This window comes from Sphingomonas tabacisoli (assembly GCF_042678385.1).
Lineage (GTDB): Bacteria > Pseudomonadota > Alphaproteobacteria > Sphingomonadales > Sphingomonadaceae > Sphingomonas_B > Sphingomonas_B tabacisoli.
Window position 1 is genome coordinate 1,652,978 of record NZ_JBHUDY010000001.1, and the last position, 57,017, is coordinate 1,709,994.

The window sequence follows — 57,017 nt, forward strand, 5'->3', positions numbered from 1 at the left end:
CCGCTCTATCTGGTCGGCGGCTCTTGGCGCGCGCTTGCCCGCGTCGACATGGCGCTTGCCGCCTATCCGCTGCCGATCGTCCATCAATATGTGATGGCGCCCAGCTCGGTGCCGCGCCTCGCCCGCACAGTGCTCGAAAGCGACCGCGAGCAATTGCGCCTCGTTCCGTCGCTGACCGGATCGCGCATCGCGACCCTGGGCGAAGCCGCGTCGCTGCTCGCAGTGCTCGTACGAGAGTTGCAAAGCCGGAGCCTGATCGTTTCGGCCTATGGGCTTCGCGAGGGGCTGCTGTTCGGCGCTCTGCCTCAAAAAGTCCGCGTGGAAGACCCGCTGATCGCCGCCTGCCGGGAAGAAGCCGACGTGCAAGGCCGCTTTCCCGAGCATGGTGAGTTGCTCGACCGCTGGATCGCGCCGCTCTTCCCACGGAATAGCGACGCCCGGCTGCGCCTCGCTGCCTGCCTGCTGGGCGACACGGGCTGGCGCGCCAATCCCGAGTTCCGCGCCGAGCGCGCGTTCGAGACGGGGGCGCACGGCAATTGGGTCGGCATCGACGCGCGGGGCAGGGTGCTGCTCGGCCAGGCGCTGTTCTCGGCATTCGGGGGCGGCGCCGGGTCGCTCGGTGCGCTGTCGACTTTGGTCAGCGAAAGCGATGTGCGCCGAGCCGTGCGCTGGGGTTTGGCGATTCGGCTGGGCCAGCGGCTCAGCGGCGGGGCCGCGGAACCTCTCAAACGCTCCGAGCTCAGGATCGAGGGCAACGCGCTAACCCTGCGCCTGCCGGACGAGGACCGGAACCTCTATGGCGATGCTGTCGAGAAGCGGTTCCGCCAGCTTGCCTCAGCGATGGATTTAGAGCCGCGGGTGGGTTGAAAGCCCGGTCCCAAAGTCCGTTCGGGCTGAGCTTGTCGAAGCCCTTCTTTTCTTCGACTCGGCAAGGGAAAGGGAGGCCTTCGACAGGCTCAGGCCGAACGGAGCAGACGGGAGTTTGCGAGCTTAAACCTCCGCGTCCGTCCGAGTCATCTTGAGCTTGCCGTTCTTGACGGCGAAAGCGAGTCGGCCTTCGACCAGATCGAGCGCATCCTTGCCGAACTGCTCGCAGCGCCAGCCGTCCAGGATGCTCAGCCCCTCGCGCTTGCCGGCCGCCAGCAGTTCCAGCTCATCGGTGCGGGCGAGCAGGCGCGGCGCCACGTCGATCTCGCGCGCGCGGATCTTGAGCAACAGCTTCAGAAGATCGGCGACCAGCCCGCCTTCCTTGCCGAGCCCCGGCCTGCGCTCCTCGCGCGGCAGCTCGTCCGGACCCAGCGGTTTCGCTTCCGCAAGCGCCTTGATCATCCGCCCGCCGATGTCGTTGCCGCCCCAACTCGCCGACAGGCCACGCACCTTGGCGAGATCCTCTTGGACACGCGGCGGATGCGCAGCGATATCGGCCAGCGTCTCGTCCTTGACGATGCGGCCGCGCGGCAGGTTCTTGTTGCGCGCCTCGCGCTCGCGCCACGCAGCCAGCGCCTTCAGCCGCCCGAGCACTTCGGCCTTGCGGCTCGGGATCTTCACCCGCTGCCAGGCAAGGTCCGGATCGTTCTCGTAGTTCGAGGGATCGGCCAGCCGCTCCATTTCCTCGTCGAGCCAATGGCCGCGGCCCTGCTTGACCAGCCGGTTGACCAGCATCGGGAAGATTTTGACCAGATGCGTGACGTCGCCGATCGCATAGTCGATCTGGCGTTTGTCGAGCGGGCGGCGCGCCCAATCCGTGAAGCGCGCGCCCTTGTCGAGCACGATGCCTAGCCAGCTATCGACGAGATTGCCGTAGCCGATCTGTTCCCCTTGCCCCAGTGCCATCGCCGCGATCTGCGTGTCGAAGATCGGGTGCGGCGTCTTGCCGGTCAGGTTGTAGACGATCTCCACATCCTGACCACCGGCATGAAAGACCTTCAGCACTTCTTCGTTCTCGACCAGCAGGTCGAGCAGCGGCTGCAGGTCGATACCGTCGGCCTTGGGATCGATCGCCGCCGCCTCGTTCTCGTCGGCGATCTGGATCAGGCACAGGTCCGGCCAATAGCTGTTCTCGCGCATGAATTCGGTATCGACCGCGACGAAGCGGGATTTGGCCAGGCGGGAACAAAGATCGGCAAGCGTATCGCTGTCCGTAATCAACGGATGAATCTGCATTGCCGCGCCATAGCTTGGCCACGCAACTTGACAATCCCGGCCGGGCCGGGGAAGCGCGCCCGCGACACGAAGTTGATCGTCATTCCCGCGAAAGCGGGAACTCAGCTTCTTCTTCTTTCCTGCCGTGCGCTCGAAAGGCAGCTGGATCCCCGCTTTCGCGGGGATGACGAAGAGGGATTGGAAAATGACACACGCCTACCGCACTCACACCTGCGGCGCGCTTCGCGCCTCCCATGTCGGCGAAACCGTTCGCCTGTCCGGCTGGGTGCACCGCAAGCGCGATCATGGTGGCGTGCTGTTCATCGACTTGCGCGACCATTACGGCATCACGCAGGTGGTGGCGGACGTCGACTCGCCCGCGCTGCCGGTCCTCGAGGGCCTGCGCGCCGAGTCGGTCGTCACCATCGACGGCGTCGTGAAGGCGCGCGCGGCGGGCACGACCAACGCGAACCTGCCGACCGGCGACATCGAAGTGTTCGCCAATGCCGTCACCGTACAGTCGGCGGCGCAGGAGCTGCCGATGCCGGTGGCGGGCGAGGCCGACTATCCGGAAGATATCCGCCTCCGCTATCGCTTCCTCGATCTGCGCCGTGAGCGGCTGCACGCCAATATCGTGCTACGCAGCCATGTGATCAGCTCGATCCGCCGCCGCATGATCGAGCAGAACTTCACCGAGTTCCAGACGCCGATCCTGACCGCATCCAGCCCCGAAGGCGCGCGCGACTATCTTGTCCCCAGCCGCGTCCACCCGGGCAAATTCTACGCGCTCCCGCAGGCGCCGCAGATGTTCAAGCAGTTGATCATGGTCGCGGGCTTCGACCGCTATTTCCAGATCGCGCCCTGCTTCCGCGACGAGGACGCGCGCGCCGACCGCTCGCCCGGCGAGTTCTACCAGCTCGATTTCGAAATGAGCTTCGTCACACAAGACGATGTTTTTGCAGCGATCGAGCCGGTGCTGCACGGCGTGTTCGAGGAGTTCGCCAACGGCCGCCAGGTCAGCGCCGCGCCGTTTCCGCGCATTCCCTACCGCGAGGCGATGCTCAAATACGGCTCCGACAAGCCGGACTTGCGCAACCCGATCGTCATCACCGACGTATCGAAGCACTTCGAAGGCTCGGGCTTCGGCCTGTTCGCCCGGCTGGTCGAGGGCGGCAACGTTGTCCGCGCGATCCCCGCGCCGAACACCGCAGGCCACAGCCGCAAATTCTTCGACGACATGAACGACTGGGCGCGCTCCGAAGGCCATGCCGGCCTCGGCTACATCACCCAGAAGGGCGGCGAGCTCGGCGGCCCGATCGCCAAGAACCACGGCGAGGAATCCACCCGCAAGCTGATCGCCGAACTCGGCCTCGGCCCTGACGACGGCATCTTCTTCGCCGCCGGCAAGGAAGGACAGGCCGCCAAGCTCGCCGGCGCCGCGCGCTCCCGCGTCGGCGAACAGCTCGGCCTGATCGACAAGAACAAGTTCGAGTTCTGCTGGATCGTCGACTTCCCGATGTACGAGTATGACGAGGAAGCGAAGAAGATCGACTTCTCGCACAACCCCTTCTCGATGCCGCAGGGCGAGCTGGAAGCGCTGGAGACCAAGGACCCCTTGGACATCCTCGCCTATCAGTACGACATCGTCTGCAACGGCGTGGAGCTGTCGTCGGGCGCGATCAGGAACCACCGGCCGGACATCATGTACAAGGCGTTCGAGCTCGCCGGCTATTCGCAGGCGGACGTCGACACCAACTTCGCCGGCATGATCAACGCCTTCAAATGCGGCGCGCCGCCCCACGGCGGCTCGGCCCCCGGCATCGACCGCATCGTGATGCTGCTCGCCGACGAGCCGAACATCCGCGAAGTCATTCTCTTCCCGATGAACCAGCGCGCCGAGGACCTGATGATGGGCGCCCCTAGCCAGGTCACGCCCAAGCAATTGCGCGAGCTGCATATCCGCGTAGTCGACGGGCCGGGCACGAAGGACACCAAGCCCGCTACGGAGGCCGTGAGGCCGGAGTAACCGCGCGTTTCAAAATGAAACACCTCAAACCCGGTTTGGGCTGAGCTTGTCGAAGCCCTCCCTTTCCTTTCGGCTCGGAAGGAAGAAGAAGGGAGGCCTTCGACAAGCTCAGGCCAAACCAAGTCTATGGCAATCAATCTTTCCGACTACGAACAAGGCGCCGATCATCCCGGCGACTACGACGCCGACCTCGCCGACCTGCAGGAGCGGCTCGCCCGTATCCAGGTCGCGCACATCGTCCACAAGCGCCGCGCGATCATCGCGATCGAGGGCTGGGACGCGGCGGGGAAGGGGGGCGTCATCCAGCGCCTCACCGCCAAATGGGACCCGCGCTATTTCGAGGTCTGGCCGATCGGCGCACCGACGCCCGAGGAAAAGGACAAGCATTTCCTCTGGCGCTTCTGGGCGCGGATGCCGCTCAGCGGCGACGTGCATGTCTTCGATCGCACCTGGTACGGCCGCGTGCTGGTCGAGCGCGTCGAAGGCTTTGCGACCGAAGCCGAATGGAAACGCGCCTATGACGAGATCAACGAATTCGAGGCGCAGCAGCGCGACTGCAACACCACGCTGATCAAGCTGTTCGTCCACGTCAGCCAGGAAACGCAGGACAAGCGCCTCAAGAAACGTTTCGAAGACCCGTGGAAGCGCTGGAAGACCGGCGCGGAGGATTACCGCAACCGCGGCAAGCGCGACGCCTACCTCAAGGCCATGCACGACATGTTCAAGCAGACCGACACGCGTTGGGCGCCCTGGACGGTCATCGACGGCAACGACAAGAAAGCCGCCCGCATCGCCGCCCTCACCGCCATCGCCGACCAGCTCGAAGCCAAGGTCGACATGACTCCGCCGCCGATGGACCCGGAGCTGGAGAAACTGGTGCGGGAAACGCTGGGATAGCCCCTCTCCCATCGGGAGAGGGCGACTCGCGCCCTTGGGCGCGAGCGGGGTGAGGGGAAATGTGTTTGGCGGTTTGACGGCAATCTCTGGGAAGCGCTCTTTCTTCTGGGCCGGTAGAAAGCCTCCATAAACGGAGGCGACAATGGCTTTTCGCATCGCGGGACTCGACCCTGAGGCCTTTCTTGAACTCGCCTATCTTTCGGACGGCGAACTCGCCGATCGCGGCATCATACGCCGTATATCCAGCGGCAGCGGTTTCCCCTGTCGCGTGACGCTGGCGGAAGTGCCGGCGGGCGAGGCGGCGCTGCTGATGAACTATGAGCATCAGCCCGCCGGCACGCCGTTCCGGGCGAGCCATGCGATCTTCGTGCGGGAAGGGGCAGGGCAGCGGTTCGACCGCATCGATGAAGTGCCGGAGCTCTTCCGCACCCGCCTGCTGTCGATCCGCGCCTTCGACGCCGAGGGCATGATGGTCGAGGCCGATGTCGTCGACGGCAAGGAAACGGAGGCAGCGATCGAACGCTTCTTCGCGGCGCCGGCCACCGATTACCTCCACATCCACTACGCCAAGCCCGGTTGCTTCGCGGCGCGCGTGGACCGCGCCTGACCCTCTCCCGCTTAGCGGGAGAGGGCGACTCGGCCCTGCGGGGCCGAGCGGGGAGAGGGTGCTGGGCGCCGTACCATAGGCCCCTCTCCCCGCTCGCGCTCGCAAGCGCGAGTCGACCCTCTCCCCTCAGGGGAGAGGGTAGATGATCGCCACCACCTCATATTCCTTTTCGCCGCCGGGGAGGGTGATGCGGCGGAGATCGCCGATCCCGGCTCCCCTCAGCGCCCGGGCGATCGGGGAATCCCAGCCGACCTTGCCAGCCCCGGCGTCGGCTTCGTCGTTGCCGACGATGGTGAGAGTGCGCTGACTGTCGTCCTCGTCGGCGATGGTGACCGTCGCGCCGAAATAGACCTTGGCCTTGTCGGGCTGGCGGGCGGGATCGACGACCTTTGCCGCCTTCATCTTGGCGGAGAGGCGGCCGAGCGTACGGTCGATCTCGCGCAGCCGCTTGCGGCCGTAGATGTAATCGCCATTCTCGGAGCGGTCGCCATTGCCGGCGGCCCAACTGATCGTCTCGACCAGCTTCGGCCGCTCGTCTCCGAACAGCCGGTCATATTCGGCGCGAAGCGCGGCATAGCCTGCGGGGGTGATGTAATTCGGGCGGTCTATCATCTCCCCTCCCGCTCGCGGGAGGGGCCGGGGGTGGGAACGTCAGGGCGGCACATCGCATTAGACATGCCCACCCCTAACCCAGTGGTCCAGCCCGATCAGGTGAAACATGCCCCCGGCATGTTTCAGGATTGTCCGGGGGACAATCCGACCTGAGCAGGCTGGAACCACTCGCAAGCGGGAGGGGAACTCACCCCCGCGTGCTCTTCCCCAGATACGCACTCAGCAGCGCCGGGCCGCGCATCGTCGCCTTTTCCGGGTGCAGCGTGTCGTAAACCACTGCATTCTCCAGCACGCGCTGCACGTAATTGCGCGTTTCCTGGAACGGGATGTTCTCGATCCACTTGACCATGTCGGCGCCGGGATACCGCGGGTCGCCATAGGCGGCGATCCACTTGTTCACATTGCCCTGGCCGGCATTGTAGGCGGCGATCGCCAGTGGGTAATTGCCGCCATTATAGGTCAGCAGCCGCTGGAAATAGGCGGAGCCGAGCTGGATGTTGTAGCCGATGTCGCTGGTCAGCGCTGTGGTGTCGTAGCTGAGGCCGCTCTTGCCGGCCTGCTCGCGCGCCGTGCCGGGCATGAGCTGCATCAGCCCGCGCGCGCCGACGCGGCTGACGGCGGCGCGGTCGAACTGGCTTTCCTGGCGCGCGATCGCGTGGACGATCGTGGTCCAGGCTTCCTGTCCCTGCGGCATCTTCACTTGCGGATAGCCGGCGCGGACATAGTCGCTGGCGCCGTTCAGCCGTGCGTTGCGGCCGACCATGACGGCAAGGTCGGGGCGGCCGATGCCCTGCGCCAACTCGGTCGCCAGCGCATGATCCGAATCGCTCTCGACGCTCGCCGCGATCGCCCGGATGAACAGGCTCTGCGTCTGCCAGTCGCCCTGCTGGCCAAGGGCGCGCGCGGCCCGTACGATCTCTCGCTGGTTGAAGGCCACGCGTTCGCTCGAGCTCGGCGTCGTCGCGCCGGCGGTGCCCGGCGGCGGGATCGGCCGGCCGAGCCGCTCGAGCGCGAGCTGTCCGTAATATTGATCCGGGTGCGTCGCCGCCATTTCCCAATAGCGGCTGGACTCCTCGGTACGGCCCGCCGTCTGTGCTGCCCGCGCGGCCCAGTAAAAGCCCTTAGCCTGGGTCTGCGGTGACTTGGCGGCGTTGGCGTAGCGCACGAACATGGCCGTAGCATCCGCGGCGCGGCCCGAGTTCAGCGAGGTCCAGCCTGCCAGCCAGGCGATGCTCGTATAATCGTCGCGCTCGCCGAGCGGACGGTCGCGCACGACGGTGCCGGGCGCATAGGTCTGATCGAGCAGTTGAGCGATCCGGTAAGCCGAAACATTGTCGCCCGCCGCGCTGGCCGTCTTGGCAGTCGACAGCAGCAGCTCGAACCAGCGTTCGACCTCGGCCGGACGGCCGCTCAGCGTGCGCGGCTGGGCGAGCCAGGCGCGCGCTGCATCGGGCGAAGCGGCGCGGAGCCACATCGCCTTGTCCGCGACGAAGCCCGCATCGGCCTGCCAGGAGGCGGGCAAGCTGTCCGCGACCATCTGCGCGTCGGGCGCATTGGTGCGTAGCGCCAGCCGCGCCTGGAACAGCGACCGCTTCGTCATCGACGTCAGCGCAAGCTGGGTCTGGGCGGCGCTGGTCTTGCCCGCCCAGAGTAGGCGGTCCATCCGCTCGTCCTGGTCGACGGGCGTGAACTGCGATCCGAACCGGCCGGAAATCAGCGCGTCGTCGGTCGGCGTCAGCGAACCGGAGGTCCAGGCCTTGCGCGCCGCATTCAGGGCATCGACTGGCCGGCCTGCGGAGGCCAGCGCCTCGGCATAGCGCGCCTGGCCGGTGTTGGTCAGCGGCGGGAATCGGTCGAAATAGGCGATCACCCGCATCGGCGAGATCGAATCGGGCGCGAGCGCACGTTCCGCCGCACGGCGCATCGCCGTCTCGCCGGGCCAGCCCGGATGCGCGATCAGGAAGTTCGCATAGCTGTCGAACGGCATCGTGTCCGTTTGCCGCAGCGCGTTCCATTGCGGGATCGCCGCGACGACCGGATCGCCCACGTCATAGGGCGCCTGCGGAGCCGCGGGCTGGGTTGAAACCAATGCTGTCGGGTCGGCGATGACGGCCGTCGCCGTGCCGAGTAACAGGGCCGAAGGAAGTATGAGCCGTTTCACCATGCTGGACAGGTTAGACGCCTGATCCTTATTGGGCGGTGAACCGGCCATAAACGCTCCCCGTACTTGGTCGATCATCATGCCTGAATCCGCGATTCGGGTGAAGGAGCAAATGCATGTTTTCCGGCTCGATTCCGGCTCTTGTGACGATTTTCCGCGACGGAGCGATTGACGAGGCGGCCTTTCGCGCGTTCGTCGATTGGCAGGTGCGCGAAGGCAGTCACGCGCTCGTGCCCTGCGGCACGACCGGCGAATCGGCGACTCTTTCCTATGACGAGCACTACCGCGTCATCGATCTGTGCATCGAAGCGGCGGCTGGGCGCGTGCCGGTGATCGCCGGCTGCGGCTCGAACGATACGGCGACCGCCAAGCGCCACATGGCGCACTCGAAGGCGGCGGGCGCGGCGGCGGCCCTGGTCGTGATGCCCTATTACAACCGGCCGAACCAGGAAGGCATGTACGCTCATTTCGCGGCGCTGGCCGAAGCGAGTGACTTGCCGATCATCCTCTACAACGTACCCGGCCGCACGGTCACGGATATGACGGTCGACACAATGGGGCGGCTATCGGAGATTCCGTCGATCGTCGGCGTGAAAGACGCGACCGGCAATGTCGCCCGCGTGACGGCGCAGCGGCTCGCGTGCGGCAAGGACTTCGTCCAGCTTTCCGGCAACGACGACATGGCGTTGGGCTTCATGGCGATGGGCGGGGTGGGGTGCATTTCCGTCACCGCCAACGTCGCGCCGCGGCTGTGTGCAGATTTCCAGAACGCGTGCCTCGCCGGCGATTGGACGAGGGCGGTGGAGCTGCAGGACCGGCTCTATCCGCTCCACGCCGCCTTGTTCAGCGACGCCTCGCCGGGGCCGACCAAATATGCGTTGAACCGGCTGAAGCCGGAACTTTCGGCCGAATTGCGCCTTCCGATGACCCCGCCTTCGGAAGCCAGCCGCCGCGCGGTCGATGCGGCGCTGAGGCATGCAGGATTGATACCATAAAACTCGGTTCGGCCTGAGCTTGTCGAAGGCCTCCCTTCTTCTATCTTCGACGCCGTTAGGGAAGGGAGGGCTTCGACAAGCTCAGCCCAAACCGAATTGAAAGACTAAAGCACAAGATGGCCCGTCCGCGTCCGACCGAGTTCGACAAGAAGAAGATCGTCGCCGAAAACCGCCGCGCGCGGTTCGACTATTTCATCGACGAGGTGTTTGAGGCCGGCATCGTGCTGACCGGCACCGAAGTGAAGTCGCTGCGCTTCGGCGAAGGCTCGATCGCCGAAAGCTATGCCGAGGTGAAGGACGGGGAGGTCTGGCTGATCAACTCGAACGTGCCCGAGTTCAGCCACGGCAACCGCTTCAATCACGAGCCGAAACGGCCGCGCAAATTGCTGCTGAAAGAACGCCAAATCAATAAGATGCACGGCGCCGTCGCCCGTGAGGGCATGACTCTCGTGCCCCTGTCGATATACTTCAACGAAAAGGGCAAGGCGAAAGTCGAACTCGCCCTCGCCAAGGGCAAGAAGGCGCACGACAAGCGCGACACGATCAAGGAACGCGATTGGAAACGCGAACAGTCCCGCCTGATGCGCCAGCACGGCTAGGTAGCGTCGGGCGGCTCGGTTCCCTCAAGCCCTCGGGTATCCGGTCGGAAGCGATCGTGGCGGGGCAGAGCGTCGCCCGGTTCGGCCCAAGGGATGCGACTCGCGTAGAAGATGTGGAAACCAGGCGCGAGCCGCGCCGGTTCGTCCAAAGTGGCGATGCTGAAGTCGATCGTCTCAGGCTGGTGATTGACGGACATGTAGAGCGGCGTCCCGCACTGCGTGCAGAAGCGCCGATGGCCGAAGCTGCTCGATTCGACCCGGCCCAGCGCATCCGCGCCCTGTTCGATCTTCAGGTCGCCGGCCTTCACGCTCGCGAACGCCATCGCAGGGCTGCCCGAGTTGAGCTGGCAGGTCCGGCAATGGCACCAGCCGGCATCGAACGGCTCGGACAATAGCCGGTAGCGCACCGCGCCGCACAGGCATCCACCCGTCCAGTCGGTCATGACCGGTAATCCGCGTTGATCGAGATATAGCCGTGGGTGAGGTCGCAGGTCCAAACGGTGGCGCGGCCGGCGCCCAGACCCAAGTCGACGCCGATCTCGATCTCTTGCCCCTTCAGGTGCTGTGCGACCGGCGCTTCGTCATAGCCCTCCACTGCACAGCCATTGCTGGCGACGATGGTGTTGCCGAAGCGGATCGAGAGCTTGTCGCGCTCGGCCGGCTCACCCGCCTTGCCGACCGCCATTACCACGCGGCCCCAATTGGCGTCCTCTCCCGCGATGGCGGTCTTCACCAGCGGCGAGTTGGCGATGCTCATCGCGATGCGGTGCGCGCTGCCATCGGTGATGGCGCGGGTCACCTGCACCTCGATGAACTTGGACGCTCCTTCACCGTCGCGCACGACCTGGTGCGCCAGATCGAGGCAGAGCGCATCCAGCGCCGCCGCGAACGCATCGGCGCCGGGATCGTCGAACGAGGCGAGGGGGGCGTTGCCCACCTTTCCCGTCGCGAAGGCGAGCACCGTGTCGGACGTTGAGGTGTCGCCGTCCACCGTGATGCACGAGAAGCTGCGGCGATTGGCGTGGTTCAGCAATTGCTGGAGAAAGCCCGGCTCGACCGCCGCATCGGTGAAGATGAAGCCGAGCATCGTCGCCATGTCTGGCGCGATCATGCCTGAGCCTTTGATGATGCCGACCAGAGTCACGGCGCGGTCGCCGATTACAGCGCGTTGCACCGCGCCTTTCGGGAAGGTGTCGGTCGTCCCGATCGCTTCGGCCGCATCGAGCCAGCCGCATTCGGCAGCGCCGAACGCCCCGTCCAGCCCTGCCTCCGCCTTGTCGATCGGCAGCGGCACGCCGATCACGCCGGTCGATGCGACGAACACGTCCGATGGTTGGCAGCCGAGATGCGCCGCCGCCCGTGCCGCAAGCGCCTCGACCGCTGCGCGCCCGCGGTTGCCGGTGAAGGCGTTCGAGTTGCCGGCGTTGACGACCAGCGCGCGCGCCGATCCCAGCGTCAGCGCCTTGCGGCACCATTCGACTTCGGGAGAGGCGCATTTGCTGTTGGTCAGCACGCCCGCGACGCTCGTGCCTTCGTCCAGCGCGACGAACGTCAGATCGCACCGATCCCATTCCTTGTAGCGCGCCCGCGCGACGGCCGGGCGGGCGCCGGCAATCGGGGGAAGCAAAGGAAACGGGACGGCGAGGGGCGAGCGTTCGGTCATGGCCGCGCGATACTCACCTCGCCCGGCGGATGCCAGACGTGGTTGATGTGCGCGCGGACCAGTGGACGCGGGCAAAAGCCGACACTATGTCACCCCGGTTGTCGCATATTTCTCGGTTGAACGGATTTCGTTTGCGTTTGCTGCTGCACATCCTGGCGCTGATTGCGGGCTTTACCGGCTTGGTTGCCGGTCCGGCCTCCGCGCGCGTCAGCGAACCGGCAGTGATCGCAGCCGCGCTCTCCGGCAACATCGAGCAGGCGACCGAATCGCGTACCGCCCGGCGGGCGATGCCAGCCGCGGAAAATCCGTTCGATATCAAGGCGCAAGGCGAAGCGGCTCAGCCGGTCTTCACGCCCCAGCCGCACCCGGTCGACGAGCGCAGGATCGAATAGCGCGCTTTACGCGTCTCACATTTTCGCCGGGCGCCGCGCGCGCTCGTCACGCATCTCTATCTGATAGGTATTTCCATGCTCGGCGCAGTCGCCAAGGCCATTTTCGGGTCTTCGAACGAACGTTACGTCAAGTCTCTCCAGCCCATCGTCAATCGCATCAACGGCTTCGAGACCAATATCTCGGCGCTGACTGATGACGAGCTGAAGAACCAGACCGTCCTTTTCCGCGAGCGGCTGGCGAACGGCGAGAGCCTCGATTCCATCCTGCCTGAAGCGTTCGCCACGGTGCGCGAAGCGGCGAAGCGCACGCTCGGCCAGCGCCATTACGACGTTCAGCTCGTCGGCGGCATCGTCCTTCACCGCGGCGAAATCGCCGAGATGCGGACCGGCGAAGGCAAAACCCTGGTGGCGACGCTCGCCACCTATCTGAACGCGCTGCCGGGGAACGGCGTTCACGTCGTCACCGTCAACGACTATCTCGCCAAGCGCGACGCCGAGTGGATGGGCCAGATCTATCGGTTCCTCGGCCTCACCGTCGGCGTGATCGTGCCCAACCTGACCGATCTCGAGCGCCGCGAGGCCTATGGAGCGGACATCACCTACGGCACGAACAACGAATTCGGCTTCGACTATCTGCGCGACAACATGAAGTACGAGCGCACCTCGATGGTGCAGCGTCCCTTCAACTTCGCGATCGTCGACGAAGTCGACTCGATCCTGATCGACGAAGCGCGCACCCCGCTGATCATTTCCGGCCCGACCGACGACAAGTCCGAGCTGTACAAGCAGGTCGACGCGGTCGTGAAGCAGTTCGTGCCTGAGGATTACGAGCTCGATGAGAAGCAGAAGTCGATCATCCTGACCGAGGACGGCACCGAACGGGCCGAGCGGATGCTGGAGGCGGCCGGGCTGCTCCAGGGTGATAATCTCTACGATTACGAGAACACGCAGGTCGTCCACCACTTGAACCAGGCGCTGCGTGCCAACGTCATGTTCAAGCTGGATACGGATTACATCGTCAAGGACGGCAAGATCGTCATCATCGACGAATTCACCGGCCGCATGATGGATGGCCGCCGCTGGTCCGACGGCCTGCACCAGGCCGTCGAAGCAAAGGAAGGCGTCAATATCGAGCCTGAGAACCAGACGCTCGCCTCGATCACCTTCCAGAACTATTTCCGCATGTACCCCAAGCTCGCCGGCATGACCGGCACCGCGGCGACCGAAGCGGGCGAATTCCACGACATCTACAAGCTGAACGTGGTCACCATCCCGACCAACCTGCCGGTGCAGCGCGTCGATGAGGACGATCAGTTCTTCAAGAATATCAAAGACAAATTTGGCGCTATTGCCAAGTCGATCGAAGAGCATAGCGGCCGCGGCCAGCCGGTGCTGGTCGGCACCGTCTCAATCGAAAAGTCGGAGCTGTTGAGCCAGTATCTCCGACAGCTGAACGTCCCCCACAATGTGCTGAACGCCCGCTTCCACGAGCAGGAAGCGCATATCGTGGCGCAAGCCGGCCAGCCCGGCGCGGTCACGATCGCGACCAACATGGCGGGCCGCGGTACCGACATTCAGCTCGGCGGCAACGTCGAGTTCCGCATCGAAGACGAGCTGTCGAACCTGCCCGAAGGCCCCGACCGCGACGCCGCGATCGCGCGCATCAAGCGCGAGGTCGAGGAATCAAAGCGCAAGGTGATCGAGGCCGGCGGCCTGTTCGTGCTCGGCACCGAGCGGCACGAGAGCCGGCGCATCGACAATCAGCTCCGCGGCCGCTCAGGTCGTCAGGGCGATCCGGGTCTTTCCCGCTTCTACCTCTCGCTCGACGACGACCTGCTGCGCATCTTCGGACCGGACACGATGTTCGCGAAGATGATGAACTCGAACCTGGCCGACGGCGAGGCGATCGGCTCGCGCTGGCTGAACAAGGCGATCGAGACCGCTCAGAAGAAGGTCGAGGCGCGCAACTACGACATCCGCAAGCAGCTGCTCGAATATGACGACGTCATGAACGACCAGCGCAAGGTCATCTACGAGCAGCGCACCGACATCATGGACTCCGACACCCTGGAAGAGGTGGTCGAGGACATGCGCCATGAATCGCTGAACGTGCTGGTCGGCGAGGCCTGCCCGCCCAACACGTACCCCGAGCAGTGGGACATCGAGGGGCTGAAGACCCGGGTCCGCGAGAATCTGGCGGTCGAGATTCCGATCGAGGACTGGATCCAGGAACAGGCCGTCGATCCCGAGATGATCGAGGAGCGGCTGCGCACCATGACCGACGAAGTCATGGCGGCGAAGGCGGCGGAGCTGGAGCCTTCGACGTGGATGCAGATCCAAAAGAGCGTGCTGCTCCAGTCGCTCGACCATCACTGGAAGGAGCATCTGGCGACGCTCGACGCGCTGCGTCAGGTCATCCACCTGCGCGCCTACGCCCAGAAGACGCCGATCAACGAGTATAAGCAGGAAGCGTTCGCACTGTTCGAGCGGATGCTCGAAGCGATCCGTGAGGACGTGACGCGGGTGCTCGCCCATGCCCAGTTCATGGCCGCCCCGCCCGAGCTGCCGCGCATGCCGGAGTTCGTCACCACGCACATCGATCCGCTGACCGGCGACGACAACAGCGCCGACATGGACGGCCTCGTCACGATGACGCTGCCGCCGCTCCAGATCGCGCAGCCGCAGATGGCGGAAGAGCTGGGCGACGATCCCGCCGGCTGGGAAGGCAAGGTCAGCCGCAACGCGCCGTGCCCGTGCGGTTCGGGGCAGAAATACAAGCACTGCCACGGGGCGCTGTAACTTCTCCCCTCCCGCTTGCGGGAGGGGCTAGGGGTGGGCTTGTCCAACCCCGCGCATTGGGGCCCAGGTTTGCCCTCCCTCGACCCCTCCCGTAAACGGGAGGGGAGATGGTCGTCCTCGCTCTCCTCTTCGCCGTCACCGCCGCGCTCTACGCCAGCGTCGGCTTTGCCGGCGGCTCGACCTATAACGCACTGCTGGCGCTGGCAGGCGTCGACCACCGCGTTTTCCCGGTCATCGCGCTGGTCTGCAACCTGATCGTCGCGACCGGCTGCACGATCCGCTTCGCGCGCGCGGGGCTGGTGCCGTGGCGGCGGCTGCTGCCGCTGCTTGCGCTCTCTGTTCCCGCCGCATGGATCGGCGGCATGCTGCCGGTCCCCAAACAGCTCTTCCTCTGGCTGCTTGGCGGGTCGCTGCTAGTCGCCGCCATTCTGCTGCTGCTCCAGCGCGAGCGTGAGATGGAGCCGCACCGTGCAACCTTTGTCGGACCCGCCGTCGCGGCGCCGATCGGCCTGCTATCCGGCATCGTCGGCATCGGCGGCGGTATCTTTCTGGCGCCGGTGCTGCACCTGATCGGCTGGGATCGCGCCAAGCGCGTCGCTGCCTCGGCCTCGGTCTTCATCCTCGCCAACTCGATCGCCGGCCTGGGCGGGCAACTCACCAAGCTGTCCGGCCATCCCGAGCTGGTCAAAGCCGCGACTGCTTATTGGCCGCTGGCGCTGTCGGTGCTTGTCGGCGGCCAGCTCGGCAGCCGTGCCGGCGTACAGATCCTGCCCGCCGTCTGGCTTCGCCGCCTGACCGCGCTGCTGATCCTCTACGTTGCGGTCCGTCTGTTGATCCAGGCCTGGGGCGGTTGAGTTTCAAGCGCTCGCTAGGCGTTCCCGGCGTCCTGTTCCTGACGCTGTCCGCGACGACGCCTGCCTCGTCGGTGTTCGTGATCGTGCCCGAAATGCTGCACGAAGCGGGGAGCGGCGCACTGGTCGCGATGCTGCTGGCAGCCATCGTCTGCGTCGCGACGGCCTATGTCTATGCCGAGCTGTCCTCGGCGTTTCCCGTCGCGGGCGGCGAATATGTGATGGTCGGCCGCACGCTCGGGCCGCTCGCCGGGTTCGTCATGCTTGCGGTGAACCTCGTCAACAACCTGCTGTTCCCGGCGGTCATCGGCCTCGGTTTGAGCGATGTGCTCTCCGGCATCCTGCCGGGCCTGCCGGTGATCCCGACCGCCGTCGCGATGGTCGCGGTCTCCACCTTGGCGGGCGTGCTGCACATCCGCCTCAACGCCTGGATCACCGGCGTCTTCCTCGTCATCGAGCTGCTCGCCCTGGCCACGATCGTCATGCTCGGTGTGGCGGAGCCGGTGCGCAGTTTGTTTACGGCACCACTCACGGCAGTCGGTGCGGGACTCGCACCCGCTTCGCCGGTCAGCATCGGCCTTGCCACCACCGCCGCGATTTTCGCGCTCAACGGTTATGGCCTCGCTGTTTATTTCGGCGAGGAGATGCACGAGGCCTCGGCGAGGATCGCGCGGGTGGTCCTGGTCGCTGCTGCGCTGACCATCATCGTGGAGGTGATCCCGTTGGCCGCTGCCATTGCCGGCGCGCCCTATCTGCATCGCCTGTTTACCGAAGCGGACCCGTTCGGCTGGTTCGCCCGGACGCGCGGCGGCGATTGGGTCGCCGATGCGTTGGCCGTCGCCGTCGCGCTTGCCATCCTGAATGCGGCGATCGCGGGGATTCTCGCCTATGCCCGCTTCTTCTATTCGACAGGCCGCGACGCGATCTGGGGCAAGGCTCTGGACCCGTGGGTCACGAACATCCACCCGCGCCTTGGCTCCCCCTGGATCGCGACACTCGCTGTCGGCGCGGTGAGCTGCGCCGCCTGCTTCGTGCCGCTCCGGCTGCTGCTCGTGCTGAGCGGGGCGGGGATCGCCGTCACCTATCTCGGCATTGCGCTCGCCGCGATGGTCGGCCGCCGCACCGGGGCGACGGCGCATGCGGACTATTGCATGCCCTGGTTTCCGATCGCGCCTTTGGTCACCATTGCGGCGCTTCTACTCGTGTTCTGGGCGAGCTGGCTGGACACTGATACCGGCCGTCCGGGCCTGATCGCCACGGCAGCGCAGATGGCGCTCGCGGCCGTTTATTATCTGTTGGTCCTCCGCCGGCGTGGCGAATGGGTGATCTTCGGCGGCGAGGCGGCGTCAGCCGGCCAGCCGCGCGGCCGCGCAGAGCAGGGCGACGAAAGCGGGCGGGGCGCCGAGCTTCAGCCATCTCCCTAGAGGTACGCGCCGCTGCACCATCGCATCGGCGGCAAAGGCGAGCGCAAGGCCGGCCGCGATGATCGTCCATAGATGGTAGCGCATCTCAGCCGACACGCTGGTCGGGAAATAGCTCAGGCCATACAGCAGCGCCGACGCAGCCAGCGGCAAAGCCGTTCCCTCCGGCCAGGCCAGCAGAACGCCCAAAGCCAGCGCCATCCAGACGATCGGCCAATTGAGCGGCGTCGGGGCAGCGGCGAGTGCCGCGCCATCGATCCAGCGCTGCGCCACTGTTCCCGGAATATGAAAACCCCAGTCGTTGGGCGGCGCATCCTTCGGCACCGGCCGGTCGATGGCGATGTCGTCCGTCACGAACAGCCGCGCATTGATGTTGTAGTGCCCGGCGCGGTGCTGGAGATAGGCGAGCGGATGCGCCGCGATCGCGCTCAGCCACCAGCGCACCGGGCTTTGGTGCGTGTCCTGAAACGCGTCGTCGATATCGTAGAAAGTGATCGGGCAGGGATCGCGCGCCCAGAAGCTGTAATTGTCCCATTTGACCGGTGAATAACAGCGCTGGTTGACCGCGACAGGATTGGCGACACCGGTGTCCGGAAACTGGTTCTCGCCCGAAAAGCGGGTGATGCCGCTCAGGTCGAAGATGATCAGGGACAACTCCACCCCGCTGCGCTTGGCGCCGAGCAGACGATTGGCGACGGGCATTGCGGCGACCAGAACGGCGAGGCCGACCAACGTCGAAAGTATAAATCTAGGAAGGGTCCGGATTGCCGATGCAGGTAGAAGGGCAAGCAGCAATGGCAGACAGGCAGGCCAGGCGTTGAAGCGCAGCGTGGCGGCGAACACGAGGAGGCCGATACCGATCGCAGTCGCCCAAAGTCCGAGCCGCTCGCGCCAGACGATGAGCGCCGCCGCCGAGAGTAGCGCGCCCGCCATCAAGCTGTCCTTCAGGATCGCCCCCAGCAACGCGAGCGGCACGGGGAGGAGAGCGACGGCGAAGACGCCGGCGAAAGAGATGTGACGCCGTTCCTTCAGGCACCAGGCGGCGAGCCCAAGAAAGCCACCCCAGAACAGCACGAGCTGGACGATCAGCATCGGCGCGGTACCCGGCTGGATCAGGATCAGCTTGCTCCAAAGCCATTCCATCACCGGCGGGTGCCAGTCGTCGTAATCGCCGGACAAAGCCTGATCGTATTGCCGGATCGAATCCCAGGTGATCAGGCCCGGCCAATAGCCGGCGATCTGCACTGCGATCGGCAGCAGGAACAGCGCGAGCGGCGCGAAGCGATGCCGCACCGTCACCCCAGCGCCCGGGCGAGTTCGACCCATTCCGCGACGCTCACCGTTTCCGCACGCCGCGTCGGATCGATGCCGAGCCGCTCCAGCGCCTCCGCTGCGCCGGGCACACTCTTGAGGCTCTGCCGCAGCATCTTGCGGCGTTGGCCGAACGCGGCGGCCGTCAGGCGCTCGAGCACAGCGACGCGCACTCCCTCGGGCTGCAGAGCGGGCACGATGTGCACCACCGCGCTCATCACCTTCGGCGGCGGCGTGAAGGCGGAGCGGTGCACGTTCATCGCGATCCGCGCAGTCGATCGCCACTGAGCAAGCACCGCCAGCCGTCCATAGGCGTCGGCGTCCGGCGCAGCGACGATCCGTTCCGCGACTTCCTTCTGGAACATGAGCGTCAGCGACTTCCACCAAGGCGGCCAGGCTTCGCTGGTCAACCAGCCGACCAGCAATGCCGTTCCGACATTGTAAGGCAGGTTCGCAACGATGTGCCCCGATCCGCCCAGCTCCGCCTCGGCGTCGATCTTCAGCGCGTCGCCTTCGATAACCTGCAACTGTCCTGGCGCCCACTCCGCAAGCTCGCCCAGCGCCGGCAGGCACCGGGCATCGCGTTCGACCGCTATCACCTCGGCGCCAGCCCGCAACAGCGCGCGCGTCAGGCCCCCGGGGCCGGGCCCCACCTCCAGCACGCGCTCGCCATGCAGCGAACCCGGAATCCGGGCGATCCGGTCGAGCAATTGCTCATCGAAAAGGAAATTCTGCCCGAGCGCCTTGCTGGCGCTGAGGCCGTGTCGGGCGATCACCTCCCGAAGCGGGGGGAGGGGGCTCAAGCCGGGCAGGACTCCGCCTTGCGCTGCACGACCGCTTGCGCGGCGAGCTGGATCGCGGCGATCGTCGCGCCGGGATTGGCTTCGCCCCGGCCGGCGATGGCGAAAGCGGTGCCATGGTCGGGAGCCGTACGGACGATGGGGATGCCCAGCGTCATGTTGACACCCTCGTCGAAATAAAGCGTCTTGAGCGGGATCAGGGCCTGATCGTGATAGAGGCAGATCGCCGCGTCATAGCCGGCGCGCGCGCGGGCGTGGAACATGGTGTCGGCGGCGAGCGGGCCGAATGCGTCGATACCTTCCTCGCGAAGCTCGGCAATGGCCGGCGCGATCAGGTCCATTTCCTCCGTGCCCAGCGCGCCATTCTCGCCGGCATGCGGGTTGACGCCGGCAAAGGCGATCCGCGGATTGGCGATGCCGAAGCTGCGCTGCAGGCCGCGCGCCGTCGTGCGCGCCTTGGCGACGATTACTTCGATCGAGAGGCTGTCCAGAACCGCGCGCAGCGGCATGTGGGTCGTCACCGGCACGACACGGAGGTCGGGCCCGGCCAGCATCATCACCACATTTTCGGGCGCGATGCCGCAGCGTTCTGCGACGAACTCGGTCTGGCCGGGATGCGTGAAACCGATCGCGTAAAGCTGCGATTTCGCTACCGGGCCCGTCACGAGCGCGGACGCCGCGCCCGAACGAGTCATTCCGGTCGCGACCTCAAGTGAATCAAGCGCGCAGCGTGCGCCTTCCAGATTGGGTTCGCCCGGCACGATCTCCGCGCCGTCTTCGACCGAGAGCAAGGGCAAGGCGCGATCGAAGACCTGCAGTGCCTCACCAGGAGCAGTGATCCGCTGCACCGGCCCGGCCCAGACCGCCCCGATCGAGCGCTCGTCGCCGACCGCAAAGAAAGGCGGCAGGCCTTCCTTATCGCGCGCAAGCCATGCCTTGACGGTAACTTCAGGGCCGATGCCCGCCGGATCGCCCAGCGCAACCGCGAGCGGCGCGTCGGTCCAGGGGTCAGCGATAGTCAACCACCGCGTCCCGGCGCAGGTCGCGGAGATACCGCCGCGCGCGCATGTTGACGCGCTGCTCCTCCAGCTGTGCCATGATCGTCTCGGCATTGGCGCCGGCAGCCGCCTGCGCATCGTCGCGGCCGCAGATCACCAGCACACGCACGCCTTCCCGCGCCGAACCAAAGGGCGGGCTGGCCTGACCGACCTGCAGGTTGACCATCATCTCCTGAAGCTGCGGCGGCAGATCGCGAATCTTGACCTGATCGTTGTCGACCATTTCCGCACCAAGCTGTTCCGCGACTTTCTGCGCCGATCCGCAGCCGGCGATCGTCTTGGTGGCGTTGGCGAACTGCGTCGCTTTCTCTGTTGCCTGCTGCTGCGTCGTGCCTTCCGGGAAGCTGATGGCAAGCTGACGCAGCGCCAGTACCGCGTCGCGCGGATCGGCGGTCAGCACCTGACGCTTGTCCATCAGGTAGATCATCGAATAGCCGCCGGGCACCTGGATCGGGCCGGCAAGCTGGCCGACGCTCATGTTGCGCGCCTCGTTCGCAAGCGCGTCGGGAAGCTGCTCCGGCCGCACCCAGCCGAGATCGCCGCCGACCGCCGCCGTCGAGGCTTCGGAGAATTGCCGCGCATAGGCGACGAACGATCCGCCCTGCTTGATCGCGTCGATGATTTTGCGCGCGTTGGCGAGGGCGGCCTCATTGGTCTCTGGCGTCGCGGACAGGAAGATCTCGCCCAGATGGACTTCGGTCGCGCCCTTGGACGCGTTCAACCGGTCGACGATGCCTTGCACCTCTTCCTGGCTGACATTGACGAACGGCTGGACCCGGCGCTGCAACAGGCGGTTCCAGGCAAGCTCGCCTTCGATCTGGCGCTTCAGCGATTCGTCCGACGAGCCGATCTGCTTCAGATACGCCGACATCTGCTCCGGCGTGCGCTTGAAGTTGCGCGAGACGCGGGCAAAGCTGTCGTCGATCTGCTGCTTGGTGATGTCGATCTTGTTGCCCTTGGCTTCCTGGATCTCCAGCACTTCGTCGATCAGGTTGCGGAGCACTTGGTTGCGCAGCCGCTCCAACTCCTCGGCCGGCACCTTGCCGCCGTTCGCGGCGACGATCAGCGCCAGCCGCTGCTCGACGTCGGTGCGGGTGATGATGTCGCCGTTGACGACCGCGGTGGGCTTGCGGAGCGCCGGGTCATTCTTGCCAAACACGACGACGTCGGCGGGGATGTTGAGGCCATTGCCGGCGTCCGGGTCGGTCTGGGCAATCGCGGCGCAACCCAGCGCCGCCAGCGGCAACAACGCCCAACGTAACGGGCGGAAATGAGCAATCGTCACGATTTAGACCATTCCGATCATCAAAAAGGGAATAACGCCATACTGCTTCCGGGCGGCTGAACGGGGGCTTAGCGGCCCAGGTTCTTGAATGAAAGCCTCAGCAGGAAAGTATTGCCTTTCCGCGCGTCACCCGTGTTCTGGTAATCCCGACGCCAAGTCAGGCCAAGGTCCAGACAGTCGTCGGTATAGGCGATGCCGATGCGGTGCCGAATCGGTTGAAAGCCGTCGGCGGTCGAGAGCGGGTCTTCCTTCTTGTCGGTCAGGTCGATGATCGCGGAGCCGAATGCCGACCAGTAGCGGCCGATCTGCACCCGGCCGCCGGCGCGTAGCTCCTCGCGGTCGCGCAAATCCTCGATCGAGGTGTCGATATCGCGATTGAGTTTTAGATAGCCAAGCAGGACATAGGTCTGCCGCGAGCCGATCGTCGCGTCGATCTCATTGCGCCGGAGCGCAAAACTGTCCTTGTCGATCCGGTATCGGTGCGTGACCGAGACGAAGTCGCGGAACCGTACCGTCGTGCGGCCGACGATATCGGACAGCCTGCCGGACAGTCCGACGCCGTTCGGAAAAATCTCAGGCCGGCGGGAGAGCCGGTAGCTCTGGCCGATATTCGCGTCGACAGTGATGCCGGGCAGCGCCAGCCCATAGTCGACGCCGTAAGTGACGCGTGCGCCGTCCTCGAACCGGTCGTAGCCGGGGAAGCGATTCAGCGCGAACAGGTTTGAGTCCTCAAGCTCGATCGCGCGCGCATCCTCGTTTGGGATCGCAAGGTTGCGGATCGGCGGCGTCGCGACGAACTGCAGCCGCGGCGTGATCCGTTGGGTGCCGCTGTCGCCGACGGAGCCGATCAGCGGCCAGCGGATATCGACGGCCAGAGCGCCGATCGCACGGCTCTGCCAGCCTGGATTGCCGCGATAGAGCACCGTCGGCGACAGCGCATTCTCGTCGGAATGATAGACGTCGCCGCGGCCAAAGGCCGTGAACGTCACTTCCTGTCCCCAGGGCGTGAGCCGCCTCAGGTCCCAGCGGAAGCTCGCAAAGGCGCGCTGCGTGTCCTGTCCATCCGTGCGCCCAATGGCGAGCGTGTTGAGCTGCACCTCGACACGGCCGCCGAGCAAAGGATCGTTGAAACGGCGGCGATAGTCGACCTCTGGAACCGCGATCGGCTGCTGCCCTTGCGAATCGTTGATCCGCAACGTCTGCGTCGCCCAGCCGGTCACCGAGAAATAGCTGTCGTCGCCGATCCGCTGTACCCGGATCGTCGAGCGCAACCGATCGTCGCGTGAAATGTCATAGCGGCGCAGGAACGTGCGGTCGGTCGTGAGACGTATCGAGCCGCTAATGTCCCAATTGGGATCGAGCTGGAAGCGCCCGCTGGCGTCGAGATAGCCGCGCAGGCTGCGGTCGGATGTGGTGCCCGGATTGATCGTCGCCGGCTGCTTGCGGCTGTCGGTGATCATGCCGCTGATCTGATAGGCGCCCGTGCTAGTCAGCGCCCGATATTGCGCTTCGATCGCCGGTAGCACGTCGCTGTAGATGTGCGGCGTCAGCGTCAGATCGCGATTGGGCGCGATCTGGAAATAATAGGGGAGGACGAATTCGAGCCCGTTTACGCGGCTGAACTTGATGTCCGGCACCAGCACGCCGCTGCCGCCCTGATTGCCCGTCGGGTTCGAAAGCAGCGGCAGGGGCAATGTCGGCAAGCCGAACAAATGCAGCCGGGCGCCTTTATAGAACACGCGCTGCCTCTTGGTGTCGTAGACGACCTTGACCGCTGTGATCTTCCAGCTCGGCTCCTTCGGACAGCCGCTCGAGTCGACCACCGAACATGCGGTGTAGGCAGCGTTGTCGAGCGTATAGACGTCGCCGCTCCGCGCGCCCTTGTCGGCGGCGAGACGCCCGCCGCTTTGGAGCACGATCAGCAGGTTCTGCACCACACCATCGCGCAGCGTGTCGGTGAGCTGCACCGAATCCCCATAGGCGACATCGCCTTGTGGGTTCGCGACGGCGACATTGCCTTCGGCGCGAACTTCGCCGGTCTTGCGGTTCCAGGTGACCTTGGCCGCGCGCAGCCGATTGCCTTCGCGGAACATCCGCACGTCACCGCTCGCGACCACGGTATCGGTCTCATTGAAATATTCGAGCTGGTCTGCGGTAAAGTCGACGACTTGCTGGTCGGCAGGCGCCGGAGCGGGGTTCGCTTGCGGTGGCGGGGGCGCGACCGGACGGTTCTGCAAGTCCTGCGCGCTCGCCGCAGCGGACCAGCAACAGGCCACACTTGTGAGCCAGATCAACCGCTTCGCGTTCACGCTAACCCCAAACCACCCTGAAAGTGCTGCGCCGTCTGGCTTTGCTTTGCGGCGCCTATCGCACTCAAGCTCGCACGCTGCAAATCGTTCCGGTCTTGCCCGTGCCGCCGAGAAGCCTAAGGGCGAAGGCAAGTCACGTTCTTATCCGGGATTCATCATGCAAGTGCGTTTTGCTGCTGCTCGCCCCCAGGGCTCCTACGATCTGGCGCTGGTGGCGCCGCAGAACGGCGAGGTTGCCGGCTTGCCGTCCGCCTATGCCGGCCTCGCCCGCGACGCCATGCGCGCCGGCCGTTTCGAAGGAGAGGCGGGGTCGATCGTCGAGCTTTTCGTGCAGGAGGAGGGCGCCACTCGTCGACTGCTGATCGTCGGTACCGGCAAGGGCGAGCCTGCAGACTATGAAAAGGCTGGCGGCGCACTGGTAGCGCGGCTGCTGACGTCCGGCACCGAAAACCTGATAGTCGAGTTGAGTGGGGCAAATGCGTCCGCCGAGGCTGCGGCGCGGCTGGCGGCCGGCGCAGCGCTGCGCAGCTGGCGGATCGATACCTATCGCACCAAGCTACCGCCGAAGCAGGCGCCGACACTGAAGGATGTGGTGATCGTCGGTGCGGATGGCAGCGGCTGGGATCGCCAGCGGGCGATCGTCGAGGGCGTCGGCCTGACGCGCGAACTGGTCTCCGAGCCCCCCAACGTCCTCTATCCCGAGAGCTTCGTCGAGCGCTGCCGCCACCTTGCCGATCTCGGCGTCGAGATTACGGTGCTGGGCGAGGACGAGATGCGCAAGCTGGGCATGGGCGCGCTGCTGGGCGTCAGCCAGGGCTCGGCGCGCGAAGGCCAGCTTCTGGTCATGCGCTGGGACGGCAGCGGCGGCGCGCAGAAAGAGCCGGTCGCCTTTGTCGGCAAGGGCGTGACCTTCGACACCGGCGGCATCTCGCTGAAGCCCGGCCCCGGCATGGAAGACATGAAGTGGGACATGGGCGGAGCCGGCGCCGTCGCGGGCGCGATGAAGGCGCTCGCCGGGCGCAAGGCGAAGGCGCATGTCGTCGGCGTGTGCGGTCTGGTCGAGAACATGCCCGACGGCAACGCACAGCGGCCGGGCGACATCGTCACTTCCATGTCCGGGCAGACGATTGAGATTCTCAATACCGACGCCGAAGGGCGGCTGGTGCTGTGCGACGCGCTCACCTGGGTGCAGCGCACCTACAAGCCGAAGACCATCGTCGATCTGGCGACGCTGACCGGCGCGATGATCATCAGCCTGGGGCACGAACAGGGCGGCATCTTCTCCAACGACGATTCGTTGGCGGACCAATTGATGAAAGCCGGCAAGGAAGTGGGCGACAAATTATGGCGGATGCCGCTTGGCGACGCCTACAACAAGCTGATCGACAGCCAGATCGCCGACATGAAGAATGTCGGCCCGCGCGAGGCAGGGTCGGTCACCGCGGCGCAGTTCCTGCAGCGCTATATCGAGGACGGCGTGCGCTGGGCGCACCTCGACATCGCCGGCATGGTCTGGTCGCAAAAGCCCGGTGCGCTTTGGGACAAGGGCGCTACCGGCTACGGCGTGCGCCTGCTCGACAAGTTCGTCGCGGATAATTTCGAAAGCTGATATTTCCCAGAAGCTTCCGCCCGGGTTTCGCAGGAACGGGAACCCGGGCCGAGGGTTGTGCGCGAGGCAGCCGCGCGCGATGCGGCTGCGAACAGGGAGCGCATAATGGAAATGGGGAAATTGGCTGCAGTCGCATTCGCTCTGCTTGCTACGCCCGCGATGGCGGCTCCGACCACGCTGAAGCTGGTCGGAACGGTCACGCAGCAGCAGAACCCGGGCACGGACCCGAACTTCGCACTTGGCGATACGGTCACCGTCACGTTCAACTACGATCCGGCGACGCAGCCGGTCGACCCGTTTCACGGCACGGGCAGACTGTGGTTCAACAGGTTCACGCCCGCATCGGTGTTTTCGATCGACACCAGCCGCGGACTGCAATGGACGGCGATCTATGAAACGCAGGACGAGGGCGTGTTCCTCGACCCGGCCAATCCGCTGTCGTTCTCGGGACATTTCAGCAAGCTGACCTCGAGCCTGCCCGACATCATCTTGAAAGGCGATGGCTCGTTTTCCATCCCGGGGCTCAGCCAGTCCGGAGCGCGCTCGCTGGGTTTCGCAGGAACGCTGGCGGTCGCAGGCGTGCCTGAGCCGGCAAGCTGGGCGCTGATGATCGGCGGGTTCGCGGCGGCAGGAGGCGCCATTCGGCGTAAGCGTTCCGGTTCGACGGCGCAGCTAACCGTCACCACGGCCCGACAGATTTAAGCGAAATATCAAGCTGTGCCGGTCATGGCTGCGGCCGTGACCGGCGCAGTGACCAACAGCAAGGCCGTCCCTCTGGGCGAGGGCGGGTTTTCGCGCGCCCTCGTTGCGGCGGTGATCGTCGGTCTGGCCGCTGCTCTGGTCTTCCAGACTTTCTCGGACAATTACCCGTTCGATCTCGCCTATTTCACGACGGCGGGCCGGATGTGGGCAGCTGGCCTCGATCCCTATGGCCCGGCGTTCGCGGATCACGGCGCGCCCTATATCGCGCCCAACGCCGCGCTCTGGGCCTATCCGCCGCAATGGTGGGCGCCATCAGTCGCGCTGGGCCTGCTCGACAACACGGCCGCGGTGATCGTCTGGAAGCTGCTGAACCTCGGCGCCTTGGCCGCCGGCACGATCCTGCTCCACGATGCCGTCCGGCCTCGAATGCCGATTGAGGCTCTCGATCTGTTGTTCGCGGCGCTCTTGCTGACGGCGGACGCGACCCGCATCACCCTGCATCTCGGCCAGACCAGCCTGTTGGTGCTGCTCGGCTTCGCGTTCTTGATTCACGGGCTACGCTTCGGCGGAGAAAAGCGGAAAATCGCCGGCCTCTGCTTGCTGCTGCTGAAACCGCAGTTCGGGCTGCTCTTCCTTCTTTTGACGCTAACGTTGCCGGGAGCTCGTCACGCGGCGCTGATCGCTGTTGCGCTCTCAGCCTCGGCCTGTCTGCCCGTGCTGGCGACGTTCGGCGTCGGCGGCACGGTCGAAAGCGCGCAGCATTTCCTCGCAAACCTCGGCGCCTACGCGGACCTCACCTGGAATCGGCCGGGCGAGCTGACGGGTATTTCCTTTGCCGCGGCGATGCTGGGTCTTTCGGCTCCGTCGCCGTTGGCCTGCGTCGCCGCAGCGGCAGGACTGGCGCTTTGGCTGTGTCGCGAGCCTTCGGACCGAACAGGCGTGCGGCTCTGCGTCGTCGGCCTGGCTTGCCTCTACGCCATCGCGCCGCTGCACCCCTACGACATGGCGCTGATCCCGTTCTTCCTGCTCCTGCTGCCGCGCCTTTCGGTCGCAGCCGCCATCGTGCTGACCTGGCGCACGAGCAGCGTCGCGTTCGCGCTGCTGGGCACGCAGGCGGGCGCTGCATTCCCGGGCATCTTCACCGCTTCGCTGATCCAGGCCGGCGCTGCCACCATCGCCGTCGCGCTGCTGCTCGCCGGCGTGATCGTCGGGCGCCCGCTTGCGTCGGACGCGCCCGCCCGCTAACGCGCCCCCACTTTTTTCCGACAACCATTATATACGGAGCCTCTCGGCCATGGCCGTCACGCGCACCTTTTCGATCATCAAACCCGACGCCACTCGCCGCAACCTGACCGGCGCGGTCACCAAGATGCTGGAGGAGGCCGGCCTGCGCGTCGTCGCCTCGAAGCGCATCCGCATGACGAAGGAGCAGGCCGAGGGCTTCTACGGCGTGCACCGGGAGCGGCCCTTCTTCAACGACCTTGTGACCTTCATGATGTCCGGCCCGGTCGTCGTGCAGGTGCTGGAAGGCGAGGACGCCGTGAAGCGCAACCGCGACGTCATGGGCGCGACCAACCCGGCGAACGCCGAGCCCGGCACGATCCGCAAGGAACTTGCCGAGTCGATCGAGGCGAACTCGGTCCACGGCTCCGATTCGGACGAGAACGCCGCGACCGAGATCGCTTTCTTCTTCAAGCCGGAAGAAATCGTCGGCTGAACTGTCGGGACTGACGGGAGGGCCTTCCCGTCAGCCTTCATTCACTGTAGTAGCGCCATAAGACACGCCAGGATTTTCCTGTGAACGACGGGCGCATGCGGTACGATCACGATTGGGACCCTCGGCTGGAGGCGCTTGAGCCGCTGCCGGACCTTGAGCCGCTGACGCCGGAAGGCGAGGCGGACGAATCCGCGCCGCCGCGCCGCCGCTGGATCAAGAAGCGCTACGTCGCGGCCGGCATCGTCGCGGTGTTCATGCTGCTGATCGGCTGGCTCGCGATCACGGCGCCGCTCAGCCGCTCGCTTCAGCCGATCGCGCCGCCCAGCATCACCCTTGTCGCAGAAGACGGCACCCCGATCGCGCGCAAGGGCGCCGTCGTCGCGCAGCCGGTCAAGCTCGCCGAGCTGCCCAAGCACGTGCCCGAGGCGTTCATCGCGATCGAGGACCGGCGCTATTACCGCCATTGGGGCGTCGATCCGATCGGCATTGCCCGCGCGGCCTGGCGCAACATGGCCGCCGGCGGCGTGCGCGAGGGCGGCTCCACCATCACCCAGCAGCTCGCCAAGGGCGTGTTCCTGTCGAACGATCGCAGTTTCGGCCGCAAGGGCCGCGAAGTGCTGATCGCCTTCTGGCTCGAGGCCTGGTTGACCAAGCAGGAAATCCTCGAACGCTATTTGTCGAACGTTTATTTCGGCGACAATGTGTACGGCATCCGCGCCGCGGCCCGACACTATTTCAGCCGCGAACCGGAGGAACTGACAGTCGGCCAGGCCGCGATGCTCGCCGGGTTGGTCAAGGCGCCGTCGCGGCTCGCTCCGACCCGCAATCTTGACGGCGCGCGCGCGCGGGGCAGGGTGGTGTTGCAGGCGATGGCCGATGCCGGCTTCATTAGCGCGAAACAGGCGCGGGCCGAGCCGCCGGTGCGCCTCAAGGTGCGGCGCGAATCGAACATGCCGACCGGCACCTATTTCGCCGACTGGGTGATGCCCGCGGCGCGCGATCAGGCCGGCGCGGTCTATGAGAAGCAGGAAATCCCGACCACGCTCGACATCCGCCTGCAGCGGCTGGCGGAGGCGGCGATCCGGCGCGGCTCGATTCGCGGCGCGCAAATGGCGTTGGTCGCGATGCGGCCGGACGGGCGCGTGGTCGCGATGGTCGGCGGCCGCGATTATGCCGACAGCCCGTTCAACCGCGTAACGCAGGCGCGGCGCCAACCGGGCTCGACGTTCAAGCTGTTCGTCTATCTAGCCGCGATCCGCGCGGGCATGACGCCGGATTCGATGATCGACGACAAGCCGGTCACGATCGACGGCTGGACGCCCACCAACAGCGACAAGAAATATCGCGGCCGCATCACGCTCCGTCAGGCCTTCGCGCTGTCGAGCAATGTCGCCGCCGCGCGACTCGCCGAGCAGGTCGGGCGCAAGGCAGTGATCCAGGCGGCCCGCGACCTGGGCGTCGCCAGTCCGCTCGCCGACACGCCCAGCCTTGCGCTTGGTACCTCGGGCGTGACCCTGCTGGAGCTCACTTCCGCCTATGCCGCCGTCGCCGGCAACAACCTGCCCGTGCGCGCCTACGGTTTGCCGAAAGAACCGCAAGGCTGGATCGCATCGCTGTGGAATCGTCCGAAGCGTCTGTCGAGCCGCGAGCGTGATATGCTGCTCGACCTGCTCTCGGCGACCGTCCAGCGCGGGACCGGCCGCGGCGCACGGCTGGCGGTCGACGCGTTCGGCAAGACCGGAACCACCCAGGACGCGCGCGACGCGATTTTCGTCGGTTTTGCCGGCGACCTGGTGGTCGGCGTCTGGGTCGGCCGCGACGACAATCAGCCGATGCCGGGTCTCGCCGGCGGCGGAGCCCCCGCGCGCGCTTGGCGCGACTTCATGAGCCACGCGATCCCGGGCGCCGCGATCCAGGCGCCGGAGCCGGTCGAAAACCCCGAGCCTGTGATCCAGGTGGATGAAAACGGCATCAACGGCAGCATCGATGTCGGCCCCGTCCAGTTCGGCATCTCCACCGACGGCGATGGCGTGCGACTGTCGGCGACTCCCTCCGACTCGCCGCCGCCACCGCGCTCCGAATCGCGCGCCCCGCCGCCGGAAGAGCCCGGTCCGGACGAGGAACCGCCGCAGGAGTTCTAGCCTGCCGTAGCGTCCGTTTCCGCTCGCTTGCCGTTAACGTAAACTGTGCCTAACACCGCCTCAAAGGAGAGGTGAGATGGACCTGGAGTTCAGCCCCGAAGATATCGCGTTCCGGGAAGAGGCGCGGCGCTTCATCGCCGAGAATTATCCGAAGGCCCTGCGCGGCAAGCAGGAGGAAGGCGAGGAGCTTTCCAAGGAAGATTTCCTGAGCTGGCACCGCGCACTGGCGAAGCAGGGCTGGATCGCCCCGGCCTGGCCGAAGGAATATGGCGGCCCCGGCTGGACGACGACACAGCGTTTCATCTGGTCTGAAGAGCTCGCCCGCGCCGACACGATCCCGATCCTGCCTTTCGGCATCAACATGGTCGGCCCGGTTATCTACACCTTCGGCACGCCCGAGCAGAAAGCGCGCTTCCTGCCGCGCATCCTGTCGGGCGAGGATTGGTGGTGCCAGGGCTATTCGGAGCCGGGTGCCGGCTCGGACCTCGCCAGCTTACGCACCCGCGCGGTCCGCGATGGCGGCCATTATGTCGTCAACGGGCAAAAGACCTGGACGACGATGGCGCAGCATGCGGACTGGGGCTTCTTCCTTGTTCGCACCGATCCCGACGCCAAGCCGCAGGAAGGCATCAGCTTCCTGCTGATCGACATGAAGTCGCCCGGCGTCACTGTCCGTCCGATCATCACCTTGGGCGGCGAGCACGAGGTCAACGAAGTGTGGCTGGAGGACGTGCGCGTGCCCGTCGACCAGCGCATCTATGAAGAGAACAAGGGCTGGACTTGCGCCAAGTTCCTGCTCGCCCACGAACGCACTGGGATCGCGGGTGTCGCGCGTTCGAAGCGCGGCGTCGAGCGGATCAAGAATATCGCGCGGACCGAAATGGACGGCGACCGCCCGTTGCTCGCCAATCCCTTCTTCAAGCGCAAGGTGGCCGAGCTGGAGATCGACCTCACCGCGCTCGAATATACCGAGCTGCGCACGCTCGCATCGGAAGCTTCGGGGCGTGGACCGGGCCCCGAATCGTCGCTGCTCAAGATCAAGGGCACCGAGATCCAGCAGCGCATCACCGAGCTCGCGCTGGAAGCCGTCGGTCATTACGGCGCGCCCTATTTCCGCGGCTTCGGCGAAGGCGACAACGAGCATCCGATCGGGCCCGACTACGCCCACCGCGCCGCGCCGACCTATTTCAACGGCCGCAAGACCAGCATCTATGGCGGCTCGAACGAAATCCAGCGCAACATCATCGCGAAGATGGTGCTCGGCCTCTGAGGCCGGGCAGGGGAGGAACCGGTGAACTTCACGTACAACGAGACGCAGCAGATGCTGCGCGACACGCTCGCGCGCTTTCTGGCCGACACTTATGATTTCGAAACCCGCCGCAAGATGGTCGCCTCCGATGCCGGCCGCGATCCTGGCATCTGGCGGGCACTTGCGACCGAGCTCGGCATCCTCGGCGCGCCGTTCGGCGAGGAGCAGGGCGGCCTTGGCGGCGGCGCGGTCGAGAATCTGATCGTGATGGAGCAATTGGGCGAGGCGATCGCGATCGAGCCTTACCTCCAGACCGTCGTCATCGGCGGCGGCGCGCTGAAGGCGGTCGGCGGGGCTCAGGCCGATGCGCTGATCCCGGCGATCATCGGCGGCGATGCAATCATCGCCTTCGCCTATGCCGAGCCGCAGGGCCGCTATGAGCTTAACAATCTCCGCACCACTGCCAGGCGCGACGGGGGAGGCTGGGTGCTGAACGGCCACAAGGCGGTGGTCTATGCCGCGCCCTGGGCGACGCACTTGCTGGTCACGGCCCGGACCGGCGGCGGCATGCGCGACAAGGAGGGCGTCTCGCTCTTCCTGATCGAAGCGAACGCCCCCGGCATCGTCCGCCGCGACTATCCGACCGTTGACGGATTCCGCGCGTCCGAAATCTATTTCGAGAACGCCTCCGTTCCGGGCGACGCCTTGCTGGGCGACGAGGGCGGGGCGCTGCCGCTGATCGAGAAGATCGTCGACGAGGCGACGGTCGCGGTCTGCGCCGAGGGCACGGGCGTGATGCGCCGGCTCCACGCGGGCACAATGGACTATGCCAAGCAGCGCAAGCAATTCGGCCGCGCCATCTCCGACTTCCAGGTGCTGCAGCACCGGATGGTGGACATGTTCATGGAAGTAGAACAGTCCGCTTCAATGACCTTGATGGCGACGCTGAAGCTGGACCTGCCGGACGCCGAGCGAATGGCCGCGGTCAGCCAGGCCAAGGCGAAAGTCGGCAAGGGGCTGAAGTTCACCGGTCAGAGCGCCGTCCAGATCCATGGCGGCATCGGCATCACCGACGAACTGGCGATCGGCCATTATTTCAAGCGCGCGACGATGATCGAGGGCCAGTTCGGCAGCGTCGATCACCACCTCGCGCGGTTCGAGCGGCTGACCATTCCGGACTGACGGTTGACCCTGTGGCGGCTCTCGGTTATGGGCCGCCGCTCCGGGGCGTGGCTCGTGTCGCGCCCCTCTTATTTTCACGCTTATCTTTTCGAGGACTCTCAATGGCGAATACGCCGCAAGCCAAGAAGCGCATCCGTCGCAACACCCGTCGCGCGGAGATCAACAACGCCCGCGTCAGCCGCATCCGCACTTTCGTGAAGAAGGTCGAAGCGGCGATCGAGTCGGGTGACAAGGCGGCAGCTTCGGCGGCGATCGCGGCGGTTCAGCCGGAACTGGCGCGCGGCGTGGCCAAGGGCGTGCTTCACAAGAACACCGCGGCGCGGAAATTCGCGCGCCTGACGAAGCGCGTGACTGCGCTCGCCTGAGCGCTCGCTTCTCATCTCGATCAATATGCGAACGACGCCCGTCGGCAGCTCTGCCGGCGGGCTTTTTCGATTGTGTCGCAACCGTTACGAACAAGTGACGGACAATCCATGATTCGTTCTCCTGCACAGCCGTGTAAGCAGAGATTATCTATTTAAATCATCAGCTTACCATCGCTCTGAGCGGAAATGGCGGAAATGCGCGTCAACCTGATTTATTTCAGTTTCGCGAAAAACCGGCACTTGATCGACTCCTGAAACCGGCCCTACAAATCGATTCCCGGCGCTCGAATCGCTGTGCCGGGATCACGTCGCGAGTGAGTATTCCCCGCCGATTCTCGTTGGATTCGGCCGTGGGGAAACTCGTGTCCGACACACGCTGGCGGCCGGGGGGCCCGTAGAGCGAAGGAGGGGCAATCGTGGGTCCAATGTTGGTGCGTGAGAGGTTTATGGATCGCGGAGAACAGGTGTCGGTCGCCTGGGCGGGTATCCGCGAGGGGCTGAAGCGCGACTGTGGCGCGCGGCTGTTCGATCATTGGCTGAAGCCGATCATGCTGGCGGGGATGAGCGACAAGGGCGACGTGATTCGCCTGACCCTGCCGACCGAGTTTCATGCGAATTGGGTGCGCGCGCATTATGCCGACCGGCTGCTGCTGGCCTGGCGCGCGCAAATTCCTGCGATTCGCGAAATCCGGATCGAGGTCGCGCCGAGCGAAGTCGTCACCCGCATCTATACCGCGGACGAACAGGACGCCGCGCCGGCCGCGCCGCCGGTGCCGGGCTTCGATGCCCGACAGACCTTCGATCGCTTCGTCGTCGATGACGAGAATCGTGTCGCCTGCAACGCCGCCAAGGCGCTGGCTTCGGGCGAGCTGCGCTTTTCGCCGCTGTTCATCCATTCGGCGACGGGGCAGGGCAAAACCCACCTGATGAATGCGATCGGAGCAGCCTACCGGGCGCGCGTGCCGGGCGCGACGATTCTGTTCATGTCCGCCGAGCGCTTCATGGTCGAGTTCGTCTCGGCGATGCGCGACAAGGACACGCTGGCGTTCAAGCAGCGGCTGCGTTCGGCCGATCTGCTGATGATCGACGACGTGCAGTTCATCGCCGGCAAGGGCTCGACCCAGGAAGAGTTCCTGCACACGCTGAACGAGCTGACCGGCGCCGGCAAGAAGGTCGTGATCAGCGCCGACCGTGCGCCCCAGGCGCTCGACGGCGTCGAAAGCCGCATCCTGTCGCGGCTCGCCAGCGGCCTCGTCGTCGACATCAAGCCGGCGACGTTCGCACTGCGCTTGAAGATCGTGAAAGCGAAGCTGGCGGGCATGCAGGACGTTCAAATGCCCGAAGCCGTCGCCGAACTGTTGGCGGCGCGCATTCAGACCAGCGTTCGGGAACTTGAAGGCGCGCTCAACCGATTGACGGCCTATGCGCTGCTCAACGACCGCGCGATCGACCTTGCGTTCGCTCAGGAAGTGCTCGGCGAAATGCTGAACGCCTCCACGCGCCGCATCACGATCGACGAGATCCAGCGTGCGGTCTCGGCGCACTATGGCATGCGTCAGGCTGAGATGGTCTCCGCCCGCCGCGCCCGCGCCGTCGCCCGCCCGCGCCAGATCGCCATGTATCTGGCCAAGCGCCTGACGCCGCGCTCGCTGCCGGAAATCGGCCGGCGCTTCGGCGGCCGCGACCACACCACGGTGATCCATGCGGTGAAGCAGATCGAACGGCTGCGCGGCGAGGACGCCGATCTCGACGCCGACGTGCGCACGCTGATCCGCCAGTTGGAGGCGTAAGAACAACCCTCTCCCGCTCCGCGGGAGAGGGCGACTCAGCCCTGCAGGGCTGAGCGGGGAGAGGGTCTTGGGCGCCGTACCAAAAGCCCCTCTCCCCGCTCGCGCTCGCAAGCACGAGTCGCCCTCTCCCCAAAAGGGGAGAGGGAATGTGATTAAGAGCGCCGCTTCGGCGGGGGCGGCACCGTGATCCGCACCGTCTCGCCCGAATTGCCCGGGAAGCCGGTGAACATCGCTTCGATCAGGTTCGGCACCAGATAGGGCAGGTTGTCGCTGCGGGAGAGCGCCTTGGCGGTGCCTTCGAACAGGCGCTTGTTGTCGGCAGTGCTGTCGATCTCCATGCGGAGCTGGCTTTGATAGACGGTGTAGCTGCGGATCTCGTCGCCGCAGCCGATGCCGCAGCCCCATAGCCACGGATCGTACCAGCCGCCGCGCCAGCCGAGTCGACCGAAATAGGGCCGGCCGAAACCACCGCCCCAACCCCAGCCACCGAAACCGCCATAGCTGTTCCAGCCCGGAATCGTCTCGATCCGGTCATGGCCATGGTCGACATCGTAATCGAGCGACACGACCAGGTTGGCGCCGCGTGGGTCGGTGGCCTGGCGATAGCCGAATTGCTCCAGCCGCTGGGCGACGAGTTGGGCATAGCTGCCGAACTCGATGCCGCCTTGCAGCGCCGGGTTGCGGGCCTGAACGAAGAACGTCTGACCTTGCGCCGGTGGCGGCAAAGCCTGGAAGCGCGACACGCGGGCATCGAAACCCTGCGCACAGGCGCCGAGTGCGATTAGGGAAAGCGGCGCGAAGGCCGTGATGATTTTCTTGGGCAGCGACATGCCGAAATGACCTCGTTCGGATCGGGCTGGAATCAGCCTATCCCGATTGTTACGCCTTGTCACTGAACGGCGGTTGAACGCGCATCGGGCACGGTTCAGCGTTGCAAGCCCAATGCCTTATAGGCTCCGTCCAGCACCGGCGCGGCCAGCTTTCGCGCCGCCTCAGCCCCGCGCTCCAGCACTCGATCGATCGCCGCGTGATGGTGCTTCAGATCGAGGAACCGCAGCCGGATCGGCCGCAGTGTCTCGACCAGCCGCTCAGCCAGCGCCGGCTTGAACGCGCCGAAGCCGTGGCCGGCAAACCGCGCCAGCACCGCTTCGACGCTCTCGTCGCTCAGCGCCGCATAGATCGCGACCAGGTTTTTCGCCTCGGGCCGTCCGTCGAGCTCCGCCGCATTGTCGGGCAGCGGCTCGGGGTCGGTTTTAGCCTTCCTAATCTTCTGCGCGATGTCGTCGTCGCTATCGATCAGGTTGATCCGGCTCATGTCCGACGGATCGGATTTGGACATTTTCGCCGTGCCGTCGCGCAACGACATGATCCGCGCCGCGGCCGGCGGGATGATCGGGTCGGGCAGCACGAACAGCTCGGTATCGAAATCGGTGTTGAACTTGGCCGCGATGTCGCGCGCCAACTCCAGATGCTGTTTCTGGTCCTCGCCCACCGGCACGTGCGTGGTCTCGTAGAGCAGCACGTCGGCCGCCTGCAGCACCGGATAGGCGTAAAGGCCCACGCTCGCGCCTTCGCGGTTCTTGCCGGACTTTTCCTTGAACTGCGTCATCCGGTTCAGCCAGCCGATGCGGGCGGTGCAGAACAGCAGCCAGGCCAGCTCGGCATGCGCCGGCACCCGCGCCTGATTGAACAGCAACGCCTTGTCCGGATCGACGCCCGCCGCGATCAGGGCCGCCGCCATCTCGCGGGTGTTCGCCGCCAGATCTTCCGGCTTGTTATAGACCGTGATCGCGTGAAGGTCAGCGAGGAAGAACAGCATGTCGCCGCCCGCGGCCGCATTCTCGTCCTGCATCCGCACCCAGTTGCGGATCGCACCGAGATAATTGCCGAGGTGGAGATTGCCGGTCGGCTGGATGCCGGAAACGATACGCATGTCGGTCCTATTTCTGTGTGGCGGCGCGGCGGGTGAGCAGCGTGCGCAGGTCGCTAACCCGGAACGCGCCGGTCAGGAAGCAGGCAATTGCATAGACGGCCGCGCCGCCACCGGTCAGCACCGCCAGCGCGACCGCGCGGCGCAGGATGTGCCCGGTCAGATACGGCCAGGCGATCGGGGCCAGCAGCCACAGCGCCCCGCCCATGATCAGCGCGGCCAGCGCCAGCCGGGGGAGGCGCCTCTTCAGCCGCGCATCGGCGTGGAAATGCCCGCGCTTCTTGAGCTCGTGATAGAGCATCCAGGTGTTGAGGCACGAGGCGACCGCCGTCGCGAGCGGCGGCCCGACATGGCCGAAGCCGAACCGGCCCAAGGTCGGGATCAGGATCAAATTGCCGACCAGGTTCACGCCGACCGAAATGGTCGCGAACTTGACCGGCGTTTTGGTGTCCGCCCGCGCGTAGAAGCCGGGGGTCAGCACCTTCACCAGCACATAGGAGGGCAGGCCGATCGAGAAGGCGGAAAGGGCCCAGGCGCAGCGGATCGTGTCCTCGGCGGCAAAGCGGCCATGCTCGAACAGCCCACGCACGATCGGCGCCGAGGCGAAGATGAACGCGACGGTCGCCGGCAGGGTCAGGAACAGCGCGAGCTCGATGCCGCGGTTCTGGGTGTCCATCGCCTCGGCGTCCTTGCCGGTCGAGAGCAGGCGCGAGACGGTCGGCAGCAGGATCGTGCCGAGCCCGATGCCGATCAGGCCCAGCGGCAATTGGTTCAGCCGGTCGGCATAATAGATATAAGAGATCGAGCCCGGGTCGAGCAGGCCGCCGGCAAGTGCGGTCGATATGGCGAGATTGATCTGCACCGCACCCGCGCCGGCGGCGGCGGGCAGGATCAGCCTCATCAACTGGCGCACATCGTCGTCCAGCTTCGGCATCTTGAGCTTGAGGCTCACGCCCGCTTGCCGGCACGCGAGCATCAGCCAGCCGAGCTGCAGCGCGCCGCCGACCGTCACAGAAATCGACTGCGCGCGCGCAGTCTCGTACGCGTCGTGGCCGTGGAAGAACCACAAAGCCGCGATCATCGAGATGTTGAGCAGGATCGGCGCCGCCGCATTCACCCAGAAACGGTCGAGCGAGTTCAGTATCCCGCCGAGCAGCGAGGCGAGCGAGATCAGCATCAGATAGGGGATCGTGATCCGCGACAGCGTGACCGCGAACGCGAATTGCTCGTGCGTCGGGTTCTTGAACCCGCCCGAAAGTCCCCAGGTCACCGGCCAGGCCGCGATCAGCATCAGCGCCGTGAACAGCGCCAGCACCGGGAACAGCACCGCCAGCGCCTGTTCGGCAAAGCGCAGGCCCGCGCTTAGCTCGCCGCTCTCACCGACCTTGCGGTTGAACAGCGGGATGAACGCGGCCGAAAACGCCCCTTCCGCGAACAGCGCGCGGAACATGTTCGGCAACCGGAAGGCGACGAAGAACGCGTCCGACGCAAACCCAGCGCCGACATAGCTCGCCTGCAGCGTGTCGCGGACAAGCGCCAGCACGCGACTGACCAAAGTTAGCCCGCCGACCGAACTCAGGGATTTGACGAGGGACACGCTATGGCTTCCTCGTCACGGTCCGGTCGCGGATCAGGCCTGGCCCGCCGGTTCGCCCTGGGCGAGCTGACCCGCCTGCTGGGCCTGCTGCATGTACAGGCCGGCAAAGTCGATCGGCTCCAGCATCAGCGGCGGGAAGCCGCCGTCGCGGACCGCATCGGCCAGCACGCGGCGGGCGAACGGGAAGACGAGGCGCGGCGCTTCGGCGTAGCAGAAGGGCTGGATCTGCTCTTCCGGCACGTTGCGGATGCCGAACAGCCCGGCATAGGAAAGCTCGACCGCGAAGGCCGTGCCCTGATCGCTCTGCGCGCGCACGTCGATCTTCAGCACGACCTCGTACACGTCGTCGGCGGCCTTGTTCATCGCGATGTTGAATTGCACGTCGATGTTCGGCTGCACCTGCCACTGGTAGACGGCCGGCGCGTTCGGGTTCTCGAACGACAGGTCCTTCACATATTGGGAAATGATCGCGACCTGCGGCATGTTGTCCGCGCCGTTGCCGAGCGTCTCCTGACCCTCAGCGCCCATTTCCTCTGCCATGTCGATCGAACCTTCTCTTGAATGATGTTGCGGGCGCTCGGCCCCTCGGAGCGCGCGGTTAGCAGGCAGCGCCTTCGCTCGCAATGCCGCGGTGGATCGTTAACGCGTCCCAAGCATTTGAATCGCACAGGCCATGCGCCTATGTTGCTCCGGATAAGCTTTCGGAGGTTTGGTGGTCGGGATCGTTCTGCTCGCGATGGTTGCCGCGTTTCTGGCGCTGCGACTCTACATGGTGCTCGGCAAGCGGAGCGGCCATGAGCAGGCGCTGCCACCGAAGCCGGCCGAAGAGCGGCTCGCTCCCGTCCAGCAACTCCGCGCCGTTCCCGAGGCGGTTGCCGAAACGCCGGCTCCTGCCGATTCGGTGATCGATCCGGGCGCCACCAGCGGCGTCCGCGCGATCCTGTCCGCCGATTCGAGCTTCGACGTCGCTCGCTTCCTCGACGGCGCGAAATCCGCCTATCGCATGATCCTCGAAGCCTTTTGGAAAGGCGATAGTGACGAACTCGGCTGGCTGGTCGGCCCCGAGGTTGCCCACGCGTTCCACGATGCGATCGAGGCCCGCAAGGCCGAGGGCCACACGCTCGACAATCGCCTCGTTTCGATCGAGAGCGCGCGTATCGAAGCGGCGCGCCTTGAGGGCCGCACGGCGTTCGTGACGGTTCACTTCGTTGCCGATATCGCGGCGGTCACGCGCGATGCGGAAGGCAATGTCATTGCCGGCACGCTCACCGACGCGGTGGCGACCAACGATAGCTGGACCTTCAGCCGCAACCTGAAGGAGTCCGATCCCAACTGGCTGCTCGTCGAAACCGACGAGGCCGCGTGAGCTTCCGCCGCTCGGCCGCGATTGCGGCCCTGCTGTTCGCAGCCGCTTGCGTGCCCAAGCCGCAACCGCCGCTTGGCCCGCGGCCTTTACCGGCGCCCACGCCCGTTCCGACGCCGACGCCTCCGCCCGCCAACGCGCTCAGCGTCGGCGTGACGAGAGGCCCCGCGTCGCTGGCGATCAGCGACGAGCAGGCCGCCCGCGCGCTGACCGCCTTCCGGCTGAGTTGCCCGTCCTTGCTGCGGCGGTCGGACCCCTCCGGCATCGCCGCCGACTGGTCGCCCGTTTGCGAGCGCGCCAGGACGGAAACCGACGCGCGCGCTTTCTTCGCGACAGGCTTCGAAGCCGCGCAGGTGGGTGAGGGCGCCGCGACGGTGACCGGCTATTACGAGCCGGAAATCGCAGCCTCGCACGAGCCGCAACCGGGCTATGCACCGGTTTACCGGATGCCCGACGATGTGGTCGAGCAGCAGATGCCGGTTTGCCCACCCCAGGCCGATCCGCTCGCGCCGCCAGCAGATCCCGCGACCTGCCCGCTGAAGAAGCAACGCGGCCGCATCGTCGACGGGCAGTTTCAGCCCTATCTCGACCGCACCGAGATCGAAGAGGGCGCACTGGCCGGGCGCGGGCTTGAATTGGCCTGGGCGGTCGATCCGGTCGCGCTGTTTTTCCTGCAGATCCAGGGTTCGGGCCGGCTGCGTTTCCCTGACGGCAGCGTGATGCGGATCGGCTATGCCGGCCAGAACGGCTATGATTACACCGGCATCGGCGCGCTGATGAAGCAGCGCGGCTTGCTCGCCCCCGGCCAGACCAGCATGCAAGGCATCGTCGCCTGGCTCCACGAGCATCCGGAGGAAGGAAAGGCGATCATGCGGGAAAACCGCAGCTACGTCTTCTTCCGCGAGATCACCGGTCCAGGCCCAATCGGCGCAATGGGATTGCCGGTCGCTCCGCGAGGCACCGTTGCGGCCGATCCGCGCTTCACGCCGCTCGGCGCGCCCGTGTTCCTCGATCTCGACAATTCCGACGCGAAAGGCCTTTGGGTCGCGCAGGACACCGGCGGCGCGATCAAGGGGCCGAACCGCTTCGACACCTTCTGGGGCGCGGGCGACGAAGCGGCGCGCATCGCCGGCGGCATGTTCGCCCGCGGCCGCGCCTGGCTCCTCCTCCCTCTCGGCACGATCGACCGCTTGTTGGCGCAGGGAGGCCCCGTTGCCGGAGCGCCCGCTCGGCGCTGAGGAAGCCGCGCTCTGGGCGCGGGTGATCGCCAGCGTCGAGCCGCTGGCGGGACGGACGGCTCTGCGGCCCGCAGGAGTTGCAGAGGCCAATCCAAAACCGTCCATGCCGAGCGAAGTCGAGGCACGCCTTCACTCCGATCGAGTAGCGAAGCCGGTGCGTCCCTCGACTTCGCTCGGGATGGACGGGCAGGGCACAAAACCTCCCTCAAACACCCTGGACGGAAGCTGGGATCGGCGTCTTTCCCGCGGCCTCGTCCAGCCCGATCTCGCCGTCGATCTCCACGGCCACACGCTCGACACGGCCTACCGCACGCTCGATGCCGGCCTCGATCAGGCGATTTCACGCGGAGCCCGCGTCCTGCTGCTGGTCACCGGCAAGCCGCGCGCGCCCGGCTCCGGCCGCGGCATGATTCGCGCCGCGGTGGGCGACTGGCTCGCTGCCTCGCGTCACTCGTCAGACATCGCTGCCGTGCGCGGCGCGCACCAACGCCACGGCGGGTCCGGCGCGCTCTACATCATCCTTAAGAGGCGCCGCGAGCCGCGTTAACCTCTTATTAGCCTTGTTCGCTGCGCCGCCCCGCGTCACTTCCGCCTCGTGTTTCAGGGGAGTTGCGTGATGTTCAAGCGTTTCGTGGCAGCGGCCGTGCTGGCGGGGGTTTCGTTTCCGGCAGGGGCGATGACCTACATGGCGACGGTCAAAGGGGTCGTCGATTCGACGTTCGATACGGCCGTCACGGCGCCAGGCGCCACGTCGCGCATCGAGCAGGGCGATACGATCACCGCCACCTTCACCTTCATGAAGATCGAAACGCTGGCCGAAGCGCTGGCGGCAAGCTTCGGAAATCTCGGGTCCAAGAAGGTCGATTTCCGTCTCGACGGTTACACCTGGACCTCGGCCGGCGATTTCGGCGCGAGCATCATGCCGGTCGATTTCGACGCCGGCCTCGACCCGCTCGCCAATTACTATTCGACGATGGACGACGCCAAGGGAGCGGGCGACCTCCGCGTGAACGGCTACACGTTCGAGATCGGCGAGTTCGGCTACGATCTCTATACCGGTCCGGGCTTCAAGGGGCATTTCGACCAGTCGACGCTGGCGGTGTGGGTCAACGGCCGTCAGGTGGTCTCGCCCACGGCCATGAAGACGATCGATATCAATCCGAGCCTGGTTGCGGCGCCGCCGGTGCCGGAACCGGCCGTCTGGGCGATGATGATCGCCGGCTTCGGGCTTGCCGGCACCGCGCTTCGCACGCGCAAGCAGCGCTTCGCCTTCGCCTGATTGGGGGGAGGGAGCGGCGGCGCTTCGGCGCTGCCGCTTTCTTTTTGGGCTGTCCTACCGGCCCGCACCTGTGCCAGCATGGCAGCATGAGGATCGTCCTTTCTGCTGCCTCGCTTCGGAACGTCGCCGATGCACGTGCCGTGACTTTCGTTACCTTTGTATCGGGTGGACGCGCATGAGCGGGGCCGCTGCCGTTTCAGACGAAGCGCCCGAAGCCGCTCCGGTGAAGCCGAAGCCCAAGGGCTGGCGGCTGCTGAAGATCGCGCTCCGCTCGCGCAAATCGTCGACCATGCTGGCATTCGGCTTCTCGTCCGGGCTACCGTTTTCGCTGCTGGTCGGCACGCTGACCGCGTGGCTGGGCGAAGTCGGCGTCAAGCTCGCCACGATCGGCGTGTTTTCCTGGATCGGGCTCGCTTACTCTTTCAAGTTCCTGTGGTCGCCGGTCGTCGATCGTTTGCCGCTGCCGGGATTGGAGCGGCTCGGCCGGCGCAAGAGCTGGATCGTTCTCTGCCAGGCGATCATCGCTCTCTCGCTGGCGCTTCTGGCGCTGACCGATCCCGCAACCGCAATCGGCAATTTCGTGCTGGTCGCCTTCCTCGCCGCTTTGGCCTCGGCCAGCCACGACATCGCGATCGACGCCTGGCGCATCGACCAGGCGGACGAGGAATCGCCGGTCGAATTGCTCTCTGCCATCTATCAATTCGGCTATCGCACCGCGTCCATTGTTGGGGGGGCGATTGCATTGATCATGGCCGCGCGGATGAGCTGGCCGAACGTCTATCTGGTCATGGCCGGCATATTCGTCGGTCTGCTGGTGATCACGTTGACGGCACCGGACAGTCCGCGGCCGGAAAGGAAATCGCTTTACGGCGCGTTGGCCGAGCCCGGCGCGCTGAAGCCCGGCGTGCGCGCCGCTCTGCTGGCGGTGGTGGGCGCAAGCTGGCTGTGGGCGATCCTGCGCCTGCTCGCGTTCGCCGTGTCGATGCTTGCGCCCGCGGTCCCCGGCGCCGAGCCGCCGTCCGTCGCCGCCTTCACCAAGACCTGGGGGGTGCTCATCATCGTCGCCACGGTCTTCGTGCCGCTGGCGGTCGCGGCGTTGGCCAACCGGCTGGCGGCGCGCCCCGACAAGGTGCTCAGCGCGAACGATCCCGCGCAGGGGGCGGGCCGGACGGTGATGAACCATCTCTATTCGGCACTGGTCGATCCCCTGGCCGAGCTTTCACGCCGCATGGGATGGGGGGTGCTCGCCGCGATCGGGTTCATCCTGACCTACGCGATCTGCTACAACATCTGGGCCAGCTTCGCTTACCCATTCTATCTCGATTTCCTCAAATACACGAAGGACGAGGTGGCGTTCGCCTCCAAGATCTTCGGCATCATCATGACGATGCTGGGCATCAGCCTTGGCGGTTTCCTGTTCGCGAAGATCGGGCGTTTTCCGACCATTCTGCTCGGCGCAGTGCTGCCGCCGCTGGGTAACTTCCTTTATGCCGACCTGGCGGAGGGCGCGCCGATGATCGACGCTTTCGCGCATGCCCTGCGGCTCGACGCGCTCGCCCAGGCCTTCGGCAGTGACGAGCGAATGATGCGGCTGCTGCTGGCGATCTGCTATGAGAACATCGCGACCGGCCTCGCTCTAACGGCATTCGTCGCTTACGTTTCCAGCATCGTCAGCAAGAAATACGGCGCGATCCAATACGCGCTGCTCTCGTCCCTGCTGTCGTTGGTCGGCACGCTTGGCCGTGGAGCGGTGGGTGAGGCTTTCGACGTCTATGGCTATGCGCCGGTATTTCGCTGGACGGCGGCGACAGCGCTGATCGCGGTGACCTTCGTCATCATCGAATGGCTGCGCGTGTCGGCCGAAGCGCGCCGGACGAGTGCGGCCGAACAAGAGGGCTGATTGGAACCCGACTCGTTGCCAAGGTGTTCTGCTTCCAAAGACTTTCTCTTCGGAGCATCCCTTAAGTGGCAACAAAACTTGTTGCGGCCTCGTCGCCGCAGTTCCTGAATAACGCCTTCCAACGGACATTGGCAAAATGGAACAGGGAACGCCTTGCACCGGCGTTCCCCGATACCGATTGGCGCCGCGACTTTGAACGGAACATGCAGATGCTCCGCCTCGAAGGCGCGTTTCTTGACGAGCTCCGCGCCGAAGTTGCCGACGACCTGGCTGCGGTGCCGGAAGGGCCCGACGCCTTCGTCGCCTGGTTCGAGCAACTGAACCGAACCGGACCCGGCCAGAACCACCCGCTTTTCGCCTGGCTGGCGGAGACCGCGACCGAAGGTCAGATGCGCTGGTTCCTCACCCAGGAAGCGGCGGGCGAGGCGGGCTTCGACGATCTCGTCGCCTACACGCAGGTCAAGCTGCCGCTCGGTCCCAAGCTGGAACTGGCCGAGAATTACTGGGACGAAATGGGCCGCGGCCAACATCGCGGCATCCACACGCTACTACTGCGCGAGCTGGTCGAAACGATGCGCATCGCGCCACAGATCGACACGACGGTCTGGGAGAGCCTTGCGCTCGCCAACGCGATGACGGCGATGGCGACGACACGGCGCTACACATGGCTCTCGGTCGGCGCGCTGGGCGTCGTCGAACTGACCGCGCCGTGGCGCTGCGAGCATGTCTCGGCGGGCCTGAAGCGCCTCGGCTACGGCCAGCGCGAGCGGCTTTATTACGATCTCCACAGCAAGATCGACGTCAAGCACAGCGCGACCTGGAACGAGAATGCGCTGAAGCCGCTGGTCGCAGAAGACCCGCGCCGCGCCCGCGCGATCGCGGAAGGGGCGCTGATCCGGATGCGCTGCGCCGAACGCTGCTTCGATCGCTACGCCGAGCTGCTGGAAGACGGCGCCGAACTCTACTGAGGCGCTTCGCCGTTCAGCGCCAGCACGGTGCCGGCGAGATAGAGCGAGCCCGCGATCAGCATGGGGCCATCGAGATCACGCAAGGCAGCCGGCACGTCGGGGCAGGCGTGGGCATCGAGTCCGAGACCGCGCGCGATTTCGATCAGCGCCTCAGGCGCGTGATGGTCATGGTCCGCGATCGGGACGGCGCTGACGGAACGCACCACCGGTGCGAGCACGCGGAGGAACGTCGCGGCATCCTTGTTGGCGAGCATGCCCAGGATAAGGTGCAGCCTGGGACGATCCGCCAGCGCTTCCGCCAAGGCCTGTGCGGCGGACTCGTTATGCCCGCCGTCGAGCCACACCTCGCGCGCGCCGACAAGCGGCCCCGGCGCGAGCCGCTGCAGCCGCGCCGGCCATCGCGCAGTGCTGATGCCCTCCAGCAGCGCGCGCTCGGGAACGACAATGTCGGATTGGTGCCGCAGCATTGCAATCGCCAGGCCGGCATTGAGCAATTGGTGCTGGCCCGGAAGTGTGGGGGAAGGAAGCTCGAGCGATCCGAACTGATCGCGGTAGGTCTGCCCTTCGACGGACCATGCCTCGCCGAGCTTCAGACGCACGGCGCCGCTCGCCGCGATGGCAGCCTCGATGGTCCGTTCCGCCTCGTCGGGATAGGCAAGCGTGACCAGCGGCACGCCCGCACGCGCGATCCCGGCCTTCTCTCCCGCAATCTCCCCCAAACTCTCGCCCAAAAACGACTGATGATCGATGCCCAGAGCGGCGATGCCGCAAGCGGCGGGCTGGGGGATCACGTTGGTCGCATCCAGCCGACCGCCGAGCCCCACCTCCACGATGCACGCGTCCGCCGGTGTGCGCGCAAAGGCGAGGAACGCCGCCGCCGTCGTAACCTCGAAGAAGCTGGCGTTGAGGTCTTCCGAGACGTCGAGCACCTCAGCCAGCAGAGGGGCGAGCGCCTGGTCCTCGATCAGAGTGCCGGCGATGCGGATGCGCTCGTTGAACCGCACCAGATGGGGGCTGGTGTAGACATGCGCCGTGAGCCCGGCTGCCTCGATCGCGGCGCGCAGGAATGCGCAGGTCGAGCCCTTGCCGTTGGTGCCCGCGACATGCAGCACAGGCGGCAACCGCAGCTCCGGGTTGCCGAGCCGGTCGAGCAGCGCCGTGATCCGCTCCAGCCCCAGAATGTCGCGCCCCGGCGACAGGGCGGCGAGCCGGTCGAGCTGACGCTGAACGGCGGGATCGCTCGACCGGGCGAAGTCCATCAATTCCCCTCCCGCTTGCGGGAGGGGTTAGGAGTGGGAACGGCCATTCGCTGGCAGAGACATTCAGGAAAGGCCCACCCCCGGCCCCTCCCGCAAGCGGGAGGGGAGAAAGTCACGCGGCTGCCCGCTCCGGCATCACATAGTCGATCACGCGCGCCAGCGTCTCGCGCAGTTCGCGGCGGTGGACGACCATGTCGAGCATGCCGTGCTCCAGCAGATATTCGGCGCGCTGGAAGCCTTCGGGAAGCTTTTCGCGGATCGTCTGCTCGATCACACGCTGGCCGGCAAAGCCGATCAACGCGCCCGGCTCGGAGATCTGGATATCGCCGAGCATCGCATAGCTCGCCGTCACGCCGCCCGTCGTGGGGTCGGTCAGCACGACGATATAGGGCAGGCCGGCTTCCTTCAGCTCGGCGATGGCGGCCGTGGTGCGCGGCATCTGCATCAGCGACAATATGCCTTCCTGCATTCGCGCGCCGCCCGCGGCGGTGAAGATGATGTAGGGCAGGCGCGCGTCGATGGCGGCGCGGATGCCGACGATGAACGCCTCGCCGACGCCGACGCCCATCGATCCGCCCATAAAAGCGAAATCCTGCACGCCGACGATCGTTTCATGGCCAACGATCGTGCCGCGCGCGTTCAGCAGCGCATCCGGCTCGTTGGTGGCGGCGCGTGCCGCCTTTATGCGGTCAGGATATTTCTTGGTGTCGCGGAACTTGAGCGGGTCTTCCGGCACGCGCGGCGGTGGCAGCAGCGTGTAGTGGCCGTCGTCGAAGATCTGGGTGAACCGCTTGCGCGCGCCGATGCGTCCGTGATGCTCGCAGCTCGGGCAGACCGACAGATTTTCCTCATATTCCTTGGTGAAGATCATCTGCCCGCAGCTCGGGCATTTGTGCCACAGATTTTCCGCCGTCTCCTTCTGGGTGACGGACGCGATGGCGTTGCGGACGCGCGTGAGCCAACTCATGCGGCATGCTCCTGACGGGCGCCGGCCAGTGCCCCGGCCAACGCTGAAACGAAGGTACGGACGGCGTGAGGAGCATTCGCGCCCTCCGAGCCGACCAGCTCGACGATCGCCGAGCCCACGACGACGCCATCGGCGACCCGGCCGATCGCTGCGGCCTGTTCGGGGCTGCGCACCCCGAACCCGACCGCAACCGGCAGATCGGTGCCCGACCGCAGCCGCGCAACGGCGGTCTCGATCGAAGTCTGCGCCGCCTGCTGCAGCCCGGTAATGCCCGCGACCGACACGTAGTAGAGAAAGCCCGATGCGCCTTCGAGCACGGCGGGCAAGCGCGACGCATCGGTGGTCGGCGTCGCAAGGCGGATCAGATGCAGCCCCCCAGCCCGCAGCGCCGGGCCGAGCGCATCGTCTTCCTCCGGCGGAATGTCGACGCAGATCACACCGTCGACACCCGCCGCTGCCGCCTCGCGTGCGAACCAGTCGGCGCCGCGCGACAGCATCGGATTGGCATAGCCCATCAGGATCAGCGGCGTGTCGACGTGCCGCGCACGGAAATCCCGCGCGATGTCTAGTAGGTCGCGCGTCGTGGTGCCCGCGCCCAACGAGCGCAGATTCGCCTTCTGGATCGCCGGACCGTCCGCCATCGGGTCGGTGAACGGCATGCCGAGCTCGATAATGTCGGCGCCGCCTTCGACCAGCGCGTCAAGGATCGCTGGCGTTGCCGCAGGCGAGGGGTCGCCGCCCGTCACGAAGGTGACCAATGCCGCCCGCCGCTCATCCCGGCAGCGCGCGAACCTTGCCGACAAACGGTCGCTCACAGCGCCACTCCCAACGCGTCCGCGACGGTGAAGATGTCCTTGTCGCCGCGCCCGCACAGGTTCGCGACGATGATCTGATCCCGCTTCATTTCCTTGGACTTACGAACCACAGCGGCAATCGCGTGCGAAGGTTCGAGGGCAGGGATGATGCCTTCGGTGCGGCACAGCAATTGGAACGCATCGAGCGCCTCGCGGTCGGTCGCGCTTTCATACTGCACCCGGCCGATCTCGTGCAGCCAGCTATGCTCCGGGCCGATGCCGGGATAGTCGAGGCCCGCCGAGATAGAATGCGCCTCGGTAATCTGCCCGTCCTCGTCCTGCAGCAGGAACGTCTTGTTCCCGTGGAGCACCCCCGGGCGCCCGCCCGCCAGGCTCGCGGCATGCTCGCTGGTGTCGAGGCCCTTGCCGGCCGCCTCCACCCCCAGCATCGCCACGTCGGCGTCGTCGAGGAACGGATGGAACAGGCCGATCGCGTTCGATCCACCGCCGATCGCTGCCACCAGCAGATCGGGAAGGCGGCCTTCGCGCTGCAGAATCTGTTCGCGCGCCTCGCGGCCGATCACCGACTGAAAGTCGCGCACCAGCTCCGGATAAGGGTGGGGGCCCGCCGCCGTCCCGATGATGTAGAACGTGTCGTCGACGTTCGCGACCCAGTCGCGCAGCGCCTCGTTCATCGCATCCTTGAGCGTCTGCGCACCGCTGGTGACTGGCTTCACCTCGGCGCCGAGCAGCTTCATCCGGAACACATTGGGCGACTGCCGTTCGACGTCACGCGCGCCCATATAGATGGTGCAGGGCAGGCCGAAGCGCGCTGCCACCGTGGCCGTCGCGACGCCATGCTGGCCCGCGCCCGTCTCGGCGATGATCCGGGTCTTGCCCATGCGGATCGCCAGCAGGATCTGGCCGATGCAATTGTTGATCTTGTGCGCGCCGGTGTGATTCAGCTCGTCGCGCTTGAAATAGATTTTGGGGCCAAAGCCCTCGGGCGCGCTTTCGCGCAACGCCTCGGTCAACCGCTCGGCATAATAAAGCGGGCTCGGCCGGCCGACATAATGTTCCAGCAGGTCGTCGAACTGGGCCTGGAAGGCCGGATCGTCCTTGGCGGCGCGATAGGCGCCTTCCAGCTCCAGGATCAGCGGCATCAGCGTCTCGGCGACATAGCGGCCGCCGAAATCTCCGAAATGCCCGCGCTCGTCGGGCTGGGTGCGAAGCGAGTTGGAGAGCGTCATAAAGCGGCGACCGCTTGGAGGAAGCGCGCGATCTTGTCCACATCCTTGACGCCCGGCGCGCTCTCGACGCCGGAAGAGACGTCCACCATCCGCGCGCCCGTCACGCCGACCGCCTCGGCAACATTCTCGGGTGAGAGCCCGCCCGACAGCGCCCAAGGCGCCGGATGCGCGAAGCTATCGAGCAGCTTCCAGTCGAAGCGCAGGCCCATGCCGCCCGGCAATGCGCCCTCTGGCGTCTTGGCGTCGTAAACGATGCGCTCGGCGAGGCCTTTCCACCCTTGAGCCTGATCCAGATCGGCGCGGGTACGGATCGCGACGGCGATCCAAAGCGGCAGCCGAAACCGCGCCGCGATCGCCGCCGCCCTTTCGCGGCCAACCTTGTGGAGTTGCAGCGCATCCAGCCGGCCCGCATCGATCGCGGCGGACAACAGGGCATCGTCGGGATCGACGAAGACTCCGACTTTGCCGACGCGATCCGGCACGCGCGGGGCCAAACCTGCCGCCTTTTCGAACGTCAGATGGCGAGGACTGGCCGGAAAAAAGACGAGCCCGACATGGCGCGCGCCGCCGGCGATCGCTGCGTCGAGCGTTTCGGGCGTGGACAGGCCACAGATTTTGGCGGCGACTCGGGGCATCAGCGATCAGTCAGTATGCCAGTGCGTGCCTCGACTACGCTCGGCATGGACGGGCGGGGGGACTCGATCTGCTCCTTAAGCGTCCATCCCGCGCGAAGTCGAGGGACGCACTATAACGTCGCTTCGATCGCCCGCGCCGCGAGGTCCGGATCTTCCGCTCCGGTTATCGGGCGGCCGACGACCAGAATCGAGGCGCCGTCGTTCAGCGCCTGGCGTGGCGTCACCACACGCTTTTGGTCGCCCGCGGCGCCGTTCACCGGCCGCACGCCCGGCACCACGAAATAGCCGCCGGGCCATAAGCGCTTCGCCGCCTTCACTTCGGCACCGGAGCAGACCAGTCCGTCAAGGCCTGCCTCGCGCGCCAAGGTGGCGAGCCGCTCGACCTGCGCGTGCGGATCGCTCTGGACGCCGATCGAGGTCAGGTCGTCCTCGTCGAGGCTAGTGAGCACCGTCACGCCGACGACTTTCGTGCCGGTCGGCGCGGCCGCCTTGGCATCCTCCATCATCGCGCGTCCGCCGGCCGCGTGCACGGTCAGCACCGCGGGTTCCAGGTCGCGCAACGCCTGCACTGCCTTCGCGACCGTGTTCGGGATGTCGTGCAGCTTCAGGTCGAGGAAGATCGGCAGCCCGAGATGCGCCATCTCCTTCACGCCCGACCGCCCGTTCGCCGCAAAGAATTCGAGGCCGAGCTTGATGCCGCCGACGTGGTTTTTCACGCGCGTCGCAAGGGTTTTGGCGCGCTCGAGGTCCGGCGTGTCGAGCGCGACGTAGATCGGGCTGGTCATGCGCCGCCTGGCGGAACGGTGGTGATCGGTCCGGCGGGTCCCATCGGCTCGGTCGCGGGGGACAGAGGCGGAGTCGTCAGGCTCGCATCGATCCTCTCGTGACGGCGCAGCCGATAGCGGGCGGCCTGCCAGAGCAGGAGCGGCGGCAGCAGGCCAAGCAGGAAGAAGAAGCCGAGCAAAACCGGCAGTTTCGTTTCCAGGATGAGCCCGTTCCACAGGTTCACGCCAACGACGGTCCAGTTGTTGAAACAGAACAGCGCGACGATCACCGCCACGACGATCCAGAAGAGGGTCTTCAGGAAGGACATGGCCGGACCTTATTGCGTGATGCGGCTCAAGGCTAGCCGATCTCCGCGTGCAATTGTTCGAATAGCCACGGCACGGCGGTCAGGCGCGGCTCTTCCTCCGCTAGAATCGCGCGGAAAAGCCGGCGTTTCAGCTCCGCTGCCATGCCCGGCGGCAGGGTGCGGTGAGGGGGGAGACTGGAAAGTACGATGTCGATCAGCCGATCCGCGCCGTGCAATCGTCCCCAGAGATAGTCGTTCTCACGATAGCCTCTGCTAAAGAACGCTCCGAAGCTGTTGAATCGGATGCCTTTCAACGTCGCTTCCGCACCGCCTTCCCGGATGCTGGTCGCGTCGTCCGGCGAGATGCGGTCGACTTTCACCTGGTCGAATTCGCCATCGCTTTCGGCACCCATCAGCGACAGGGTCGTAAGGTCGTAGAACGCGAAACCAAGATAGGCGAACAGCATGTCCCGGCGCTCGACCCGGGGAAGCGTGGCAAGCGCGTCGGACAGCAGCCGATCCGCCTCGTCGTCGATGCGCCTAAGGTCCCGCGCTGCCCCGATCGCGTCCATCGCTGCGCCGGGCTCATCGTCTATGCTGCAGGCGAGCGCGACCACCTCGCCGCTGAAGAAACTGGCGACCTCCCGCTCCAGGTAGAAAGCGAGAATTTCGTAGATGCAGCGTTCGAACGCCTCGCATTCCCGCGTGAGCTCGACATTTGCTTCCTGAACCGCCGCGAGCCGCCGCGCGAGAAAACGCATCCGGCGGATCCGAAAGCCAAGATCGTGCTCGCGGAAAAAGGCGATAGCGAGAGGGGTCGCGCCAGCACCCGGCGCGCTGACCCGGTCCAGGCCGCGCCGGGCGAGTTCGGTCCAGATCGCCTCGCGCGCCTGGGTGCGGCTGGGGCCGACGCCGCCCGGCGTCAGGCGGCGGATAAGTCCGGCGAGTTCCTCGACGATGCCTGAGACTTTCAAATGCCCGTAAGCCGCGTAGGCCGGCCCCGCACGCCGGGCGGCTTCGGTCTGGGCCCGCGACCGCCACGTGGCGATCCGCGCAGGCGTCGGGCTGTCGAGGAAGAACGTGCCCCCGAAAAGGTGCGTAATCGCTTCCTCGACTTCGTCCTTCAGCGCATCGATCACGCGCCGCGTCCGCGCGATCCGCCCGGAGCGGCCCTGCAGCGCCTCCAGATTGTCGCGGATCGGCTGCTCGCGCGGGATTTCGGTGAGCGCGCCCAGGATCGTCGAGAAAAAGCCGGGCGCCTCAGCACCGCTGGCGCCGCCAAGCCTTATGCTGCGAATGCCGGGCTTGGGATCGATATAGACGAAGCGCCGATCGATCTCTCGACGCGCCGACCGGTTCTTGAGGGCGTCCATCGCCGGCCGGAACGGCGCGTTGGCCAACACCGAGCCGTCGATCAGCACGGCCGTGTCGGCCATGTTCGCCGCGGCGTGGCGGGGCAGGGTGCGGGCAAGAAAGGCCTCGCGTCCCGCCCAATCGATCCCCCGTGCCGCGAGCACGGCATCGAGCTCCTTGACCGTGAACGGCGGAAACGCCCCCGGAAAACTTGCCGTTCCCCGCGCCGCAAAGGCGAGTTCGGCCGGATCGCCGAGCTTCCGCTCCGATCCGCCGCGATCGGTAAAGCTGACGGTCAATCTATGTTCTGTTTCAACGACTTCAGGCGGGCTGTTGAGTTTCAGTCTCTGCGGATGGCCGCGGAAATCGGTCAGCGTGACGAACAGGTCGAGCGGCTGATCGTCGGGCAGCAGCGGCGGCCCCGCTTCGGAAGCTTCCATCGCCTCCAACGCATCCAGCAACAGTCCGGTGAAGACCTCGCCGCCAAAGGGCGGTTCGAACCAGCGCGCACGCACGAACCCGGAGAGTTTGCGCCGCACTTCGGCCCGCGTGTCGGGATCGACGCTTTCGAGCGCATCGCCGCCACGATCGGCAAGCATTGCGAGGGGGATCGCCCAAAGCTTGGACAGGCGAGTCGCTCGCGCGTTCGGGTCGATCAGCCGTTCGACATCGGCCGCTTCCAGCCACAGATCGGTCAGGGGGTCGAGCGACTGACCGGTCGCGATTGCCTGCGCCAGAAAGATGCCATTGATGCCGCCCGCGCTCGCCCCCGCAATGATATCGGAAAAGACGGTGAGCTTCAGCCCCGCATGCGTCTCGATGCGGTCGAGCAGCTCGCGATAGATTTCCTGCGAGCCGGTGCAGAAACGCCCGTCTTGAAAGGCTCGGCTGGCGCGGGCGAGGCGCCACACTTCCTTGGTGATGCCGTGCATATAGACGGCAAGGCTGATCCCGCCATAGCAGACCAGCGCAAGCCGAAGTTCCTTCTCCCGCATCGCCATCAAGAGTGACCGAGAATGGTCAAGCTGTCGAGGCGAACTCGGCCCAGATCGGCAGATGGTCCGACGCCTGGCGCGCCTTGGGCGAGCAATGCACGCCGCAATCCTTAAGCTCGAGCCCCCGGAACATAATCCGGTCGAGCGCCGCCACCGGCCGGCGCGCATGAAAGCTCCGCCCGGTGGGTGCGAAAGCGAAATGGTGCCCGAAGTCCCGCAGGCAGCCGCTTTGCGCGGTCCATTCGTTCAGGTCGCCCATCATCACCGTCGGCAGGGGCTCACCCTGATCGGCCCGGTGCAGGATGGCGCGGCTCTGCCTGCGCCGCCACAGGCCGGAAAGATCGAGGTGCATGCCGACGACACGCAGCGGCACCCCGGCGACTTTCATATCGCTCAGCACCGCGCCGCGAGGTTCCAGCGCCGGAATGTGCAGCGCCTCGCAGCTTCCGATCTCGACGTCGCGATGCACCAGGATCGCGTTGCCGTGCCAGCCGATGCCGCCGGTGCGGTGAGGCAAAGGCACGGGGCGATAGGGACTATGTTCCTCGAGCAAATGGGCGGGAAGGGCGCTCATCCGTTCGCCGAACCGCCGATCCGCTTCCTGCAGGGCGACCACGTCCGCGCCGATCTCGCACAGCACTTCGATCACTCGCTCGGGATTGCGCCGCCGATCCGTCCCGATCGCTTTGCGCATATTGTAACTGGCGACGCGGATCATGCGGGTCTTAAAGTCCTCAACCCGCCTGCAGGTTGCACGGCAGGGCGAAGCAGGATGGCGGAAGAGGTGGGATTCGAACCCACGGACGGCTTGCACCGTCGCTGGTTTTCAAGACCAGTGCCTTAAACCACTCGGCCACTCTTCCTTTGCGCCCGCTTAAGCGCGGAAGCTGTGGACGCACAAGAAAACTCTCTTGAAAGCGTTCGTCGCTATGGCAGTTAGGGTTAACGAGAGGGGTAGGCGATGCGTAGCGTATTGGTCGCCGCCGCTCTGGCGTTCGGTATCGGCGCGCCGGCGGCGGCTCAGGATGAAGCAGGGTTCCAGGCATTTCTGGGCCAGGTGAGGGCGCAGGCCCTGATGCAAGGCGTGAGAGCGCGGACGCTCGACAGCGTGCTGCCGACGCTGACGTTCAACCCGCGCGTGGTGGAGCTCGATCGCGCGCAGCCGGGCGGCACGCCGGGAACGACGACCCCGAGTTCGATCCCCGCCTTCGCGCCCTATCGCATCCAGCATGTCGATTCCGCCCGCATTTCCCGCGGCCGCGCGAAGTATCAGGCGCTCCGACCCTTGCTGTCGCGCGTCGAGGCGCAGACCGGCGTTCCCGAAGAGATCATGGTTGCGATCTGGGGCCACGAAACCAACTACGGCGCGTACACGGGCAATTTCGACCTGCCGCGCTCGCTCGCCAGCCTTGCCTATGATGGGCGCCGGCGCGATCTGTTCACGCAAGAGCTGATCGACACCTTCAAGATGATCGATCGCGGCGTCCCGCGCGAAAAGCTGAAAGGAAGCTGGGCCGGTGCGACCGGCTATCCGCAGTTCCTCCCGAGCGTCTATCTGCGCCTCGCCCGCGACGGCGACGGCGACGGCAAGGCGGATATCTGGTCGTCGGATGCCGACGCGCTCGCCTCGATCGCCAACTATTTCGTCAATGCCGGCTGGCGCCCGGGCCGCCCTTGGGGTGTGCCGGCAAGCGCACCGCCGTATCTCGATCGCACGAGCGTTGCCGGCAAAGTGACGTCACCCCGCTGCCCGCGCGTGCATGACCGGCATACGCGCTGGCTGACGGTGGCCGAGTGGCGTGCCCGCGGCGTCGTCCAGACCGGCGGCCAGCGCCTGCGCGATACCGAGCTGGTCACCTTGCTCGAACCCGACGGGCCCGGCGCGCAGGCCTATCTGCTCACCGGCAATTACCGCGTGATCCTCGATTATAACTGCTCCAATTTCTACGCGCTTTCGGTAGGGCTGCTGGCCGACGCCGTCGCGCAACCATCGTGAGTCCTGCCCATATGAAAACCTATCTGTTCGGTTCGCTGTCCCTGATCGCACTCGCGACGCCCACGATGGCCGCGGCCCCGCCTTTCGATACGCCGGCGCCGATCGCCTATATGGTCGACCTGTCGTCGGGCGCGGAGCTCTATGCGAAGGACGCCGACCGGCGCATTCCGCCCGCATCGATGGCGAAGATGATGACGGTCTATGTCGCGTTCGACATGATCAAGAAGGGCGAGCTGAAGCCGAACCAGATGTTCACGGTGCGGCCGGAAACCTGGCAGAAATGGCACGGTCCCGCGGCCGGCTCCACGATGTTCCTATCGGCGAACGAGCAGGTCTCCGTCGAAAATCTCCTCTACGGCATCGTCACGCTGTCGGGGAACGATGCCTGCGTCGTGCTGGCGGAAGGCATTGCCGGCACCGAGGAAGCGTTCGTCCAGCGCATGAACGACGCCGCCAAACGCATCGGCCTGACCGAAAGCCATTTCGGCACCTCGAACGGCTGGCCGGACAATGGCGTCACCTATGTGACCGCGCGCGACCTCGCCAAGCTCGCCAAGGCGACGATCGAGAACCATCCGCAGCTCTATAAGCAATATTATAGCAAGCCGAATTTCACCTGGGGCAAGACCCTGGGCGCCGGCGACCCGATCACCCAGGCGAACCGCGATCCGCTGCTCGGCCGCGTTGCCGGCGCGGACGGCCTCAAGACAGGACATACCGACGAGGCCGGCTATGGCTTCACCGGCTCGGCCGAACAGAATGGCCGCCGGCTGGTGATGGTGCTCGCGGGGCTGGACAGCTTCAACCAGCGCATTTCCGAATCGGTGCGCTTCATGGAATGGGGCTTCCGGGCCTGGCAGGCCAAGCCGCTGTTCAAGCAGGGGGCCAAAGTCGAAACGGCCGACGTCCAGCTCGGCAGCGAAAACCAGGTCGGCCTGATCGCGCCGCGGAACCTCGCGGTGACGCTGCCGGGCGGCGCGGCGTCGAACATCCAGGTGAAGGTCGTCTATGACGGGCCGATCAAGGCGCCGATCAAGAAGGGCCAGCACATCGCCGATCTCGTCGTCTCGACGCCCGACACGCCGCCGCAGACCATGCCGCTGGTGGCGGAAAGCGATGTCGGGGAAGCCGGGTTCTTTGGCCGCGTCTGGGCCGCGCTCAAGTCCTTCTTCGCTTGACCCTTCGACGGGCTCAGGGCTGCTTCATCAGCCTCGAGGGAGGCGAGGGCGTCGGCAAATCAACCCAGGCGGGGCGGCTGACCGATGCGCTTCGCGCGCGGGGCCTCGACGTGCTGCTGACGCGCGAGCCGGGCGGCAGCCCGGGCGCCGAGGCCATTCGCCAGCTCCTGCTGGAAGGAGCGGGCGATCGCTGGACGCCCGGCGCCGAGGCGCTGCTGTTCGCGGCCGCGCGCGCCGATCACGTCACCAAGACCATCGAGCCGGCGCTGGAAGCAGGCCGCTGGGTGTTGTGCGACCGCTTTCTCGACAGCTCGCGCGCCTATCAGGGAGTGGCGGGCGAGGTTGGCGACGCGGCAATCCAGAACCTGCACCAGATCGGCAGCGACGGCGCGTTGCCGGACCGAACGCTGGTGCTGATGCTGAGCGACGAGGACGCCGCCGCGCGCGCCCATGCGCGCGATGAAGGCTGCCCTGACCGGATCGGCGGCCGCGACGCGAAATTCCACGCCGCCGTCGCGCAGGCCTTTCGCGACTTCGCCCGCGACGATCCCGCGCGCATC

Annotated in this window: 51 protein-coding genes and 1 tRNA gene (2 of these 52 running past the window's edge); 28 read left to right on the top strand and 24 right to left on the bottom strand. The window is 66.0% G+C overall.

Features of this window, described 5'->3' with window-relative positions:
• On the top strand, positions 1-867 hold the 3' portion of the coding sequence (locus ACFSCW_RS08605; RefSeq protein ID WP_380888434.1) for a Ppx/GppA phosphatase family protein. The gene continues 627 nt to the left of window position 1, outside the view; only the last 867 of its 1,494 coding nucleotides appear in the window; its start codon lies beyond the left edge, outside the window; its stop codon occupies positions 865-867.
• A 123-nt stretch (positions 868-990) separates the two neighbouring features.
• Here the strand turns inward: ACFSCW_RS08605 and rnd are convergent, their stop codons facing one another.
• Positions 991-2,163 (bottom strand): ribonuclease D, encoded by a 1,173-nt coding sequence (gene rnd, locus ACFSCW_RS08610; RefSeq protein WP_380888435.1) that lies wholly within the window; start codon positions 2,161-2,163, stop codon positions 991-993.
• A gap of 184 nt (positions 2,164-2,347) precedes the next feature.
• Between rnd and aspS the strand changes: the two genes are divergently transcribed.
• From aspS to ACFSCW_RS08625, 3 genes are all read left to right on the top strand, one after another.
• Positions 2,348-4,168, top strand: coding sequence for an aspartate--tRNA ligase (aspS, locus tag ACFSCW_RS08615; protein ID WP_380888436.1), 1,821 nt, complete (start codon positions 2,348-2,350; stop codon positions 4,166-4,168).
• Positions 4,169-4,294: 126 nt separating this feature from the next.
• Positions 4,295-5,065, top strand: a complete 771-nt coding sequence (locus ACFSCW_RS08620; RefSeq protein ID WP_380888437.1) for a polyphosphate kinase 2 family protein — start codon at positions 4,295-4,297, stop codon at positions 5,063-5,065.
• A gap of 142 nt (positions 5,066-5,207) precedes the next feature.
• Positions 5,208-5,672 (top strand): DUF1203 domain-containing protein, encoded by a 465-nt coding sequence (locus ACFSCW_RS08625; RefSeq protein WP_380888438.1) that lies wholly within the window; start codon positions 5,208-5,210, stop codon positions 5,670-5,672.
• A 126-nt stretch (positions 5,673-5,798) separates the two neighbouring features.
• On the opposite strand, the gene ACFSCW_RS08630 is transcribed toward ACFSCW_RS08625, so the two are convergent.
• Both ACFSCW_RS08630 and ACFSCW_RS08635 read right to left on the bottom strand, forming a co-directional pair.
• Positions 5,799-6,284, bottom strand: coding sequence for a GreA/GreB family elongation factor (locus tag ACFSCW_RS08630; protein ID WP_380888439.1), 486 nt, complete (start codon positions 6,282-6,284; stop codon positions 5,799-5,801).
• Between the two features lie 187 nt (positions 6,285-6,471).
• Positions 6,472-8,496: a lytic transglycosylase domain-containing protein gene (locus ACFSCW_RS08635; protein WP_380888440.1), complete on the bottom strand. Its 2,025-nt coding sequence runs from the start codon at positions 8,494-8,496 to the stop codon at positions 6,472-6,474.
• Positions 8,497-8,561: 65 nt separating this feature from the next.
• Between ACFSCW_RS08635 and dapA the strand changes: the two genes are divergently transcribed.
• Both dapA and smpB read left to right on the top strand, forming a co-directional pair.
• Positions 8,562-9,440: a 4-hydroxy-tetrahydrodipicolinate synthase gene (dapA, locus tag ACFSCW_RS08640; protein WP_380888441.1), complete on the top strand. Its 879-nt coding sequence runs from the start codon at positions 8,562-8,564 to the stop codon at positions 9,438-9,440.
• A 116-nt stretch (positions 9,441-9,556) separates the two neighbouring features.
• Entirely contained in the window at positions 9,557-10,039 is a 483-nt protein-coding gene (smpB, locus tag ACFSCW_RS08645) for an SsrA-binding protein SmpB (RefSeq protein WP_380888442.1), read from the top strand.
• On the opposite strand, the gene ACFSCW_RS08650 is transcribed toward smpB, so the two are convergent.
• Together ACFSCW_RS08650 and argJ are read right to left on the bottom strand one after the other, a co-directional pair.
• The gene (locus ACFSCW_RS08650; RefSeq protein WP_380888443.1) at positions 10,036-10,482 is read right to left on the bottom strand and encodes a GFA family protein; all 447 of its coding nucleotides are present in this window, start codon (positions 10,480-10,482) and stop codon (positions 10,036-10,038) included. The genes smpB and ACFSCW_RS08650 overlap by 4 nt on opposite strands.
• Positions 10,479-11,702, bottom strand: a complete 1,224-nt coding sequence (gene argJ / locus ACFSCW_RS08655; RefSeq protein WP_380888444.1) for a bifunctional glutamate N-acetyltransferase/amino-acid acetyltransferase ArgJ — start codon at positions 11,700-11,702, stop codon at positions 10,479-10,481. The genes ACFSCW_RS08650 and argJ overlap by 4 nt, the downstream gene beginning before the upstream one ends.
• Before the next feature lie 38 nt (positions 11,703-11,740).
• Here argJ and ACFSCW_RS08660 point away from each other — a divergent pair, with 38 nt between their 5' ends.
• The 4 genes from ACFSCW_RS08660 (at position 11,741) to ACFSCW_RS08675 (ending at position 17,168) form a co-directional block, all read left to right on the top strand.
• Entirely contained in the window at positions 11,741-12,094 is a 354-nt protein-coding gene (locus ACFSCW_RS08660; RefSeq protein ID WP_380888445.1) for a hypothetical protein, read from the top strand.
• Between the two features lie 75 nt (positions 12,095-12,169).
• Entirely contained in the window at positions 12,170-14,893 is a 2,724-nt protein-coding gene (secA, locus tag ACFSCW_RS08665; protein WP_380888446.1) for a preprotein translocase subunit SecA, read from the top strand.
• Between the two features lie 107 nt (positions 14,894-15,000).
• Positions 15,001-15,747, top strand: coding sequence for a sulfite exporter TauE/SafE family protein (locus ACFSCW_RS08670; RefSeq protein WP_380888447.1), 747 nt, complete (start codon positions 15,001-15,003; stop codon positions 15,745-15,747).
• Positions 15,744-17,168, top strand: a complete 1,425-nt coding sequence (locus tag ACFSCW_RS08675) for an APC family permease (RefSeq protein WP_380888448.1) — start codon at positions 15,744-15,746, stop codon at positions 17,166-17,168. The genes ACFSCW_RS08670 and ACFSCW_RS08675 overlap by 4 nt, the downstream gene beginning before the upstream one ends.
• Here the strand turns inward: ACFSCW_RS08675 and ACFSCW_RS08680 are convergent.
• The 5 genes from ACFSCW_RS08680 to ACFSCW_RS08700 all read right to left on the bottom strand — a co-directional run bounded on the left by ACFSCW_RS08680 (position 17,091) and on the right by ACFSCW_RS08700 (position 23,928).
• On the bottom strand, positions 17,091-18,491 hold the full coding sequence (locus ACFSCW_RS08680) for a hypothetical protein (protein ID WP_380888449.1): 1,401 nt from the start codon (positions 18,489-18,491) through the stop codon (positions 17,091-17,093). The two genes, ACFSCW_RS08675 and ACFSCW_RS08680, sit on opposite strands and share 78 nt — an antisense overlap.
• Positions 18,461-19,279 carry a 16S rRNA (adenine(1518)-N(6)/adenine(1519)-N(6))-dimethyltransferase RsmA gene (rsmA, locus tag ACFSCW_RS08685; protein WP_380888450.1) on the bottom strand — a complete coding sequence of 273 codons (819 nt, stop codon included), beginning with the start codon at positions 19,277-19,279 and terminating at the stop codon, positions 18,461-18,463. Before rsmA ends, ACFSCW_RS08680 begins: the two co-directional genes overlap by 31 nt.
• Positions 19,276-20,298, bottom strand: a complete 1,023-nt coding sequence (gene pdxA / locus ACFSCW_RS08690; protein ID WP_380888451.1) for a 4-hydroxythreonine-4-phosphate dehydrogenase PdxA — start codon at positions 20,296-20,298, stop codon at positions 19,276-19,278. Before pdxA ends, rsmA begins: the two co-directional genes overlap by 4 nt.
• The gene (locus ACFSCW_RS08695; RefSeq protein WP_380888452.1) at positions 20,285-21,619 is read right to left on the bottom strand and encodes a peptidylprolyl isomerase; all 1,335 of its coding nucleotides are present in this window, start codon (positions 21,617-21,619) and stop codon (positions 20,285-20,287) included. The genes pdxA and ACFSCW_RS08695 overlap by 14 nt, the downstream gene beginning before the upstream one ends.
• A gap of 68 nt (positions 21,620-21,687) precedes the next feature.
• Positions 21,688-23,928: an LPS-assembly protein LptD gene (locus ACFSCW_RS08700; RefSeq protein WP_380888453.1), complete on the bottom strand. Its 2,241-nt coding sequence runs from the start codon at positions 23,926-23,928 to the stop codon at positions 21,688-21,690.
• 157 nt (positions 23,929-24,085) lie between these two features.
• On the opposite strand from ACFSCW_RS08700, the gene ACFSCW_RS08705 reads away from it, so the two are divergent.
• From ACFSCW_RS08705 to dnaA, 9 genes are all read left to right on the top strand, one after another.
• Positions 24,086-25,537: a leucyl aminopeptidase gene (locus tag ACFSCW_RS08705; protein ID WP_380888454.1), complete on the top strand. Its 1,452-nt coding sequence runs from the start codon at positions 24,086-24,088 to the stop codon at positions 25,535-25,537.
• Positions 25,538-25,642: 105 nt separating this feature from the next.
• Positions 25,643-26,239 carry a PEPxxWA-CTERM sorting domain-containing protein gene (locus tag ACFSCW_RS08710; protein ID WP_380888455.1) on the top strand — a complete coding sequence of 199 codons (597 nt, stop codon included), beginning with the start codon at positions 25,643-25,645 and terminating at the stop codon, positions 26,237-26,239.
• A 24-nt stretch (positions 26,240-26,263) separates the two neighbouring features.
• Entirely contained in the window at positions 26,264-27,484 is a 1,221-nt protein-coding gene (locus ACFSCW_RS08715; protein ID WP_380888456.1) for a glycosyltransferase 87 family protein, read from the top strand.
• A 49-nt stretch (positions 27,485-27,533) separates the two neighbouring features.
• A complete protein-coding gene (gene ndk, locus ACFSCW_RS08720) occupies positions 27,534-27,956 on the top strand; it encodes a nucleoside-diphosphate kinase (protein ID WP_380888457.1) in 423 nt (140 codons plus the stop codon).
• A gap of 95 nt (positions 27,957-28,051) precedes the next feature.
• Complete coding sequence (locus ACFSCW_RS08725; RefSeq protein WP_380890065.1) at positions 28,052-30,097, top strand: transglycosylase domain-containing protein; 2,046 nt, start codon at positions 28,052-28,054, stop codon at positions 30,095-30,097.
• Between the two features lie 76 nt (positions 30,098-30,173).
• Positions 30,174-31,367, top strand: coding sequence for an acyl-CoA dehydrogenase family protein (locus ACFSCW_RS08730; RefSeq protein ID WP_380888458.1), 1,194 nt, complete (start codon positions 30,174-30,176; stop codon positions 31,365-31,367).
• Between the two features lie 21 nt (positions 31,368-31,388).
• Entirely contained in the window at positions 31,389-32,528 is a 1,140-nt protein-coding gene (locus ACFSCW_RS08735) for an acyl-CoA dehydrogenase family protein (protein ID WP_380888459.1), read from the top strand.
• Positions 32,529-32,629: 101 nt separating this feature from the next.
• A complete protein-coding gene (gene rpsT / locus ACFSCW_RS08740) occupies positions 32,630-32,893 on the top strand; it encodes a 30S ribosomal protein S20 (protein ID WP_380888460.1) in 264 nt (87 codons plus the stop codon).
• Positions 32,894-33,339: 446 nt separating this feature from the next.
• On the top strand, positions 33,340-34,683 hold the full coding sequence (gene dnaA / locus ACFSCW_RS08745) for a chromosomal replication initiator protein DnaA (protein WP_380888461.1): 1,344 nt from the start codon (positions 33,340-33,342) through the stop codon (positions 34,681-34,683).
• 152 nt (positions 34,684-34,835) lie between these two features.
• Here dnaA and ACFSCW_RS08750 read toward each other — a convergent pair whose 3' ends face one another.
• The 4 genes from ACFSCW_RS08750 to secB form a co-directional block, all read right to left on the bottom strand.
• Positions 34,836-35,513, bottom strand: a complete 678-nt coding sequence (locus ACFSCW_RS08750; protein ID WP_380888462.1) for a DUF4136 domain-containing protein — start codon at positions 35,511-35,513, stop codon at positions 34,836-34,838.
• Positions 35,514-35,608: 95 nt separating this feature from the next.
• Positions 35,609-36,616: a tryptophan--tRNA ligase gene (gene trpS / locus ACFSCW_RS08755; protein WP_380888463.1), complete on the bottom strand. Its 1,008-nt coding sequence runs from the start codon at positions 36,614-36,616 to the stop codon at positions 35,609-35,611.
• A 7-nt stretch (positions 36,617-36,623) separates the two neighbouring features.
• Positions 36,624-38,210 carry a murein biosynthesis integral membrane protein MurJ gene (gene murJ, locus ACFSCW_RS08760; RefSeq protein ID WP_380888464.1) on the bottom strand — a complete coding sequence of 529 codons (1,587 nt, stop codon included), beginning with the start codon at positions 38,208-38,210 and terminating at the stop codon, positions 36,624-36,626.
• A 33-nt stretch (positions 38,211-38,243) separates the two neighbouring features.
• Positions 38,244-38,750: a protein-export chaperone SecB gene (secB, locus tag ACFSCW_RS08765; RefSeq protein WP_380888465.1), complete on the bottom strand. Its 507-nt coding sequence runs from the start codon at positions 38,748-38,750 to the stop codon at positions 38,244-38,246.
• 172 nt (positions 38,751-38,922) lie between these two features.
• Here secB and ACFSCW_RS08770 point away from each other — a divergent pair, with 172 nt between their 5' ends.
• From ACFSCW_RS08770 to ACFSCW_RS08795, 6 genes are all read left to right on the top strand, one after another.
• A complete protein-coding gene (locus ACFSCW_RS08770; RefSeq protein ID WP_380888466.1) occupies positions 38,923-39,576 on the top strand; it encodes a Tim44/TimA family putative adaptor protein in 654 nt (217 codons plus the stop codon).
• Complete coding sequence (gene mltA / locus ACFSCW_RS08775; RefSeq protein ID WP_380888467.1) at positions 39,573-40,811, top strand: murein transglycosylase A; 1,239 nt, start codon at positions 39,573-39,575, stop codon at positions 40,809-40,811. Before ACFSCW_RS08770 ends, mltA begins: the two co-directional genes overlap by 4 nt.
• Complete coding sequence (locus ACFSCW_RS08780; RefSeq protein ID WP_380888468.1) at positions 40,786-41,358, top strand: Smr/MutS family protein; 573 nt, start codon at positions 40,786-40,788, stop codon at positions 41,356-41,358. Before mltA ends, ACFSCW_RS08780 begins: the two co-directional genes overlap by 26 nt.
• 69 nt (positions 41,359-41,427) lie before the next feature.
• A complete protein-coding gene (locus ACFSCW_RS08785; protein ID WP_380888469.1) occupies positions 41,428-42,090 on the top strand; it encodes a PEPxxWA-CTERM sorting domain-containing protein in 663 nt (220 codons plus the stop codon).
• Between the two features lie 175 nt (positions 42,091-42,265).
• On the top strand, positions 42,266-43,990 hold the full coding sequence (locus ACFSCW_RS08790; RefSeq protein ID WP_380888470.1) for an AmpG family muropeptide MFS transporter: 1,725 nt from the start codon (positions 42,266-42,268) through the stop codon (positions 43,988-43,990).
• Between the two features lie 65 nt (positions 43,991-44,055).
• Positions 44,056-44,958: an iron-containing redox enzyme family protein gene (locus tag ACFSCW_RS08795; protein WP_380888471.1), complete on the top strand. Its 903-nt coding sequence runs from the start codon at positions 44,056-44,058 to the stop codon at positions 44,956-44,958.
• Here the strand turns inward: ACFSCW_RS08795 and ACFSCW_RS08800 are convergent.
• The 10 genes from ACFSCW_RS08800 to ACFSCW_RS08845 all read right to left on the bottom strand — a co-directional run bounded on the left by ACFSCW_RS08800 (position 44,952) and on the right by ACFSCW_RS08845 (position 54,146).
• Positions 44,952-46,217: a bifunctional folylpolyglutamate synthase/dihydrofolate synthase gene (locus ACFSCW_RS08800; protein WP_380888472.1), complete on the bottom strand. Its 1,266-nt coding sequence runs from the start codon at positions 46,215-46,217 to the stop codon at positions 44,952-44,954. The genes ACFSCW_RS08795 and ACFSCW_RS08800 overlap by 7 nt on opposite strands.
• A gap of 112 nt (positions 46,218-46,329) precedes the next feature.
• Positions 46,330-47,184, bottom strand: coding sequence for an acetyl-CoA carboxylase, carboxyltransferase subunit beta (accD, locus tag ACFSCW_RS08805; protein ID WP_380888473.1), 855 nt, complete (start codon positions 47,182-47,184; stop codon positions 46,330-46,332).
• Positions 47,181-47,999: a tryptophan synthase subunit alpha gene (gene trpA / locus ACFSCW_RS08810; protein ID WP_380888474.1), complete on the bottom strand. Its 819-nt coding sequence runs from the start codon at positions 47,997-47,999 to the stop codon at positions 47,181-47,183. Before trpA ends, accD begins: the two co-directional genes overlap by 4 nt.
• Positions 47,996-49,228 carry a tryptophan synthase subunit beta gene (trpB, locus tag ACFSCW_RS08815; RefSeq protein ID WP_380888475.1) on the bottom strand — a complete coding sequence of 411 codons (1,233 nt, stop codon included), beginning with the start codon at positions 49,226-49,228 and terminating at the stop codon, positions 47,996-47,998. Before trpB ends, trpA begins: the two co-directional genes overlap by 4 nt.
• Positions 49,225-49,863, bottom strand: coding sequence for a phosphoribosylanthranilate isomerase (locus ACFSCW_RS08820; RefSeq protein ID WP_380888476.1), 639 nt, complete (start codon positions 49,861-49,863; stop codon positions 49,225-49,227). Before ACFSCW_RS08820 ends, trpB begins: the two co-directional genes overlap by 4 nt.
• Positions 49,864-49,973: 110 nt before the next feature.
• On the bottom strand, positions 49,974-50,648 hold the full coding sequence (gene pyrF, locus ACFSCW_RS08825; protein ID WP_380888477.1) for an orotidine-5'-phosphate decarboxylase: 675 nt from the start codon (positions 50,646-50,648) through the stop codon (positions 49,974-49,976).
• Positions 50,645-50,956 (bottom strand): hypothetical protein, encoded by a 312-nt coding sequence (locus ACFSCW_RS08830; protein ID WP_380888478.1) that lies wholly within the window; start codon positions 50,954-50,956, stop codon positions 50,645-50,647. The genes pyrF and ACFSCW_RS08830 overlap by 4 nt, the downstream gene beginning before the upstream one ends.
• 32 nt (positions 50,957-50,988) lie before the next feature.
• Positions 50,989-53,283 (bottom strand): patatin-like protein, encoded by a 2,295-nt coding sequence (locus tag ACFSCW_RS08835; protein WP_380890067.1) that lies wholly within the window; start codon positions 53,281-53,283, stop codon positions 50,989-50,991.
• 25 nt (positions 53,284-53,308) lie between these two features.
• Positions 53,309-53,977 carry an endonuclease/exonuclease/phosphatase family protein gene (locus ACFSCW_RS08840; protein ID WP_380888479.1) on the bottom strand — a complete coding sequence of 223 codons (669 nt, stop codon included), beginning with the start codon at positions 53,975-53,977 and terminating at the stop codon, positions 53,309-53,311.
• Between the two features lie 79 nt (positions 53,978-54,056).
• Positions 54,057-54,146 (bottom strand) — tRNA-Ser (locus tag ACFSCW_RS08845).
• Positions 54,147-54,244: 98 nt separating this feature from the next.
• Here ACFSCW_RS08845 and ACFSCW_RS08850 point away from each other — a divergent pair.
• The 3 genes in view from ACFSCW_RS08850 to tmk are tightly spaced (at most 11 nt apart) and all read left to right on the top strand, a layout consistent with a single transcriptional unit that may run on beyond the window.
• Positions 54,245-55,279, top strand: coding sequence for a lytic murein transglycosylase (locus ACFSCW_RS08850; RefSeq protein ID WP_380888480.1), 1,035 nt, complete (start codon positions 54,245-54,247; stop codon positions 55,277-55,279).
• 11 nt (positions 55,280-55,290) lie between these two features.
• Positions 55,291-56,457 carry a D-alanyl-D-alanine carboxypeptidase family protein gene (locus tag ACFSCW_RS08855; protein ID WP_380888481.1) on the top strand — a complete coding sequence of 389 codons (1,167 nt, stop codon included), beginning with the start codon at positions 55,291-55,293 and terminating at the stop codon, positions 56,455-56,457.
• Positions 56,454-57,017, top strand: the 5' portion of a protein-coding gene (gene tmk, locus ACFSCW_RS08860; RefSeq protein ID WP_380888482.1) for a dTMP kinase. The gene runs 78 nt beyond the window's last position; only the first 564 of its 642 coding nucleotides appear in the window; it begins with the start codon at positions 56,454-56,456; its stop codon lies off the right edge, out of view. Before ACFSCW_RS08855 ends, tmk begins: the two co-directional genes overlap by 4 nt.

Coding starts and splice junctions, on each gene's coding strand:
- pyrF (WP_380888477.1), bottom strand. CDS start 50,648: ATGACCAGCCCGATCTACGTCGCGCTCGACACGCCGGACCTCGAGCGC.
- ACFSCW_RS08830 (WP_380888478.1), bottom strand. CDS start 50,956: ATGTCCTTCCTGAAGACCCTCTTCTGGATCGTCGTGGCGGTGATCGTC.
- ACFSCW_RS08630 (WP_380888439.1), bottom strand. CDS start 6,284: ATGATAGACCGCCCGAATTACATCACCCCCGCAGGCTATGCCGCGCTT.
- ndk (WP_380888457.1), top strand. CDS start 27,534: ATGGCCGTCACGCGCACCTTTTCGATCATCAAACCCGACGCCACTCGC.
- ACFSCW_RS08785 (WP_380888469.1), top strand. CDS start 41,428: ATGTTCAAGCGTTTCGTGGCAGCGGCCGTGCTGGCGGGGGTTTCGTTT.
- secA (WP_380888446.1), top strand. CDS start 12,170: ATGCTCGGCGCAGTCGCCAAGGCCATTTTCGGGTCTTCGAACGAACGT.
- smpB (WP_380888442.1), top strand. CDS start 9,557: ATGGCCCGTCCGCGTCCGACCGAGTTCGACAAGAAGAAGATCGTCGCC.
- ACFSCW_RS08715 (WP_380888456.1), top strand. CDS start 26,264: ATGGCTGCGGCCGTGACCGGCGCAGTGACCAACAGCAAGGCCGTCCCT.
- ACFSCW_RS08750 (WP_380888462.1), bottom strand. CDS start 35,513: ATGTCGCTGCCCAAGAAAATCATCACGGCCTTCGCGCCGCTTTCCCTA.
- ACFSCW_RS08820 (WP_380888476.1), bottom strand. CDS start 49,863: ATGCCCCGAGTCGCCGCCAAAATCTGTGGCCTGTCCACGCCCGAAACG.
- ACFSCW_RS08835 (WP_380890067.1), bottom strand. CDS start 53,283: ATGCGGGAGAAGGAACTTCGGCTTGCGCTGGTCTGCTATGGCGGGATC.
- ACFSCW_RS08850 (WP_380888480.1), top strand. CDS start 54,245: ATGCGTAGCGTATTGGTCGCCGCCGCTCTGGCGTTCGGTATCGGCGCG.
- ACFSCW_RS08800 (WP_380888472.1), bottom strand. CDS start 46,217: ATGGACTTCGCCCGGTCGAGCGATCCCGCCGTTCAGCGTCAGCTCGAC.
- ACFSCW_RS08650 (WP_380888443.1), bottom strand. CDS start 10,482: ATGACCGACTGGACGGGTGGATGCCTGTGCGGCGCGGTGCGCTACCGG.
- ACFSCW_RS08620 (WP_380888437.1), top strand. CDS start 4,295: ATGGCAATCAATCTTTCCGACTACGAACAAGGCGCCGATCATCCCGGC.
- rpsT (WP_380888460.1), top strand. CDS start 32,630: ATGGCGAATACGCCGCAAGCCAAGAAGCGCATCCGTCGCAACACCCGT.
- ACFSCW_RS08790 (WP_380888470.1), top strand. CDS start 42,266: ATGAGCGGGGCCGCTGCCGTTTCAGACGAAGCGCCCGAAGCCGCTCCG.
- aspS (WP_380888436.1), top strand. CDS start 2,348: ATGACACACGCCTACCGCACTCACACCTGCGGCGCGCTTCGCGCCTCC.
- ACFSCW_RS08705 (WP_380888454.1), top strand. CDS start 24,086: ATGCAAGTGCGTTTTGCTGCTGCTCGCCCCCAGGGCTCCTACGATCTG.
- trpS (WP_380888463.1), bottom strand. CDS start 36,616: ATGCGTATCGTTTCCGGCATCCAGCCGACCGGCAATCTCCACCTCGGC.
- ACFSCW_RS08680 (WP_380888449.1), bottom strand. CDS start 18,491: ATGGGTCGAACTCGCCCGGGCGCTGGGGTGACGGTGCGGCATCGCTTC.
- ACFSCW_RS08725 (WP_380890065.1), top strand. CDS start 28,052: ATGCGGTACGATCACGATTGGGACCCTCGGCTGGAGGCGCTTGAGCCG.
- ACFSCW_RS08670 (WP_380888447.1), top strand. CDS start 15,001: ATGGTCGTCCTCGCTCTCCTCTTCGCCGTCACCGCCGCGCTCTACGCC.
- ACFSCW_RS08855 (WP_380888481.1), top strand. CDS start 55,291: ATGAAAACCTATCTGTTCGGTTCGCTGTCCCTGATCGCACTCGCGACG.
- dapA (WP_380888441.1), top strand. CDS start 8,562: ATGTTTTCCGGCTCGATTCCGGCTCTTGTGACGATTTTCCGCGACGGA.
- ACFSCW_RS08840 (WP_380888479.1), bottom strand. CDS start 53,977: ATGCGCAAAGCGATCGGGACGGATCGGCGGCGCAATCCCGAGCGAGTG.
- accD (WP_380888473.1), bottom strand. CDS start 47,184: ATGAGTTGGCTCACGCGCGTCCGCAACGCCATCGCGTCCGTCACCCAG.
- rnd (WP_380888435.1), bottom strand. CDS start 2,163: ATGCAGATTCATCCGTTGATTACGGACAGCGATACGCTTGCCGATCTT.
- secB (WP_380888465.1), bottom strand. CDS start 38,750: ATGGCAGAGGAAATGGGCGCTGAGGGTCAGGAGACGCTCGGCAACGGC.
- ACFSCW_RS08635 (WP_380888440.1), bottom strand. CDS start 8,496: ATGGCCGGTTCACCGCCCAATAAGGATCAGGCGTCTAACCTGTCCAGC.
- ACFSCW_RS08625 (WP_380888438.1), top strand. CDS start 5,208: ATGGCTTTTCGCATCGCGGGACTCGACCCTGAGGCCTTTCTTGAACTC.
- argJ (WP_380888444.1), bottom strand. CDS start 11,702: ATGACCGAACGCTCGCCCCTCGCCGTCCCGTTTCCTTTGCTTCCCCCG.
- ACFSCW_RS08730 (WP_380888458.1), top strand. CDS start 30,174: ATGGACCTGGAGTTCAGCCCCGAAGATATCGCGTTCCGGGAAGAGGCG.
- trpB (WP_380888475.1), bottom strand. CDS start 49,228: ATGACGCTCTCCAACTCGCTTCGCACCCAGCCCGACGAGCGCGGGCAT.
- dnaA (WP_380888461.1), top strand. CDS start 33,340: ATGGATCGCGGAGAACAGGTGTCGGTCGCCTGGGCGGGTATCCGCGAG.
- ACFSCW_RS08710 (WP_380888455.1), top strand. CDS start 25,643: ATGGAAATGGGGAAATTGGCTGCAGTCGCATTCGCTCTGCTTGCTACG.